Consider the following 44,645-nt stretch of genomic DNA (forward strand, 5'->3'; position numbering starts at 1 on the left):
AAACTTCCCATCACTTTAAGTGAGTAAAATCCCTCAGAGACGATGAGGTTGATAGGTCCGAGGTGGAAGCGTGGCGACACGTGCAGCTGACGGATACTAATCGATTGAGGACTTATCTAAGTTTTTTTCATGTCACGTTACTCTTATTTAGTTTTCAGGGTGCAAACTTTAAAAAAAGTGTTGCATTTTCATTCTAAAATGCATATAATATAAATTGTCCTTGTTTTTAGATATTCAAGTACATAGTTTATTGTCTGGTGACGATAGCGAAGAGGTCACACCTGTTCCCATGCCGAACACAGAAGTTAAGTTCTTCAGCGCCAATGGTAGTTGGGGGTTCTCCTCCTGCGAGAGTAGGACGTTGCCAGGCTTTTTTTATCTAAATTTAATTATTCCACAGTAGCTCAGTGGTAGAGCAATCGGCTGTTAACCGATCGGTCGTAGGTTCGAATCCTACCTGTGGAGCCTCTGCTTCCATAGCTCAGTCGGTAGAGCACTTCCATGGTAAGGAAGGGGTCAGCGGTTCAAGTCCGCTTGGAAGCTCTGGGTGAACGCTTATCCTATAAAGGATGGAGCGTTTTTTTGTGTTTGTGATGGTTATAGACCGTAAATCTTTATAACAAAGCAAATCCCAGTCCAAACAAATTTGCTTTGTTATTCAGAAAATTTACTTGCCTGTTACATATAAAATAATCAAATGTCCTCGCTGTATTTTATTGCATTAAATTTTAACTGTCATAAACATTTACGGTGCAATCAATTCTACTTTTATTCTATCTGGGTCTTCGAAATAAACGGCATAATGGTTGTCTCCCCCTGCAAAAGGGTGAAGATCGGGATATAGAATAGTTATGCCCTTTTGCTTTAGCTTTGTTGTCACCGCATCAACAAATTCTCGAGAACTTGCATGAAATGCTAAGTGATTTAGACCAACTCGGCATCGATGGTAAGGAATATCTAAAAACCTGTCTTCAGCCTGCATAAATACGAGATAGGTTTCTTCAATTTTCCAGCTTTGCCCGCCTCTCCATTTTTGAAAAGGTGTATACCCTAATTCTCTTAGGAACCAATCCCAGAAATGAACCGTTCTATTTAAATCAGAAACGTAGATTTCGATATGATGAATCAGACCATGAGTCAAAAAAATACCTCCTATTCATTCCAAAGATCTTTACTGCTTGTTGTTGCACCAAACAATCCTAATTTCTGCTTCAGCTAAGTGTTCTTTTTTGCTCATAAAGCCACTTAAAAAATACGGAGCATCACGTACTTGCCGGAATTCTTCAATAAACTTCATACCAAAATAGCCAGGCCGTAATTCAATCATATCTGTTTTCGTTACATCTGCCAAAGCATTAATAAAATGTAATAGAGACTAACTATTAACAATCGATACCATTCACTCATTTGGTGCTCTTGAGAAGTTTACAAATTGTCAGATAGGTGAGAAGATAGGATAATATAAAACATATTAAGTGTTATCATGATCTCTCATAGAAGAGGAAGATGACATCCAGAGTTTGGAAGGAGGAATTCGATGATTGAGCGTTATGTGAAATTAGAAAAAATTAATGACGTCAAAGATTTTGTAGAGATAGTATCACGTTATGACTACAAAGTCGAGGTGATTTCTGATTCTTATATACTGAGTGCTAAATCGGTTATGGGGATATTTAGTCTGGACTTAACTAAGCCACTTAAAATAAGAATTCAAGCAAATCAAGAGGATAATTTATTGGAAGATATTGCACCTTATCTCGTAAATAAGGAAAGCCGTAAACAAGAGTGCTAGTTGATAGTTTATCATAAAATGATGTAAATGGTGTATTTTGAAAAACTGGTGCCAGTGAGGATATCAATTTCAAATAGAGGCAATTTATTAGGATCAACGGTAACAAATATATATGGAACAAAAAAAGATATGATATAACTAGAGATTGAAGTAAAGGGAATCGGGAAATATGTTAGCGCTTCATTTGGTATTTTGAACATCCTTTTATATATCTACCTATCACTATGGATACAAGGAGAAATAAAGATGGCAAATAAAATTCAATCATCTATAGGCATTGTTTTGGTATCACACAGTCAAAAGGTAACAGAGGGGGTGAAAGACCTTATCCTTGAAATGAATGGAGATAATGTAAATGTTCACTCTGCTGGTGGCACAGAGGATGGTCGCCTGGGAACTAGTGCTACTATCATTATGAGTAAAATTGAAGAACTTCAGGAATGTGAAAATATCTTGATTTTCTATGATATGGGAAGTGCATTATTAAGCGCAGAGACTGCAATTGATTTATTAGATGAAGGTTTACAAGCAAAATGTAAAATTGTAGAGGGTCCTATTGTGGAAGGAGCGTTTGTAGCTTCTGTACAATCAACAATTACAAATGATGTTGGCGTAATTGTAGAAGAGGTATCCAAATTATAGTAAATGGATTTTTTACCGTTATCTGTAAGGGTTTTCATTGTTTAATTACGTGGCTCAGTTAGTAAGGAAAATATTTATGAAATTATGTCTCATAAGGATGTAGACGGTGTTTTTATTGGAAGGTTCGGTTATAACCCGGCAAATTTATAAACAGATTCTTGATACGGTGAAAGTAAAATTAAAAAGGAATCACTTTAATGAAGAACATAATAAAAGGGGGATGTCATAATGAGTAAAAAGTATATTCTTTCCATTGATCAAGGAACTACAAGCTCACGTGCTATTTTATTTGATCACGATGGTTCCATTGTTGAGGTAGGGCAAAGAGAATTTGAACAATTCTTTCCGCACCCAGGCTGGGTAGAGCATGATGCAAACGAAATTTGGACATCTGTATTGGGGTGTATAGCTGAAGTGTTGCGAAAAGCAGACATAGAGCCAGACCAAATTGCAGGTATCGGTATTACCAATCAGAGGGAAACAGCTGTGGTTTGGGATAAGAATACAGGAAAGCCAATTTATAAAGCGATTGTTTGGCAATCCCGCCAAACAGAAGCCATTTGTAAAGAGTTAAGGGAAGCAGGACATAATGACTTATTCAGAGAGAAAACAGGATTATTGCTTGACCCTTATTTCTCAGGAACAAAAGTAAAATGGATCCTTGATAATGTAGAGGGTGCCAGAGAAAAGGCGGATAATGGCGACTTATTATTTGGAACCATCGATACATGGTTAGTTTATAAATTATCTGGCGGAAAAACACATATTACCGATTATTCCAATGCTTCGCGTACGCTCATGTTTAATATCTATGATTTAAAATGGGATGATGAGTTACTAGACATATTAGGCGTACCGAAAAGCATGCTTCCAGAGGTAAAACAATCCTCTGAAATCTATGCAAATACAGTTGATTATCATTTCTTTGGTAAGGAGGTTCCTATTGCAGGGATTGCAGGTGACCAACAGGCTGCGTTGTTCGGTCAAGCATGTTTTGAAAAAGGAATGGCGAAAAACACGTATGGTACAGGTTGCTTTATGTTAATGAATACAGGTGAAAAAGGTGTAGCTTCGAAAAATGGTCTTCTGACTACACTAGCTTGGGGAATTGACGGCAAGGTAGAATATGCGCTAGAAGGAAGTATTTTTGTAGCGGGTTCTGCGATTCAATGGCTGCGGGATGGTTTAAAGATCATTGAAAATGCTCCGGCAAGTGAAGACTTCGCTAAAAAAGTTGATTCTACAGATGGCGTTTATATGGTCCCAGCATTTGTCGGACTAGGTACGCCTTACTGGGATAGTGATGCACGTGGTGCGGTCTTTGGTTTAACACGCGGTACGTCGAAGGAGCATTTCATTCGTGCAACATTAGAATCGCTTGCTTACCAAACGAAAGATGTGTTGGATGCCATGATTACGGATTCTGAAATTGACTTAAAAGCATTGCGTGTTGATGGAGGAGCAGTTAAGAATGATTTCTTAATGCAATTCCAAAGCGATATTTTAAATGTTCCAGTTGAACGTCCAGTTGTTCAAGAAACCACAGCGCTTGGATCTGCTTACCTAGCCGGCTTAGCGGTAGGCTATTGGAAAGATAAAGATGAAATCGCAAATCAATGGCAAAATGAAAAAACATTTGAAGCAGAAATGGATGAAGCGGAAAGTGACAAGCTTTATAAAGGCTGGCAAAAAGCTGTAGAAGCTGCTCGTGTGTTTAAATAATTTTGCTATCTGAATGAAGAAAAGGGTTTTTCATTCTATAGAAAATAATTCCATGGATTTGTGAATTTTTACTAGAAAGACGATGGATTCTTTCATTATTCATCAAGTTACTTGAATATGAAAATAACATTGGTAATAGAAATAGTGAATATAAAACAAAGGAGAGTCTGTCCGCATATAAAAAGCGCTTGCTAAATCAATTGAAAAGCACTGCATAAAGCCATTCCTTTATGCAATGCTTTTTTATGAAGGGCAACATTGCTATCAGCCGCTCCAAGACAACAAGCCTGCCTAATATACTGAACTATAAAGTTGAAACCACTTGAATATGATGATTATCAAGCACCTGCTTTGTCTTGGGATCTATTGACTCATTCGTAATAAGTACATCCACCTGTTCTGTTCTTGCAAATCGGGCACTAGACGTAACTCCGATTCTAGAATGATCAATTAAAGCAACAACCTGCTGCGCCTTACTAACCATCTGTTTTTTTAATTCCACCTCATACAAGTTAAAGTCAGTCATACCATTCTCAACAGAAAAACCATTCGCAGAAGTGAAAAGAATATCAATATGAAGCTTATCTAATAATTCTATACCAAGAATTCCCTCAATTGTCGTAGAACCGTTTGTTACTACCCCGCCAATTAAAATAACGGTAATGTTTGGATTATCCTTTAGTTCTAATGCTGTTTGGATTCCGCTTGTCACCACTGTCAGACGAATTGGTTTCTCATTAAGATACCGTGCTAATTCAAGGGCAGTTGAACTGGCATCAAGCAAAATACATTGCTTTTCTTCGATGAGACGGAAAGCTTCTTTAGCAATCGATGACATTTCTTTATGATTTTTCTGTTCGTGCGCCAAAAAGCTTTTATCCTTGTCAAGATTATCTTGTTGATTTAACATCGCTCCACCATGCGTTCGTGTCAAAAGGCCATCTTTCTCCATTTTGTTTAAATCCGTACGCAATGTTGCCTCTGATACCCCGATTTGCTCTGATAATTCTTTTACAGTCAGGCGTTGTTTATCGTGCAGGAGCTCCATAATTTTGTTTCTTCTTTCTGTAACAAACATTTTCATTATCTGTCATCCTTGTCAATAAAGTATTTATATTATTGTTTATAAATTTTTTTTTTAGTATATAGTGGATTTTACCATAAAATGAATAAAGAAAATAATAAATGAAAGAGTTTGAGAAGCAACTATGGAATGGAAAAAATATATGTAAGAATCTTACCAAAGGTATTCTTTGGACGTAATATGTTGAAAGGAGTCCTTGCCGAATAATAAAAAATTCCTCACAAAAAGACAGACAACTGTCATCTTTCGTGGGGAATCTTCTCACTATCCCGTTATAATTATGTGTTATGATGAGCGATTTTGCTTTTTTCGTTTGCTTTTTTTAAAGAGAATATAATCATGGATATCTTGCAGTTCATTATGGCTCAGACTAGCTAAATCGCGAAACAGGTCATCAGAATCAGAAAATTTCTTTTGAATTTTTTTCATGATCTCGATAATGTGATCTTTTTGTTCGGATTTCGGAGGAGTTTGCTGTTCTTTTCTGCCTAATAAGTAATCCGTTGTCACATCGAAAACAGTTGCAATCGCACTTAATTCGTCTCCTTTAATTGGCCGGTCACCAGATTCAATGCGGTTCATAACACTGACATTGATATTCACAAAGTTAGCCAATTCTTTCTGTGTCCAGTTTTTGTTTAAGCGTAATTGCACAATTCGTTGCCCTGTATCCATGATGCACCTCTCCGTTTCTATATTAGAAATAAATTATAGCATACAAGGCGAACACAATAGAAATCGTTCCTTTTAATAGGAAATGCCCCATTTTTAAAAAGAGAAACGATTATAAAAGGGAATGGATAAATTTATTTGGGGAGGAATTGAAATGAAAAAAATCTATTTAGATCCAGGACATGGCGGGACAGATCCTGGGGCAGCAGGAAATGGGCTTCAGGAGAAAAACATAACATTAGCGATTGCACTACAAGTGAGAAACATTTTAAATCGAGATTACAAGGGACATTCCGTTCGAATGAGCAGAACAAGTGATAAAACTGTCTCCCTGGCTGAGCGAACAAAGGATGCCAATAACTAGGGTGCGGACTATTTTGTATCGATTCATATCAATGCTGGTGGAGGATCTGGTTACGAAGATTATATTTATGCTCATCTATCAGAGCGTTCCACTACCGCAGCATATCGAAATGCTATTTATTCGGAAATGACGAAACAAGTTGATTTTCAGCGTCGAGGGAAGAAAAGAGCGAATTTTCATGTGTTAAGAGAGACAAAAATGCCAGCAGTTTTAACAGAAAACGGATTTATTGATTCCGTTGTTGATGCCAATAAATTAAAATCAAATACCTACTTGGAGCGCATTGCATTAGGCCATGCCAATGGAATCGCTAAAGCTTTAGGTTTATCAAAATCTGGTGGGAGCATTGGAAATGGACAAGCATACGTTGAAGTAATTACACCGTCTCTTTGGACATATCATACGCCTAAGTGGGATGACCGGGCATTGATTGTTCACCGGGGAGAGGTATTTACAATTGCTAAGGAAAAATTTTCGGTCGGCAAAGGACATATGTATCGGTTGAAAAGTGGGCTTTACATTACAGCTAGTCCTACCTATGTGCGTTATTATCGTAAATAGTAGGAAGAGGATCTTAAAATAGGAAGAAAGTAAACTTGTAGAAAAATAGGGTGAATTTATATGAATCGTTTTGTGAATATTATAAATCCGGTTTGCAAAATGTTCAAAATAAGCTAGACTATAAAGGAGTATAGAAATACTGTTTGCTGAAGTTTTTATTTACACTAAATGATCAGGGAGAGACATCAATGAAGCGGATAGGGATCCTTTTTATATTTATAGGTATCGTCTTATTAGGCGTTTTTGGTTACCAGCTTTGGGGACATCATCAATCGCAAAAACAGTCACTGATCCAGGCGGAGGAAAGAATTGAGCAAGGAATTAACAAAAAAGATGATTTAGACGTGGGTGGGGAAGAAAGTATCGAAGAATTTGATGCTACATTGGATGAAGCTTTTGCTACATTGGAGATACCAAAACTAGAGAAAACCCTGCCCGTTGTAGAAGGTACAGACCCGGATTCATTGAAAAAAGGAGTCGGGCATTTATCGAATTCCGTTTTTCCTGGGCAAGGAGAGCAAATTATTCTCTCAGGCCATCGGGATACGGTTTTCCGTAATTTTGGTGAACTGGAGTTAGGGGATACTTTTATCGTCCGAATGCCTTATGGTGAGTACACGTATGAAATAAAAGATACGGAAATTGTTCCGGAAGATGATACTTCAGTGATTAGAGAAATGGGCGAAGAAGTATTGGTGGTAACAACCTGTTATCCATTTCACTTTGTAGGCAATGCGCCAGAACGTTTTGTCGCCTATGCTTATCCGGTTTCTGAATAAAGAAGGAGCGGTTTTCTACCACCTGGCATAAGTAAATATCGAGAAATCTTAGGTAGTGAAAAATTTTGACGTTAGAGGCTTGCCAGATGGTAGCAACAAAAAGCTGAATTGCATTTAATTAACTTATCCAGTTACTTCTGTAGAAACAACTTGGTATGATTAATCTGAAATTTAATAGTTAGTTTCATTTCTATCCTAAGAGGGTGGTGATTTGAATTTGCGAATGCGTACTATTGGCATATTGGTATTTATATGTTGTGCAATATTGCTAGGGCGTAGTACGTCAATTGATCAAGTCCCGGCTTCGGGAAAAATAATCGTCGGGGAAGATGAATATGAAATGAGAACAAGAGCATATTCATCAGATGGAAAAAAAGTAAAAATACATTCAGTTGAACCGACATCAGTACAAGAAGCTGTTAAGGATTTTGAAACACTAACTATGGAACAAGGCACGGAGGTAGAAATAGAGATTGAAGAAAGCCCGGTACTTACTGTTTTTGAATGGGATGAAAAAGCAGAAAAGAAGGAAATTCCTTTAGAGGATAATAAAATTACTATCCCGTCAAATCTAGGAGTTTATATTTATGAAGTTCAAGCAGAATGGACAGATGGAGAGGCATTCTTTGTATTTGATGTAGAAGTGGAATAGATGTCAGTATAAGCTGTTAGCAGTTATGTTTGAATGATAAAAAAGTTGGCGTTGTTTAATACCACGCCAACTTTTTTATCAATGTTTCAATGCTTCGGCCCGTTTTTCTTCTTGAGGAGTTTTAGAATATTCCCAAGTAAAAAACGCCGCGCCATTCCATTAATCGTTTAACACTTTTTGTAGTGTCTCTATATTTTTTTGCATCAGGCTAAAGTAATCTTCGCCGTTATCTAGATCTTCCTCAGAGATTGTCTCCATATTCCTTAAAACGGCACTGTCCGCCCCGATTTCAGATTGAATAATCTCACTTACTTTACTGCTGATATTGTTTTCAAACACCACATATTTAAGATTATATTCGTTAGCCTTGTCCACAATATCTACGAGCGCTGATTGCGAAGGTTCTTGGGAAGAAGAAAGTCCATGGATACTAATTTGTTCTAACCCATATCTATCTTCCCAGTATCCGTATGCTGCATGGGATATAATGATCTGCGGGTGATTTGCTTCGCTGATTGTTTTCTCCAGGTCTTGGTCTAGTTGCTCTAATTGTTCTTTTACTTCTTCAAAATTAGTGGTGAAATATTCTTCGTGCTCTGGCATTTGTTCAATAAGAAGGTCTTTTATATTTTCAGCTAATTGAATGCTTAAGACAGGATCAATAAAAACATGCGGATCGCCCATTTCGTTTTCGTCATGATGATGACCTTCATCCCCGTGGTCATGGTCTTCTGCTTCTCCGCGAAGAGAGACATTGTCCCCTACTGTTGCTACTTCTACTTTCTCATCTTTTAGGATTTCCTCTGCTTTTGAAGCAAAAGGCTCCATGCCAACACCGGAATAAATAAACATATCCTTCTTGGCTAAGTCCACCATTTCTCGAGAGCTTGGTTCATATGTGTGTGCATCTGCGTTAGGTGGATAGATGCTCTGTACATCCACATATTCCCCGCCTATTTTTGAAATAAAATCTTCTAAAGCAAAAATAGTTGTAGAAATTTCCAGCTTTTCCTTATTCCCCTCTTGGCTGTCATCAGCTGATTGACAACCGGCGAGGAAAAGAAGGGAAAGGCTAATAAAAATAATCATCCGTTTTACCATGAAATGTACCTCCATTTATCTAATAATGTAATCAGTAATTCGTTTCTGTGAAAAACAAATAAGTCACGCTGCATAGAATCTTCCTTGTGAGCTCTGCTATGGAGCAGGGACTTATTTCTTGGAGATCGTAATCATTATTATTCGTAATCGTTACGATTTAAAATTTACATGTTTTTAGAATGGAAGTCAAGATATTTCACAAAAAAATGCCAACAGCTTCTTTGCTGCTGACATTTTCTTTATTATTCATGGGTTCGTTATTTAGGTAAACCTACGATTGTTTTTGGTTCTAAGAATTCTTCAATTCCATAATCTCCCCATTCACGTCCGATTCCAGATTGTTTGAAACCACCGAATGGAGCGGTGAAGTCAGATTTCTCGTTGTTGACGACGATTCTGCCTGAGCGAAGGCTTTTTGCCACGTGGGTTACGGTGTCCGGGTTATTGCCGACAACGTAGCCTGCTAGACCATAAATGGTGCCATTGGCAATATCAATTGCTTCATCTAAATCTTTATACGTGATAACAGAGAGTACCGGTCCGAAAATTTCTTCTTGGGCAATCGTATCGTCGGCTTTTACATCGGTAAATACAGTTAGCTTAGAATAATATCCTGTTTCCAAGCCTTCAGGTTTTCCAGTTCCGCCGGTGACAAGGGTTGCTCCACTGTCGATGCCTTTTTGAATATAATCCTGAACCGTTTTCCATTGTTCCTCAGATACTTGCGGTCCAGTGAAAGTAGACTCATCTTTTGGATCACCGACAGGGTATTCGGAAATATGACTTTTAATCGCTTCAATAAAATCGTCATGCATGGATTTTGGAACGAGTGCGCGTGTTCCAGCAGTACATACTTGACCTGTGTTTCCCGCGATATGGGAAATAGCTGTTTTTGCAGCATAATCCACATCTGCATCATCCAATACAACAATAGGAGACTTGCCGCCGAGTTCTAAGGAAACCTTCTTAATATCTTGGGCGGCGTTTTCCATAATCTTCGTCCCGACACCGCCGGAACCTGTAAAGGAAACAAAATCGATATCCGGGTGGGAACTGATGCCGTCACCGATGGTAGAACCTGTTCCGTTTACCAGGTTGAATACTCCTTTAGGTACACCGGCAGCTTCGAACACTTCAGTTAGCAAAATGGCTGCAAAAGGTGTTTCTGTAGATGGTTTTAATACAACGGTACTGCCTGCTGCAAACGCACTGGCCAACTTTGTGGAAGTCTGGTTTGTTGGGAAATTCCATGGTGTGATTAAGCCGGCAACGCCAATAGCATCTTTTTGAATAAAGGAATTTTCACGTTCCTCGATAAAGGCAAAATCACGTACCAGCTTTGCGGCTGTGCGGAAATGGTTTAATCCCATTGGGTATTGGACTTCTTTGGTAAAAGTTACTGGAGAACCTAGCTCTGCCATAATAACTTCAATAAACTTATCTTTTCGTTTTTCATATTCATCTGCAATGCGGTCTAATAATGCAGCGCGTTCTTCTTTTGTTGTTTGTGAAAAATCTGGAAAAGCATCTCGTGCAGCTTGAACTGCTTTATCAAGATCTTCTTTTGTACCAGAGCTGATCTCACCAATTTTTTCTTCCGTTGCAGGGTTGATAACATCAATTGTTTCGTCTCCAGTGGAATCGACCCACTGACCATTAATATAATGTTGTGTGTATTGATACATTCATTCCACCCCTTTATATATTTTATACAATACACTTTCCCGCTCTGAAATAGCTTTAAACATAGAGGGAAACCTGCTTTTATCTAATAAAATAAAAAAAGCTGCCTCATTTTATATAAAATGAGACAACTTTTCATTTCTTTAAATCAATTAGCCACCGATAATATTGAATCCTGCATCTACATGCAATATTTCTCCAGTAATTCCACGTGCCATTTCACTGATTAAGAATAGCGTCGCATCGCCAACTTCATCTTGATCAATGTTGCGGCGTAGCGGGGCTTTCTCCTCAACTACTTGTGATTTTTCGTTGAAGTTTGCTACTCCTTTTGCAGAGAGTGTGCGGATTGGACCAGCGGAAACAGCATTGACACGGATGCCATCTTTACCTACATCCTCAGCTAAGTAGCGGACACTTGCTTCTAGAGATGCTTTGGCCACGCCCATCACATTATAGCCAGGAACAACCTGTTCTGCTCCAATGTAAGTTTGTGTAACAATTGAACCGCCTTCTGTCATAAGTTCTTTCGCAGCATTTGTCACTGTTACTAAGGAATAGGCGCTGATTTCTTGGGCAAGCAGGAATCCATCGCGTGAAGTGGTGACAAATTCACCTTGCAGGTCTTCTCGTTTTGCAAAGGCAACAGAGTGAACTAAGCCGTGAATCACACCGACTTTTTCTTTTATTTCTTTAAAAGCTTCCTGAACACTTTCATCCGATGCAACATCACAAGAGACAATTGCTTTTGGTTCAATTTCATGCTTCTCTAAGAGTTTTACTAATTTTTTGTAGGATCTTTCCTGTCTGTTCGTAAAAATAAGGCTAGCCCCAGCGTTATGTAGAGACTTTGTGATGCCCCAAGCAATACTTCTTTCGTTAGCGACACCCATTACAACGATATTTTTGCCTTCTAATAGTTTTGTCATACTTATCCTCCATTCAATATTAACTTAGCATCATTATAACTGATTAGTACCAGGTGATAAAGCCATAATCCGTTTTTCTATTATATATAAGGTAGGGACGCTGGTCGTTGGTTCAAGTTTATGTACAAAATGGAACGTACTGTTTTGGTTCTGCTGAAAGCAAAGGAAAGATAAAGTTGTTTCAAAAGGAGTAATTAGGCGTATCGTGTATAAATTCGTATGGGCATCAAAACAGCGTGAAGACAAGAAATGACAGCTGTTAAGCATGCTTTTAAAAAATAAAATAAAATTTTTTTCATTTTCCTCTTTACAAAAGACAAGTTCCTCGATATAATAAAATTCGTCAGTTTGCGAGGGACGTTTTAAAAACTTCCTTTACGCAGCATGGCCCGTTGGTCAAGCGGTTAAGACACCGCCCTTTCACGGCGGTAACACGGGTTCGAATCCCGTACGGGTCACCAAATGGAGGATTAGCTCAGCTGGGAGAGCACCTGCCTTACAAGCAGGGGGTCGCAGGTTCGAGCCCTGCATCCTCCACCATTATGCCGGCCTAGCTCAACTGGTAGAGCAACTGACTTGTAATCAGTAGGTTGGGGGTTCAAGTCCTCTGGCCGGCACCATCTCTTATGTATATTATGAAACGTATGGTTAACAATATTATGGAGGGGTAGCGAAGTGGCTAAACGCGGCGGACTGTAAATCCGCTCCCTCAGGGTTCGGCAGTTCGAATCTGCCCCCCTCCACCATGTTTTTTGTTGGGCCATAGCCAAGCGGTAAGGCATCGGGTTTTGATCCCGTGTACCCCAGGTTCGAATCCTGGTGGCCCAGCCATTTTTTTATGTCTTTTTTAAGAGATGATATAAATAACACGAGCCATTAGCTCAGTCGGTAGAGCATCTGACTTTTAATCAGAGGGTCGAAGGTTCGAATCCTTCATGGCTCATTACAAGTTTGACAAGTACAAAACAACCAAAAGAAAACGGGATAATTTTATCTCGTTTTTTTCTTTGTACTTTAAGAAAGCGGAAAAAAAGGGAGAGATAAATTACAAAAGCAGCGGTTTAATAATAAGCTAGGTAACCGCAAAATCTCTCCGATGGGATGAGTAATCGCGGTCTCAGTCTCAGTCCCGAGCTTCAATGAGAGTGAGGCGCCTTAAAAGAATTGGTGGCCAAGCTCTCTTTAGGAGATAAAAAGTAAACAGACCTACAGCCTACAGATATCTTCACGGCAGCAAACAAACACACTTGTCTAAAAATGCTTTTCTTTATAGGATCAAGTGAAATCTCCACGCGCCAATATGAAACACCGGACATAATTCATGTAGCGAAATAAGTATCTTCTAAATGAAAAAACGATAGAATTCGTGTTATAATCAAAATAGTTTATTTTAGTACTTAGTAATAAAAAGTGAAATATATAAAACATGAGATACTTTTTAATAAAAAGGATGAGCTAGGCATGACCTCTTCAAGAATACCTGGGTTCTATAATATGACAGTAGAAGAAAGACGAGCGTTATTACGTAAATGCTTTTCTTTGACTAATACAGAAACGCAACATTTGTCAAACGCAGACGCACTGACCATTGGAAAAGCAGATAATATGATTGAAAATGTTATTGGCACCTATCAATTACCATTTGGATTAGGGTTAAATTTTTTGATAAACGGGAAAGAATATGTAGTACCAATGGTTATTGAGGAGGCTTCTGTGGTCGCCTCTGCCAGTCATATTGCAAAAATAGTCAGGGAAGCTGGCGGATTTCAAACAGAATCAAAAGAGAGACTTATGATTGGGCAGATTCAAGTCGTTGGATGCCCTGATTTTCAAGAAGCGAAGCAAAAAATTCTTAATCAAAAAAATATATTAATGAAAGCTGCTGATGATGCCTATCCAAGTATTGTTCGTCGTGGCGGCGGAGTAAGAGATTTAGATGTTCGAATCCTGAATGAAGATGATTCATCATCCTATGGGAAAATGCTGGTTATGCATATCTATGTAGATACGTGTGATGCCATGGGGGCGAATATGATTAATACGATGGCAGAATCCATTGCTCCGATTGTAGAAGAGTTAACGGAGGGAAAGGTTTATCTTCGGATTTTGTCGAACTATGCAGATCGAAGCCTTGTTAAAGCGAAATGCGTTATTCCTCCGCATTTATTACAAACAGGTACGTTCACTGGAGATGAGGTAAGGGATGGTGTCGTTCATGCTTATGAATTTGCTGCTTCTGACCCATATCGAGCTGTCACGCATAATAAAGGGATTATGAACGGTATTGATCCTGTTGTCATAGCAACAGGAAATGATTGGCGTGCCGTAGAGGCTGGAGCGCATGCTTATGCTGCAAGAGACGGTCATTATGGATCGATGACAACTTGGTCAAAGGATGAAGAGGGCAATCTCGTTGGTGAAATCGAATTGCCAATGTCTGTAGGGACAGTTGGAGGAGCGACACGTGTCCATCCATTAGCTGAGTTTTCTTTATCTGTAATGAATATTGAATCAGCAGAAGAACTTGCACAGGTGATTGTGGCAGTTGGCCTTGCTCAAAATCTTGGGGCGCTCAAAGCGTTGGCAACAGATGGAATTCAAAAAGGGCACATGGCACTTCATTCACGTTCTGTTGCTATAGCTGGTGGAGCAACTGGGGAGATGATTGACGTGGTAGCAAAAAAATTAGTAGAGCAACAAGAAATCCGTGTGGGAAAAGCTAAAGAATTGGTGGAACAGTATAAACAATGAGTGCAGAAAAAGTAACAGCGTCGGAAAAAACAGCTATTGGTATAGCTCATAGTAAAGTGATCTTAATTGGAGAGCATGCGGTTGTACACGGACAGCCCGCAATAGCTATTCCATTTCCTTTAATCGGTGTAGAGACAGTGATTGAGCATGTTCCTGGAACGGTGAAAATGGACAGTGCTTTTTATCATGGTCCGCTGCATCATGCGCCGGAAGAGCTGGAAGGAATCGCTAATTGTATTTATGATTCATGTAAATACCTTGGCATCCCTTATAAAGACTTGTTAATACGAATCAGTTCTTCTATTCCGGCTGGAAAAGGGCTGGGATCAAGTGCATCAGTGGCGATTTCTGTTATTCGCTCCCTGTTTAACTATTGTGGCAGGGAATGTTCTGTAGAAGAATTGTTGAAATTAGCGAATGTTGCAGAAACCTATGCGCATGGTGCACCTAGTGGAATTGATACACTGAGTATAACTTCGGACAAACCAGTCTGGTACGAGAAAGAAAAACCGGCAGAGTATATCGAATTGGGGGAAGATCTCCATTTTATTGTGGCGGACTCTGGCAGAATTGGCGACACGCGCACATCTGTTGAATCTGTAGCAAGGCTGTTAAAATCGGCACCACAACGTATTCATTCAAAAATAGAGAGAATTGGCGAGTTAACCCATAATGCGAAAGATGCTTTAGAAAAAGCAAGCAAACAAATTTTAGGCCAGCTATTAAATGAAGCACAAAGAGAGTTAGAAGTATTAGGTGTTAGTGACGCGGGATTAAATAAATTAATACGTTTTGCTCGTGATGAAGGTGCTTTAGGAGCGAAACTTACAGGCGGAGGAAATGGCGGCTGCATTATTGCGCTTGCTCAAAATGAAATGCATTCGAAGCAGTTAGCTGAAAAGTTACGCCGATTCGGGGCTGCTGCAGTGTGGCCATTTGTTTTAAAGAAATAAATGTTTAGATAGGGATTGTAGAAAAGGAGAATCAACGATGAAGGCAACAGCAAGAGCGCATACGAATATCGCTTTAATTAAGTACTGGGGGAAAAGGAATGAATCATTAATCCTTCCCACGAATAGTAATCTTTCCGTAACTTTAGACGGTTTTTCTACAGAGACAACGGTGGACTTTCAAGAAGATTTAAAAGCAGATACATTCTTCTTGAACAAGCAGGTTATAGAAGGAGATGCTTTGAGAAAGGTAGCGGTATTTTTAGATAAAGTGCGGGCTCTTTCTGGTAAAAAAATCTATGCGCAAGTTGATTCTCTGAACCATGTTCCTACTGCGGCCGGATTCGCTTCTTCCGCATCCGGTCTTGCGGCTTTGGCTGCTGCAAGTACAAAAGCAATAGGCCTTTCCTTAGATAACACGGAATTATCGCGATTAGCCCGCCAAGGCTCTGGTTCTGCCTGTCGCTCCATCTATGGCGGTTTTGTTGAATGGCAAATGGGAGAGCGTGAAGATGGTCTAGATTCTTATGCAGTGCAAGTGGCTGACGAGTCGCATTGGGATATTCGAATCGCAGCTGTTGTGTTGTCAAAAACAATGAAAAAGATCTCAAGCAGAGAAGGAATGCGTCGTACGGTAGAAACCTCTCCTTTCTATGCAGGCTGGATAGAGCAAACATCAAAAGATATACAAGAAATAAAACAGGCGATTGCTGATAAAGACTTTGAGAAGACAGGAAGCATTGCGGAAGCAAACTGTCTGCGAATGCATGCGACCACATTGGGAGCGAATCCGCCATTTACCTACTGGCAGGATACAACCATGCGCGTGATGCAGACCGTGCAGGATTTAAGGGAACAAGGAATTCCGGCCTACTTTACTATCGATGCAGGTCCCAATGTGAAAGTGATGTATTTACCGGAAGATGAGAATAAGGTGAAAAGTCGCCTGCAGGTTATTGAAGGCGTAGAAGATATCATTATTAGTAAGCCAGGAAGCGGAATCAGTTATTTGTAGGAGGAGAATACGGTGGCAAAATCAATCACAGTCAAAGTACCAGGAAAATTAATGATTGCAGGAGAATTTGCCGTATTGGAACCTTATCAGGAATTGGCGGTAATGGCTGTTAATCGTTTTGTCTATGCAACGGTATCAGAAACGGACAGTCACCAGCTGACCTTGTCAGATTTCTCGCTTCACTGTATTCCGTGGGCTTGGCAAGAGACCGATATACATATTGAATCGAATGATCCTCGCTTATCTTTTGTAAAGGATGCGCTTCAGGTTACATATCGTTTTCTGGTTGAACAAGGGGTAACAGTTCGTCCAATGCATGTATCCACGAAGAGTGAACTAGACGATGCATCTGGGGTGAAATACGGTTTAGGGTCAAGTGCAGCCATTGTTACCTCTATTGTGGCGGGTGTCCTGCACTTCCAGGATCCAGAGTTAGCAAAAAAAGATACGATTTTTCGTTTAGCGGCCTTATCACACGTTATCACACAAGGGAATGGATCTGGTGCAGATGTAGCTGCATCCACTTATGGCGGATTAATACAATTTGCTTCCTTTCAAGCAGATTGGTTGCTTCAAGCATATCAAGAAGCAAGTTCTATATCTGAGATTGTGGAAATGGATTGGAAATATTATCAATCCAAACCAATTGCTTTACCGGATAATGTTTATTTTTGTGTAGGCTGGACAGGGAATGCTGCATCCACCAAAGATTTAGTGAATCGCGTTCGTTTACTAAAAACGAACAATGCTAAAAGCTATGATAAATTCTTAAAAGAAAGCAAAAGCGCAGTCACTGCATTTTTAACAGGAGCGGAAAACGGAAATCTAACCCAATTGTTTCAGGGAATAACTGCAAATCGAAAAGCGCTGGATGAAGTTGGCAAAGCAGCTGATACAAGCATTGAGACACCAGAACTTGCTTTGTTATGTAACCTTGCAGAAGATTTGGGAGGAGCAGGAAAACCTTCTGGAGCTGGAGGCGGCGATTGTGGAATTGCCTTTATGCCTTCAAAAGAAAAAGCAGAAGAACTAGCCGTTGCTTGGGAGAAAGAAGGAATTAAAGCCTTAGGATTAGCCCCGTCTATTGGCGGAGAAATGGTGATTGAAGCAAAATAAGAAAAAACTTCAGGAATACGAATCAGGAATCGTTTTACAATCATACATTGTGAATCGGTTCTTTTTCTTTATATGGGTGCGGTTATTATCATTCTTAGTAGGGTTTTAATAACTCTATAAAAAAATAATATTACTCATAATGAGAAAAATAAGATATTATAATTCATAGAGATACTTGGAAAGGAAAAATATTATCGGTAGAAGCATGTAGTTTAAATGGAAATAAAAAAGACATACGAAACATGTCTTTAAATTAAGTTCAAGCTATTCTATTAAGAGGATTTCTTTAAATAGTCATTGATTAGCTCATCTAGTCTTTTGCTTGTAGCTAGAACAACATTCGAATTTAAACCATGTTTTTCAGACAATGCCAACATTTCTTCCCTACAACGTTCAATATTAGTGAATAATGTTTTTTTGTCCACCAATGTCCCTCCTTTTTTAGTATACTTGTCGTTAGGTATACCCTGTCGAGAAAAAAAGTAAACATTATTTAAAAAAAGTGAAACCTTACTAGCGGTTGTTTCGTATAGAGAGTACCGCATATTGCGGAGGTAATTAGATGGATCAATTTATAAAGAAAAAGATAATACAAGTAAAAAAAGGAGATCAGTCTGCTTTTTCAGATGTGGTGTCCTTTTATCAAAATAAAATATACCAGCATTGCTACCGAATGCTTGGAAATAAGCACGAAGCGGAAGATATTGCACAGGAAGCATTCATACGTGCGTACGTGAATATTGATTCGTTTGACGAGAATAGAAAATTTTCTACATGGTTATACCGTATTGCTACCAATTTAACAATTGACCGTATGCGCAAGCGCAAGCCAGACTATCATCTCGATGCGGAAGTAAAAGGAACAGATGGTCTAGATATGTATACCCAGCTTGCTAGCACGGAACGTCTACCCGGAGAAGAGGTAGAAAGCAGAGAGCTGCAGCGGTATATTCACCATGAGATTTCTCAGTTGCCTGCCAAATATCGAAGTATCATTATGCTTCGGTACTTAGAAGAATTTTCACTTAAAGAAATCAGTGAAATTCTCGATGTTCCTCTGGGGACAGTAAAAACGCGAATCCATCGGGGGAGAGAGGCCCTTAGAAAGAGGCTTCGACATGTGTAAAGGAGCGTGCTTAATATGAGTTGTAATGAAGAATATATAAAAAGAATGCATGATTATTTAGATGGAGATATTTCCACGGAAGAGGAGAGTTTGCTAAGAAGACATCTTGAAGATTGTGAAGATTGTCAGAAGCATTTTCATGAGCTTAACCGAACCATTACTTTAATTCGCAGTGCAGAACGGGTAGAAGCGCCGGTAGGATTTACAGAAAACGTCATGGGCAAGTTACCTACGGAGAAGAAACGGGTGAAGTACAAGCGCTGGTTTAAACGCCATCCCATTCTGGTTGCAGCTGCAATCTTTTTCATTTTGATGATTGGCAGTCTCTCTTCGACATTTAATCAGGGAACGGATCAACTTGTAGTTTCGACACAGGAAGAACTTGTTATTGATGGCGATACCGTTATTGTACCAGCAGGTGTGACCGTTCCAGGCGATGTTTATGTAAAGAATGGTGATTTATTAGTACTTGGAACCGTTGATGGCAATGTAACATTATTTAATGGAGAACTCCTAGACAGTGATTCTGAGCTCGACGGCGGCGGTCTAATGGCATCTGCAGGAGGCGTGAACGGGGAATTGGAAACAGTTGATCAAACGTTTGAATGGATATGGTACCATATAAAGAATTTCTTTAAAGGATTATTCGCTTTTTAAAGAATAATAGTTATTTGTAATGAAGAGGGCGTTATATAGCTCTCTTTTTTTGGTGAAAAAGCATCCATAGAGTGGAGGAGAGTTGGATTTCACTGCGGTGAGACATCCTAGCTCCCATTAATAAGGACTTACGGGGAAGCTATTTTCTTCCAAATAGGCTTAAATTGCGCTCGTGGAAAGCGGCTCTTAGGTATGCGGATGCCCTATCCGATAAGATCCTGACTGGCTTTCTTTATAGACGTACATACTAAGGGAGGAAATGAACATAAGCAAAAAGATCCATGAAGCATAATTTTAATGATAAACTTACCAACAGAGAGGTCTGTTTTTACTCATTTATGATATAATATATACCGATTGTAAATTTATAATAAAAGAGGGAAATATGATAATTTTCCACTTAAAATAAACGGAAAATTCTATTGGATAAAGGATGTGTGCACATGCTTGATGGGGGATTTGACATTTTAAATCTACTGCGAATAGGCTTTGATATTGCTCTCGTCTGGTATGTATTATATAAATTAATCATGCTGATCAGAGGAACAAAAGCTATTCAGCTATTAAAGGGAATAGCCGTTGTATTGGTTGTATGGGGAATAAGTATGTTGTTAAACCTGCAAACGATACAATTTATTACCGGGCAAGTTATTTCTTGGGGACTTATTGTTATTATTATTTTATTCCAGCCAGAACTGCGCAGAGCACTGGAGCAGCTAGGAAGGGGAAACATCTTTTCAAGGTCCGGAAATTCCGCTGAAGAAATTATACAAAATGAAATTGAAGCAATTGTTACATCTTGTAATTACATGGCTAAAAGAAGAATTGGTGCACTTATTTCCATTGAAAGAGAGACTGGAATTGGGGAATATGCAGAAACAGGAATTCCGATTAACGGAAAACTTAGCCATCAACTTCTGACAAATATTTTTACACCGAATACACCATTGCATGATGGTGCAGTCATCATTAAAAATGAAGAAATTACAGCAGCGGCTTGTTACCTACCTCTATCAGAGAGTCCATTTATCTCAAAAGAACTGGGAACAAGACACCGTGCAGCTATGGGAATTAGTGAAGTAACAGATGCTTTAACCATTGTTGTATCAGAGGAAACTGGTGCGATATCCTGTACAAAGAATGGTGAGTTGCATCGTGATATTGATGAAGAAAAATTAAGAGAAATGCTTTTAACACATTTATCATTTGTGCCGAAAGCCTCTGATAAAAAAACATGGAAACGGAGGACTGGTAAGCGTGGATAACTGGTTTAAGAGTAAATGGTTTGTCCGTATTCTTTCTTTAGCCTTTGCTGTCACACTCTATGCTTTTGTCAGTGTATCTGAGACACCAAATTCGGATGCAACGTTCTCTAGGGGAACAAGTCAAACGGAATCATTAGATGATGTTCCAGTCGATATTCGTATTGACCGAGACAAATATGTCGTCAGCGATGTTCCAGAAGGGGTTCAAGTCAGCTTGAAAGGAACTCCCGGCAGTGTGACGCCGTTGTTACTTCAACGTAATTTCGATGTTTATGTTGATTTAGAAGATTTAGAGGAAGGAACGCATGTTGTAGAACTGCAGCATAATATTGCGAGTGATGTAGAAGTATTTATTGAACCAAAAACAATTGAGGTTACGATTGAAGAACGTGCATCTCAAGAGTTTGCCGTAACTGCTGATTTTATTAACCAGGATCTTATGGCAGACGGTTATGAGGTCGTTAGCTATAGTATCGAGCCAGAGGTGGTAACGATTATGAGCTCTCGCAGCGTTATTGAATCGATTGGTGCAGTGAAGGTGTATGTAAATCTGGATAATGTAGACGGTTCGATTAATAACCGCGAGCTTCCAGTGAATGTATATGATTTACAAGGAAATGAACTAGATGTTGGTTTAGACCCAGAAAGTATTCAAGTTTCCGTGGAAGTGGATAAATCTAAAAAGACCGTACCGCTCTCTGTGGAGACGACAGGGGAATTAGATGAGGACCTTGAACTTGGTTCCGTTTCTGCAAATGAAGAGGAAGTTGAGATTTACTCTCAAAGTGACGTTCTTGATGATATTTCAGAAGTCACTACCGAGCCCTTAGATTTATCCGAAATTGAGGAATCTGGCACGGTTGAAGTGCCGCTTGATTTGCCGGAAAACGTACAAGCGCCTGATACAGAGGATGTGGAGGTATCGATTGAAGTCGAAGGGACAAAAGTCATTGAAGATGTATCTTTAGAAGAAGAGGGATTAGCAGATGGTTTAGAAGTCTCTTATACAGAACCGACATTTAATGTTGAGTTAGCTGGCGATACTTCCGTAATAAATGACTTAACGGCAAAGGATATTCGTGCGATACTGGATTTATCAGGTTTAGAAACAGGAAATCATAAAGTGCCTATTACCATAGAGGTATCGGGTAGTGATGAAGTTACCGCCACAAGCAGTGTAGAAGAAATAACGGTTGAAATAATCGACCCAACAGTTACAGCAGAAGAATAATTGTGTATGGTCATTAAAGGAGAGGTATAAAATGGGTAAATTTTTTGGAACAGATGGTGTCAGAGGGGTGGCCAACGAAGGCTTAACTCCTGAATTGGCATTTAAACTCGGCCGCTTTGGCGGTTATACGTTAACAAAAGATAGTGTGAAACCACGCGTATTAATAGGGAGAGACACGCGTATTTCTGGACATATGCTAGAGGGTGCATTAATTGCAGGGTTATTATCTACAGGTGCGGAGGTAATGCGTTTAGGTGTTATCTCAACCCCGGGTGTTGCTTATTTAACAAAAGCAATGAGTGCGCAGGCAGGGGTAATGATTTCTGCCTCCCATAATCCTGTTGAAGATAATGGGATTAAATTCTTTGGTCCAGATGGATTTAAACTGACAGGCGATCAAGAGGCTGAGATTGAAGCTTTATTAGATAAAGAGGAAGATGATTTACCTCGCCCTACTGGAGCTGCTATTGGCGCGGTAAGTGATTATTTTGAAGGTAGACAGAAATACTTATCTTTCTTAAAAGATACCATTGATAACGATTTTGAAGGTATAAGAATCGCAGTGGATTGTGCGCATGGGGCAACTTCCAGCTTAGCTACGCATCTATTTGCAGATTTAGAAGCAGATATCCATTCGATGGGATCGTCACCTACAGGATTGAATATTAATGATGGTGTTGGTTCTACACATCCAGAAGGCCTGCAGCAATTTGTATTGGATAAAGAAGCAGATGTCGGACTTGCATTTGATGGAGATGGAGATCGTCTTATCGCTGTGGATGAAAAAGGAAGAATTGTAGACGGCGACAAAATTATGTTTATTTGTGCAAAATACTTAAAAGAAATTGGTATGCTGCGTAAGGATACAGTTGTTTCTACTGTAATGAGTAATCTAGGCTTTTATAAAGCATTGGAAGAAGCAGGTCTAAAAAGTGATAAGACTGCAGTCGGTGACCGCTATGTTATGGAAGAAATGCGTAAAAACGGGTATAACTTAGGCGGAGAACAATCTGGTCATATCATCTTCTTAGATTATATTACAACAGGAGATGGTCTGTTATCGGCATTACAGCTTGTGAATGTTATGCGAGAATCAGGCAAGCCTTTATCAGAATTAGCTGATGAAATGACGATTTTCCCGCAAACATTAATTAACGTTCGAGTAACAGACAAGAACGAAGCATTAACCAGTCCAATTATCTTAGATGAGGTACAAGCTGTTGAGAAGGAACTAGGGGATAACGGACGCGTATTAGTTCGCCCATCTGGAACTGAACCGCTTGTGCGTGTGATGGTGGAAGCGAAGACAGAAGAGCAGTGCAAAACTTATGCAGAGCGCATTGTAAAAGTTATTGAAAATCACTTAGGTGCTTAATTGTTGCCTTAAAAATAAAAAATCGTATGGATGAAGGTCATCTATACGATTTTTTGTTTTTAAGAAAAAAGGAACGCTTATAGCTTGCCCTTTGGACAGACGCGTGAAAGCATGCATTACTTCCAATCAAGAAGATAAGAACCCAAATCACTTTTAATCGTATTATTTGTGATAGAATAAAGAATATACTGAAAAGTGAGGAGCGATAAAATGATAACCTTTCCAAAACCAGAAGTAGAGCAATTTTTCTATACATATAGCATTTATGATTTTAGCTTAAGCAAAGACGAAAAAAAACTTGTATTCTCCACAAATTTAAGTGGAAAACGCAATCTGTGGGCGTTAGATTTAAGTAAAGAACATCCATATCCATATCAGTTTGCCCAAAAAGATGAGAACTCTAATTTTATTCAGTTTGACCCGAATGGTACATATGTTTTAACAGGATATGATTCGGATGGCGATGAAAACTATCATATTTATGCATTACCGCAAGAGGGAGGTTTACCACAGCCGTTGATTTCTGGGGAAAAGAATGAAAAGTACTTATTTGCTCATTTAAGTAAGGATGGGAAACGTGTTTATTATAATACTTCGGAAAATAATCCGGCTTTTTTTAATACACGTGTACGCTATTTGGATACAGACAAAGATGAGCTGATAGCAGAGGGAGAAGGAGCACCAACTACGCTAGCGAGTGTATCCGAAGATGAGGAAATCCTGGTATATGTAAGTATGTTTGCGAACACATATAATAATATTTTCATCCAAAAAGGGGGAGAAAAAATTTATCTTACTCCTGATCCCAAAAAAGTACATGTATCCTATGAACCGGTTTTCGCGGATGACGACAACATTTATTTCCCAACGGATTATGAGAGCGAATATATGTATCTGGCCAAGTATAATATCAAACAAGAGAAGTTTTCAAAAGTTCTTGAAATAGAGAAAGAATCGATAAAGACTGTAAAATACGATAAAGCGACTGATTCACTATATTTAGTAACGGAAAATGGTGTTGTCGATAAGCTTTACCAGTATGGATTAAATTCAGGGGCGTTGAGGGAGATTCAAAAGCCTTTTGATATTATTGATCAGCTGACAGTAACAGAATCAGGGAAGGTTTACCTTCTTGGCCACGCTGCCACAAAACCGGATAATATTTATCGTTTAAAAGATCAGAGTGGACAATGGGAGCAGCTTACAGATAATCGTGTCTTAGGTGTATCAGAGAAAGAGCTTGTCGATCCAGAAATCGTCACGTATTCTTCCTTTGACGGGATGGAAATCGAAGCACTGCTCTTTAAAGCAAAACCCGAAAATGCAAATGGATATACGGTATTCTGGCCACATGGCGGACCGCAAGCTGCTGAACGAAAATACTTCCGTGCGATGTTCCAAAGTATTCTAAATCGGGGATATCATATTTTTGCACCAAATTTCCGCGGTAGTACGGGCTATGGTTCTTCTTTTGTTAAACTTGTTGAGCAGGATTGGGGACATGGTCCGCGCCTTGATAATGTGGAAGGAATCAAGTGGTTAATTGATCAAAAAATTACTGATCCAGACCATCTATTCTTAGTTGGAGGAAGCTACGGCGGTTATATGGCACTGCTCCTGCATGGACGTCATCCAGAATACTTTAAAGCGGTGATTGATATCTTTGGTCCGTCTGACTTATTTACTTTCGTCAATTCTGTACCGCCGGATTGGAAACCAATTATGGAAAGATGGCTTGGCGACCCAGAACGGGATAAGGAACGATTTATAAAGGACTCTCCAGTAACCTATTTAGAAACAATGACAAAGCCAATGCTGGTTATCCAGGGTGCAAAAGACCCTCGGGTAGTAAAAGAAGAATCGGATCAAATCGTTCAAAATTTGAAGGATAAAGGCCGAGATGTTGAATACTTGGTCTTGGAAGACGAAGGGCATGGGTTTTCGAAAAAAGAGAATGAAATTAAAGTTTATAAGCGGATGTTAGAGTTTATGGAGAAGCACAAGTAGAGAAAACACATCGGCGAAGCTATTCTAATTTTAGCTTCGCTGATGTGTTTGGTTTGGAATCATGGCTAATTCGTTCAGTGAATATGTTTTAATTGCGTTTTATATAATTTAAACGCTTTTTGGGGTTTGAGTTGTTAAAACAAATTTATGTAACTTTAGGTAAATCATAAAAATTTTCTTAGAAAAGTTCTTCTTATATTTTCAGTTATACCAATCTGCTTCAACCCTTTTCTTACCACCTTCTGTAATAGGAAGCCATTCCGTCACTTGTGAAGATTCTGCAACATTTTTAAAAGGAATTCATAAACTAACTTATCGGAAAGGAAGAAAAGGGTTGACCTTGAATATGACTTTCCGATAAAATATAGAAAGTTCTTGTTTTCCTAATTTTGAAAGGTCCGTCATGCAAGGATGAATTTAGGGGAAGAAAGGGGCAAAGTGAAGCAGTAAAACGGAATCTATAATAACAAGCGCCAGGACTATTCTACGGACGGATAGGAAGAATAGTTGACGAGGTCGGGGGTTATCGAATTATTCGGCGGGTGCCTCCCAGCTGTGCATCGCAGTTGTTGCTTTATCTTTAAACCATTAGGGTGACCTAGTGTACAAAGAGATAAAGAAAGATGTCTTATAATACAACACGGGAAAGGGGCAGGACAAAAGCCCCTTCACTTTAAATCGGTCTTTTGTCTCTGCCCCTTAAAACAAGGAGGACATCGACATGTGCGGAATCGTCGGTTATATTGGACAAAATGATACGAAAGAAATTTTATTAACAGGCTTGGAAAAATTAGAATATCGCGGATATGACTCTGCAGGAATTGCAACTTTAGGTGAAGATGGTGTACACGTAACAAAAGTAAAAGGACGTATTGCAGCGTTACGTGAAGAAGTAGATAATCGTATTGAGGCTACAATTGGTATTGGTCATACGCGCTGGGCTACGCATGGTGTGCCGAGTGTGCAAAACGCGCATCCACATCAAAGCTCATCTGAACGTTTTACCATTGTGCATAATGGTGTTATTGAAAACTATGTTGCCCTAAAGAAAGAATATCTAGAAGATGTAGACTTCGTTAGTGAAACAGACACAGAAGTTATCGTACAGCTTATTGAAAAACTTTATGAGAAGCATCAAGATACAAAAAAAGCATTTGGAGAAGCAATGAGCCTGCTAAAAGGTTCTTATGCTATCGGCTTAATTGATGCAGAAGATCATGATACTTTGTATGTATCCAAAAATAAAAGTCCACTGTTAGTCGGTTTAGGAGAAGGATTTAACTTAATCGCAAGTGACGCAATGGCAACGTTGAAAGAAACAAATGAGTACTTGGAAATCTATGATAAAGAAATCGTTCTTGTGAACCGAAGCTTTGTTGAAGTGCAAACATTAGATGGAGAAGTAATCGAACGTGAACCATTTACAGCAGAAATCGATGCAAGTGATACAGAAAAAGGAACTTACCCTCACTTCATGCTGAAAGAAATTGATGAACAACCAATCGTTATGCGAAAGATTATTCGTGAATATCAGGATGAAAAGGGCGAATTAAAGTTAGATAAAGATGTTCGTCAAGCCATGAAAAAAGCGGATCGCATTTATATCATTGCAGCAGGAACGAGCTATCACGCTGGATTAGTTGGAAAAGAATTTATTGAAAAGCTTTCTAACATTCCTGTAGAAGTTCACGTTGCTAGTGAATTTTCATATAACATGCCGCTGCTATCTGAAAAACCATTGTTTATCTTTATCTCTCAAAGTGGTGAAACTGCAGATAGTCGTGCCGTTTTAGTTAAGATAAAAGAATTAGGACATCCAGCACTTACATTAACAAACGTGCCTGGATCCACCCTTTCTCGTGAAGCAAATTATACGTTGCCTTTACATGCTGGACCAGAAATCGCTGTTGCTTCCACAAAAGCATACACAGCACAAATCGCTGTCTTAGCCATTCTTGCAGTAGATACAGCAAGAACAAAAGGTATCGAATTAGATTTTGACCCGCTTCAAGAACTTGCTATTGTAGCGAATGCAATGGAAGTTATTACGAACCAAAAAGAGGAACTTGAGCAGTTAGCAAGAGATTATTTTGCTACAACGCGCAATGCATTCTTTATTGGTCGCAGTACAGACTATCATGTTGCTCAAGAAGCAGCATTGAAGCTAAAAGAAATTTCTTATATCCAAGCAGAAGGTTTTGCTGGAGGAGAATTGAAACATGGTACCATCGCATTGATTGAAGATGGCACACCAGTTGTTGCTTTGGCAACGCAAGAAAATGTAAATTACTCCATCCGCGGAAATGTGCAAGAAGTTGTGGCGCGTGGAGCAAATGCAATGATTATCAGCTCAAAAGGTCTAGAACACGATGAAGATGCTTTTGTATTGCCACCGGTTCATGAGCTGTTAACTCCATTGGTAAGTGTTATTCCAATGCAGCTGCTATCTTACTATGCAGCTCTTCACCGTGATTGTGACGTGGATAAACCACGTAACTTGGCGAAGAGTGTGACGGTAGAGTAGGAGAAGGATTTAATTAATATTTGTTGTAGGATTAAAATAAAGTCGCGATGTTTGTAAAAAAGATGCGAAGCTTTGCCCCTTTGGATTTGATTGTCTAAAGGGGTGTTTTTGTTATGAAAGTATTTCAATCTCACATCCGGAAATACAGGATAAAGAGAAGTCTAAAGAAGAGAAGAAGTATACATATCGTTCTTTAAATAAAAAAGATGGTGAAGAAGGATTTACATTAGATGAACAAGTCGATGGGGCTACGGAAGATTTTGATCTTGTACAGATGAATCAATTAAGACATGAATATACTTCGGTGCCTAAGGTCAAACGGATTAAACGTGGTTCTTCCAAGCAACATTTGGAAGAAGACGAAAATACCAAGAGATACTACGGTGAAAATGACTACATCCGTTCTGCAGCAGATAGTGGTGGTCAGCAATTGGCTAGGGGATTGGAACATCAAATGCTGCATGAAATTAAGGCTCAAGGGGAATTGCAGGACTTTATTAATGTCTTGAAGGTATTGGAGCAATATCCAGAAGTAAAAGCAATTCGGGCATTTACTGATGTATTGCCGGAGGGACTAGGGGAACGCAGATTTACAAGGCTTAGCGATGGTATTACTAAAAGACGTTATGTGATTGCTGAAGTATTTATGATGAATGGTAATCGCTTCAACATTATTGAGGTTGAACGTGAACATCGTTCATTATCGACGATTATTTTATCCTCAAATTCCGTACAGAATTGGGCTTCCATTTATCAGCATTTGCTTGTGAGCCTTGTTAATGCTAGTGGTACTTGGGTTAGCAAGTCATTAGGATACTTTGAGAAACAAGGGGTTAAAATAGTAAAAGCAAAGCATAGTAGTAAAGGTATTCAACATAGAGCTGGTATTTTAATAGGTAAACTCTCATAATGCCTGCTTATACGTTTTATTTCAGAAAATGAAGGGAAGACTCATTATTAATGGGGGATGACTTCCAACAATCAGGCTTACATACAATGTAATTAACTCCTTTAGAGCAAAAAAATGATACAAAAAAATAACTTTCACCACAATTGGACAGATTGTTGATTATAAAAAGGTTAATTCCTAGCTAGAGGAAGGAACAATTCGGCTTTTTCCTTTATTATTATATTGATAATACGATGGCAACAAGAGGTAAAATAATTTATGTTCACCTATTCACTGCTTGTGCTTAATAGAATAAAGAAACTTTTTTCAATCAAATTCGTATAAAATATATAGGTTAAATTAATTATTGCTATGATATAAAGTTTTTTCAAGGAGGAATTAATATGGCTACACAATTAATTGGCTTCTGTATAATTGTAATAGTAGTTGTTCTAATATGGATTTATCTTAATAAAAGTAAAAAGGAAAAAGAAGTTGTAAAGACAAATCTAAACAAAGATTATCCTGAGCTTTCTAAGGAAGTTCAAGCCATGCTTGAGCGGAATGAAAATGAGGTAGCTGTAGTTAAATATGTTAGAGAAAAAACGGGTTTAGGTTTATTGGATGCAAAAGAGTTTGTAGATAAAAATAAACCATCAAAATAATTTACACAAACATAAAAGCTGCTAACAAAGCAATAAATAAGGTTGGCAGTTATTTATATTTACACAGTTTTAAATGTCCCTTGCAATAGGAGTGTGCCTTTTTTGGAAGATGAATTTCATTATCAACAAAATCGCATTTCAAAGAAAATAATAACAGTTTTAAGAATTAGTTACTCTATTGGTTATCTAATAATATTTCTGGTACTTTTTAGCGTTCTCCTTATAAACTATTATTTCGGTTGGTATGTTTGGCTGCCGATTGTTATATATAGCCTGTTCTGCATTGCGCTAATCAGTGGCATTTGGTCAATCCTTTTTAAACCTGTGTTTTTTCAAAAACATTGGCGATATCATATTGATGAACAATACGTTCGTTTAAAATATGGCCACATTAATGAAACATTTATTATTGTTCCCATGACAAAAATACAATTTGTCTCAATAGCACAAGGGCCTATTCTACGGAAATACAAGCTATGCACAATTAATATTGGAACGATGGGCTCTTCTCTATCCATACCTGGACTAACAAAAGAAGAAGGTGTGGAATTAAGTAAGCAAATTGCTCAATTTGCAAAAATTAAGGAAGTTGAACAATGAGACACAGAAAACAACGTCTACATCCATTATATATTTTTCTGGAGTTTGCCACTACTTTAAGAAATTTCTCAGTAGCAATTATCTATTTTATTGTTCTAAAGTTTAATGTTGATTCCGGTTTTTATATTTTCATGCGTTACTTCCTATATATTTATCTAATTCTTAATTTCATTTATATTATAATACGATGGCTGACAACGAGTTATATTCTTAATGAAGATTATATTCAAATGAATTTTGGTATTATTTCAAGGCAACGACGCAATATTCCTTTGATACAAATACAAAACATTCAGCAACAAACAACGGCTGTTCTACGTCCTTTTAATGTTACTTCGGTAATATTAGAGACTGGATCTGTGAACAAAAACGCATCAATCAAACTAAATGTAATTTCTAAACAGCAGGCAGATTTGATTACAAATACTATAGGACGTTCACAATCGGGTACTCCTATAGAAATCAATAAGCTAGAAAGAATGGATAACGAAAATCTCCAGACTAAACGTACCGTTCATTTTACAACTACGAAGAAGGATATAATAAAAGCATCCTTTACATCACTTCAATTTCTAGTACTAATACCTATTTTAGTTTCTATGTATTTTAGGGTGAATGAATTATATAATATCGAAGCCCAAGTAGACCACTGGATTGCCAATTTATTGATGTCATGGATCTTTATTATTATTTCAGCTTCACTCTTAGTCATAGTGTCTATTATTTTTGGAATTGTAATGACTTATTTTAAATATGGAAAATTTATAGTCTCTTCAGATTCCAAACATATTTTCATACAAAAGGGTGTATTTAATGAAAAAGTTTTTACAATTAAAAAACATCATGTACAAGCAATTAAAATTGAACAATCATTAATAAAACGTTTACTTGGTATTGCGGAGGTAAAACTTGTTACTGCAGGCGAAATTGATAAAGAAGAAAATACCTTTAGCTCGCTCTATCCTTATTTACCCATTCAAAAAGCATATTTATTAATACAAGAATTAACTCCTAATTTCACAGTGGTACATACTATGGAACGTTTACCCAAAACGGCATTATGGATGAATCTTCTTCGCATTCCTTGGTTTGGGATTATCTTTACAATATTACTCTTTATTTTAAATATTGACTTATGGTGGTCTGCTGTTATTTTTATTCTTGCTTATGGAGGGCGTTTTCTGCAATACTTGAATACGGGCTATATTATTAACGGAGAGATTTTACAATTCAAATCTGGGACATTTTCGAAAAATGTTTTTATCACTAGACGTGAGAAAATTATTGAGGTCAGATTAAAACGATCATGGTTACAAAAGCAGTTTAAAATTGCTACACTAAAAACAGTCAATCGATCTAAACCAGTTCATCACGAAATGATTGAAGATATTCCTTGGAAATTTGGAGAGTCATTCATTAAATGGTTTGAAAAACGACCAGTTAAAATCGTTAAAAGTAATTCCAAATAGTGAAAATGAGCGCAATTATTGAACAACAAGGGGAGAAAATGATCAAACTTTTTTATAAAAGTTTTTCATACTTTCACAAGTGATAATCCATTTTGATCAATCTTTTTTCAAAATGGATTCTTTTTATTTATCGTGAAATGTGAGTTTGGGAGGTATTTTTAATCAAACTTTATTCCAAACCAACATTGGACACTATACCTTCAAGACCAAGTGATTCTACGCTGTTAAATAGTTCATGCCCGTCTGAATACGTTGGGCAAATAGAAATGTAAGGTGTGTTTGTTATCACGGTTTCCAAAGCTGCTAATCGATCAGCAATTGGTTTGTTTAGTAAAGATTCGCCATTTAAAAACAAGATATCAAACGCTGAAAAATGGACGGGCAACAAATCTGTAACGAGAAAAATTATTTTCTCCATCAGCTAACTCTCCCTTGCTTTATGGATCCTACCGATAAAATATTGGATAACTTAAATTGTCTGAATTGGCACTTAGTATAGCAATAGGCTTTTACCGTTGTTTGGGATATGGCTAATACCTCAATTTGTAGATTTAAAATAAAGTTTAACCGTTTGTAAAAAAGTTCGACCGTTTATAAAAAAATTAACTGTTTATAGAAAAATTGCACCGTTTTTCCCCTTTTGGATATGCTTGTCCAAAGGGTATTTTTATAAAACTGGAGAGAGTATTATTAAAAAGGGAAATGAAAATAAAAATTGTCTTTTCTCTCCATCTTCCTGTTAAGTGTCCAACTAAAGTCTTTTTGTGCATTCAACTATGGCCTTGACGTTTTAAAGAATTTAACATATTATAAAAACAAATAAACAAATTGTTTTTATGTTTTGTTTTAATGTTAGATATGAGGTGAAATTATAGTGCCAAAATTTACAGAAGCAGAAAAAGAGAAAATTAGACAAAATATGTTGCAAACTGCCCACCAATGTTTTATCAATAAGGGGTTAAAAAATACATCAATTGAAGAAATAACTTCTGCAGTTTCTATAGCTAAAAGCAGTTTTTATGTCTTTTTTGAATCAAAAGAAATGCTTTACCTTGAGTTATTAGCCTTAGAGGGAGAAGAAATTGAAAGACGAGTCTGGCCAAAGGTGGAACAAGAAAGGGATGTACGCAGGGCAATTAATGTCTATTTGCATGAAATGTCTTCTGCGTTGGAATTGAATATCTTAACAAAGAGGCTAATCACAAATCTGGATGAATTCAACATGGTCACGAGAAAGATAGATCCGCAATATTCTGCAACTAATACCCTAAGAAGCATTGTTCCACTCATGGAATTTATTAAGAAGAATAAAGAGCTAAAAACAATCGTAGAAGAGGAAATCGAGATTATTGCTGGTGTGATCCGAGCTTGTTTAGCAATGATTATTCATAAAAAAGATCTTGGTGAGGAAATTTATCCTAAAGTTCAAGAGATTGTTTTTAATGCTGTAGCAAATGAACTGGAAAGATAAAAATATTATTAGGAAGTGATAAAATGAGTAACTCGAAAAATGAAGTTTTAGAGCTTGCTTCTAAACACGGGTTAATCCTAAATAAGGATACTTTAGTATTTAATGAATCAGGTCTGGATTTTCAGGTGGTATTTGCAGTTGATCAGCTAGAAGATGAATGGGTACTGCGATTACCCAGACGTGATGATGTTATGCCAAGAACTAGGGAAGAAAAAAAAGCATTAGATTTGGTGAATGAGCAGATCACAGTTTTTGAAGCTCCAAATTGGTCGATTTATACAAATGATTTAATTGCATATAAAAAGTTAAATGGAGTCCCTGCGGGTACAATTGATCATGATATTCAAAACTATGTGTGGGAACTTGATATTAACAATGTGCCAGAATGTTTTTACCAGACCCTTGGAAAAGCACTTGTAGCTTTGCATAATGTTCCAATCGAAAAGGCTATGGAAGTTGGTTTAACCTTGCATACACCAGAAGAAGCAAGACGGTCAATGAAGGACCGTATGGATGCTGTAAGAGAAGAAATTGGTGTAGGTGATTCACTATGGGATCGTTGGCAAAGCTGGATTCAGAATGATGAAATGTGGCCCAATAAAACTGGACTAATTCACGGCGATGTTCATGCAGGTCACATTCTGATTGATCAAGCTAGGAACGTGACGGGTTTGATTGATTGGACTGAAGCAAAGGTGTCTGATGTATCGAATGATTTTGTTGTACTTTTCAGGACTTTTGGGGAAGAGGGCTTTGAATTGTTAATCAATGCCTATAAAGAGGCAGGTGGATATGTTTGGCCGAAAATGAAAGAGCATATTATTGAATTAGAAGCGGCATATCCTGTTGCAATCGCAGAATTTGCAATTGTATCTGATAGTGATGAGTATTTGAAGATGGCAAAACAGGTGTTACAAGTGATTGAAGCTTAATCACGGATAACCGCTGGACCTTTTTATCTATTAAGATGGAGGAATCTTGAATGAGTGAAAAGATGATAAGCGTTAATGGTGTTAATATTTGTACAGAATGCTTTGGGGACTCTAATAATCCGGCTATTTTGCTTATAATGGGAGCTAATGCCTCGATGGTCTGGTGGGACGTTGATTTTTGTGAAAGGTTAGCTGCTACAGGCAGATACGTGATCCGTTATGATAATCGGGATGTCGGAAAGTCAACTTATTACGAACCGGGACAAATTGGGTATACAATCGTTGACTTGGTTGATGACGCTACGGGGATTCTTGATGCCTATAACATAAAAGAAGCACATGTTGTAGGAATGTCTTTGGGAGGAATGGTGGCTCAAATTTTAGCGTTAAGACATGCCAAGAGAGTTTCTACGGCTACTTTAATCGCTACAACTGCTATTGGTTCCCGCAGAACTGACTTACCACATATAGATACCAAAATACTAGAATATCATTCAGCGGCGAATACAGTAAACTGGGATGATCAAGAATCAGCTGTAAAGTATATGGTCAAGAGTTGGCAACTCCTTAATGGATCAAAGCATGATTTTGATGAAAAGAGGATATATGAATTGGCGAGAACCGATTTTAATCGGGCAAACAATTTGTTAAGTCAATTTAACCATGCCCTTTTAAAAGGTGGGGATGAGTACGCCAGCCAGCTTAAAGATATAAAGGTTCCTATATTAGTTATTCATGGGACAGAAGATCGGGTTTTACCATATGAGCATGGTAAAGTTCTATCTAAAGAAATCCCTAATTCCAAACTTCTAACTCTTGAGGGAGTTGGCCATGAAATACATTATCAAGATTGGGATACCATAATTGATGCTATTTTTTCTCATACAGAAACAATTAAAAGTAAATAAACTTAGGTTTGAAATCCCATTAGTGTTGAATGCACTTACTTAAATATGTAGTATCTAAGCGACAAGAAAACGGGCAAGGGGTACGTGGAGCTCATTATATTCTTAGCGATTGTAGTAATGAACAATTCTACTTATCTCTGTATACTTTTTTCTATTATATCCCCCTGTTTCTTTCCTCTTCCCCATGCTAAAAAAAGTCGGTACCTACTGCTAAATAGTTGGTATCCAAACGGCAAAGGAAGCGGGAGGAGCAGCGGGTAGGGCATTATGTAATCAACCGTTATCCAATCAAAAATCAATATCAATTCGGGGCTGGGTCCATTAGTGATCTGTATAAAAAAGTCGTACCGTATTGGAAGGGTAAATCTAAAAGAGACATTGTTATATCAGCATTTATAAAATATTTTGATCGAACTTTTTTATAAAACTACACAATCCTTCAAATGAAAAGAATCTACTTTAATCAATATTTTTTCAAAATAGCTTCCTCTTTTTTTGCCATAAAATACGGGTTTGTGAAGGATTTTTGATCAAACTTTATTTCATAGCAACAATGATAATAATGTTTAAGTCTGAAAAATATTCCCTTATTAAGAGAATGGAAAAGGAAAATCATTTTAACATAAGAGAGTTATTTAAGTTATTAGATTTTAATTATTTAATTAATGGATCGACCGCAGGAGAAATATCACTCAATGAAGCTATAGACTTCATTCTTAACATTGATAAGGCTACAGTAGAATTAATCACAGTGGGTACAAATCAAAACACTTTAGTTTGCCATTTTTCACCTAGATATCGCCATTGTCATTGCGATTGCACGGACGAGTATCTAAAAATCACATATGAATCGGAACTTGAAATATTAAATAGTAATGGGGAATATGAAATCAATATACCTGTTTGCGATTGTGATTACTGGGAAATAGAGTCGCTCTAAAAAAGCGACATAACAATTTATAGAGGAGGGTTTTAAATATGTTAGAACGTGTACAAGAATTAACAAATGAATTGAATACTGCAAAAGAGCAAAAAGAAGTTATTTCAAGGTTTATTGAACAAACAGAAGATATTCCTCCCATTGTTTTAAAAACATTAAAACAGAAGGTAAGGAGATTAAAAATCACTGTTCAGGATTGTGAACTTAGATTAAAAAATTACGAGTAAACTATGTCGCATTTCGAATAAAAAGGCAAATAGCCACAACCCTAACTGATTTTCTGTATTAAATTAGGGTTGTTATTTTTCGGCGAGTTAACAAGGCTGGACACTGCGTAAGCTTCCATCAGGTCCTCGGGTAAAGGTGCCAATAGATCGTTAAGGCGATCCGTATTGGTGATGGATTTATCAAGCCAGGTAGATTCGTATTCTGGTTTAATAATAACCGGCATGCGGTCATGGATCTCTTCTACAAGCTTGTTAGGTTTTGTAGTTATAATAGTACAAGAATGAACAGGCTTCCCATCAGGCGAGCGCCAAGTTTCCCATAAGCCTGCCATTGCAAATAGGTTATCAGATTTAAGTTTTATACGCATTGGGGTCTTAGTCTTATCGTCATGCCGTTTCCACTCATAAAACGAGTCAGCAAGGACTAAACAGCGCCTTTGTTTATATGCGTTACGATAGCTAGGTTTTTCTGTCAACGTTTCTGCGCGGGCATTGATCATCTTGTAGCCGATTTTCATATCTTTTGCCCATGAAGGGATTAAGCCCCAACGGAGGTAGCCTAAACGGCTGTTAGTTCCGTCGTTAATGACTGCTAATACAGATTGGGATGGAGCCACATTGTAATTCGGGGTGTACAAGCTTTCGTCGATCATTTGGTCAATGTCAAAACGCTCGATAATTTCATCAAACGTTGCGAAAAGGGTAAAACGGCCGCACATAGGATCACTCCTTAATAATAAATTTTTGAAAACTAGCACTACGCATATAACCTTTTTTACTTAGACATTGGTATTTAACCTCGCAACTGATAAGGGGATCAAGATAAATATAGTCTTTATCCTCACTGGTTATCAACTGCTTGGAAATTTGGTAAAAGGATTTTCGTTCATTAGGTGGTACAAATTCAAGTACGCCTTTATAACGGTCATCAGACCCAAGCATTAACCAGCCGAATTTTTGTTTACGAATACCAGCGATTTTGACAGTAGCATACTGATAGTTTTTGATCTTTAAAAAAGAATTAGTAGGTCGAGCATCCATTGTATAAGTTTTATCTAAATTCTTGGACACTATACCTTCAAGACCAAGTGACTCTACGCTGTTAAATAGTTCATGACCGTCTGAATACGTTGGGCAAATAGAAATGTAAGGTGTGTTTGTTATCACGGTTTCCAAAGCTGCTAAGCGATCAGCTAGTGGTTTGTTTAGTAAAGATTCGCCATTTAAAAACAAGATATCAAACGCTGAAAAATGGACGGGCAACAAATCTGTTAATTCTTTTATCTTGCCAGCCCTAGTTGCTCTAAACCGAGACATCAAACTATCAAAACATGGCTTATTGTCAGAGTCAAAGCAAATCATTTCTCCATCTAATATGCAGTTTGAAACGGGAAATTGTAGATTTTGTAATTCGGGATATTTATAAGTCACCTCATTGCCGTGACGAGTGTATATCATAATAGCTCCATCATTAAAGTGTAGCAAGGCTCTATGACCATCTAGTTTTAATTGATGAATGTAGTTTGCTTTAACTGGAATATAATCGCTAGGGTGTACGAGCATTGGTTTAATGGCTGTAAATAACATATAAAACCCTCCATATTCAATTTTAACATCATAATAGTATTGGTTGAATGGAAGGTTTCAGGGAAAGTAGCCAGAAAAAGGCATACTTATGGCTATATATCGAACCATAAGCTTGCCATGTAATGATAGGATATAGGGTTTATCACAGACAACTATGAAGTGGTTTTGTGTCATCTTCAGTCCATAGTCTCTACTCCTGCAATTTCATCAAGATTTATATAAACTACATCAATCTCATCTAAATCGATTCGTATTTTTTTTAGTTGAGGATCGACACTGTGAATCCAACCAATCATATCTCGAAAAAAACCGTCGCTCCAAACGGTAATTCTTACCTTTCTATTATTAGCTCTAGCTTCCTGAATGATCAGAGAATACTCTTCCCATTGCTGTTCGTCAATGGTCGGTTTTTTATCTTTTGTAGCATCAAATCTTGAAGCGTTTAGCGCCGAGACGTGTTCGGGTAGCATCATTCTACTGGACTCCCAGCGTAGGTTGTGACCTTTAGTTAATTTATTAATCGCCATTATTTATAATGCCCTCCAATCTTAGCAGTACGTTCAGCCGCCTGACCTGCACCTGTAAGAGAAGAAGCTCTATATAAAGCTGCATGACCATACTTATTCCAAATGGCATCAATCGCTTCATTTAGATGTTCTTTATGCAAATAGTTGTCAAACAAGTCCAGTTGATAATTGTTGGATATTTCTAGGTTTGACAGGCTTACTCCTAAACTCCTTATGGGTTCACGGTCCCAAAATTGTTTTAAGAGTTTAAAGGCAGCGTTAAAAATATCTAAATCGTAATTAGTGGGAAACGGCAGTGTGACTTGCCTATGAAACCCTGTGGGGTAATCAAAATTAGCCCCACGAACTCCGCACGACACAGTGACCCCCATATATCCTTTTAATCTACAACGCCTAGCTACTTCTGTGCAAAGCTCTAATAACACGACCTTAATCTCGTTTAGATTTTTGTAATCCCTTGGCAATGTCATTTGATGCCCAACTGCTTTTTGCTTGTCGTGAGTCGTAACAGTGACGGGCGAATAATCTATCCCGTTGGCTGTTTGCCATAGCACTTCTCCATTTACACCCCAGCGTTTTATCAAATATTTAACAGGGTATTTAGCTAGGGCTCCTATCGTATAAATGCCCATCCCATGTAAATGTCTCTGCATTTTATTGCCGACACCAAACATACTCCCAACAGAAAGCTTCCAAAGCTCTTCGATATTGCTCTGATCAAGCCGAAAAATGCCGTCCTTATTTTTCTTTGCAAAATTATCGCAAGCCATCTTGGACAAGATTTTATTCGGCCCAATCCCTACTCTGGCATATATTCCAGTGTCATGCATAATTTTAGATTGTAATCTTTTAGCGATTTCAAATTGATTACCGAATAGTCTTTGACTTCCTGACACATCCATAAATTGTTCGTCAATGCTAAACGGCTCAACAATAGGTGTAAACTGTTCCATGATTTTGCTTATTTGCACAGAAACATCTATATATAATTGCATGTGTGGACGGACTACTTGGACCTCGGGACATTTAATTAAAGCAGAACCTAATGTCTCAGCGGTAGTGATCCCCTTTCTCTTAGCTAACGGACAAGCAGCAAGTACGATCCCACTTCTTCTTTTCGGATCTCCGGCTACGATTACAGGTTTATCTTGTAAAGATTTATCCCTCGCCTTTTCAACCGAAGCATAAAAGGATTGCATGTCAACGAGAAAAATTATTTTCTCCATCAGCTAACTCTCCCTTGCTTTATGGATCCTACCGATAAAATATTGGATAACTTAAATTGTCTGAATTGGCACTTAGTATAGCAATAGGCTTTTACCGTTGTTTGGGATATGGCTAATACCTCAATTGTGCGCTGGCTTATTTGATGGTCATTGTCAATATAAATGATCTGTATAGGAGTTTTATTGTCACATGCTCTTTTTATAAAATTAATCACATTAATCGCTCCGAACATTTGTTTTGTATAATTTATATTATATACAAACGTTCGTTCTTTATACAAAGGAAAAATATTCTATTGACATAGTTTTTTTAGACTTAGACAAAAAGAAAACAAAGGAAGAATTAAGATTCCGAGGGTATTGCGATATTGAAAATAAATGTATTTAATCTTTATCAGATGGTATAATTAGAGGACAATAGCATATTGGTTAACTCATGGGTGGTTGGCGCACCCCGAAAGGGGGTGATGCCGATGACAGTTGCAGAAGGATTGATGCTTATGATTAGTTTCGGAGCGTTAATTGTTGCGATTATGTCAGATAAAAATAACAAAAAATAAAACCCACCCTTGAGTTAGCGGCTCATTAATAGGGTGGAATATCCTTAAGTGCCAGCCCCCTTGAAGGGAACCAAGCTATTGTATAGGCTGAAGGTGTTAGCGCACCTTCAGTCGTTTTTAATGTATTCATTTCTAATTACATTATACCCTTTTATATAAAAAAAGAAAACATAAGTTGATTAAGTTGTTTAAAAAGCACACGTTTGTGTATAGTTGATCTTATGGTTTCTAGTTTTATTTTTTAAGTTGTTTTGATTTTGATAGATGGTAATGAGTTCGTCTAGCTTTTGACTACAACGTAGGGTGTCATAGCTATTTAAGCTAGTTAGCCTTGCAATTTGGATCAATTCCTTTTTCAGTTGATTGATCCTACGCTTCTGTAGCCTAAACAAATTAATGAAGGACCCTTACAAAAAAATCATGCACGTATTGTAAACTTTATTCGAATAGTTAATATGATACCCCTAAACAATATATACCAAGTATGTATTGTTTAGGGGTATTTTTGAATTCAGAAAATACGATTTGTATTATTTTAAAGTGTATTTAGACTTGTGTTTTGATTTTTTTATTATATACTTAGTATATAATAAAATGAGTGAAGAACGGGAGGAAATAATATGATTAAAATTAGTAATTTAAATAAGGAATTTTTGCAGGGTCAAGAAAAAACTCAAGTGTTGAAAGGTGTTGATTTGGACGTTAGGGAAGGAGAGTTCGTGGCTATAATGGGGCCAAGTGGTTCTGGAAAAAGTACATTACTCCAACTTTTAGGTGGTCTCGATATACCTACTAAAGGAGATATATTAATAAACCAGAGTTATTTAAATAATATGACGGAAAAAGAAAGAACGATATTCCGTAGGAAGTACATAGGTTTTATTTTCCAAAATTACCAGCTACTACCTACATTAACTGTAGAAGAAAATATAGCTTTTCCTCTTCATGCAGATGGCAATTTAACTAAAGAAAGAAATCAACAAATTTTAGAATTACTCGATTCCGTTGGATTGAACGGGCTTGGTCGGAAACGAGCGAATTTGCTTAGTGGTGGTCAACAACAAAGAGTAGCTATAGCCAGGGCGCTGGTCAATAATCCTTCCGTTTTATTAGCTGATGAACCAACAGGAAATTTAGATAGAAATAAAGCCGAAGAAATTCTTGGATTAATATCAAGATTCAACCGAGAAAACAATCAAACAATCATAATGGTTACGCATGACATTTTCGCAGCTGGATTTGCGGATCGAATTATTCTTTTTAAAGATGGAGTTATTGATCAAGTGATTTCTAGAAAGGATGATGATTATGCTGAATATGTGGCGAATTTCATGGCGTAACATAACAAAAAATAAAAAAAGATTTTTTATTTCACTGCTTGGGATTATCTTAGGCATATCTTTTGTAACATCTATGCTTGTTGCAGACAAAACAACAAATGATGTTTTCAATTATTATGAACAAATGTATGTGGCTAATGCGGATTACTGGATTCTAAGTGATAAACATACATTATCTGAAGATTCTGTTTCGTCGGTTTCGACTAGTTCAGCTGTTATGGAAACATTGCTCGCTCTTGATAAACAAGCTTTCTTTGAACTTGAGGGCGATAAATCTCTTAATCAAAGATCAGTACGAATCACGGGCGTGAATGATCAAAATAGTCCTTTACTAAAACTTCCCGTGATTGAAGGTAGTTTAGATAATGAAGGGTTGGTAATACCAGAAGTCGTTGCAAATCTGTTAAATAAAAAGGTAGGAGATACAATTCGGTTTGCCGATTTGGGAGAAGCCAAGGTTTCCGCCATTGTTGAATATACACAGCTGCTTGCAAGCCCCAGTGACTGGGAAGGTGCTGAATCGACCAGCTTTCGCGTTATGGCACCACTTGATTTGTTAAGAGAGTGGACGGGTATGGATAACGAGCTTTCATATTTACGATTTCAAACAAATGAAGACGGGCAGCAACTCTTTCAATCTCTCCAGAAAGAATTTCTTCATTCAAATGTATATGTACAGCCAGTTGTCGCAGATGATCAACAAAGTAACGACATCGGGGGACTGTATACATTCTTTTACTTAATTGCTGGGTTATCTATGTTTATCAGTGGTTTCATTGTTTTTAATATGATTTATACAAGTGTTATGGAGAGGAAAAAGGAATTTGCGATAATGAAGAGTTTTGGTTATCTGCAAAGTTCTGTTTCCAGACTTATTTTTATAGATGTCATACTTTTAGCATTAATAGGTACAGCAATTGGGGTACCCATAGGAATTTGGCTCGGAGATATGTTTATGCAAACTTTGCTTAGCGTATTTGAGTTTGACATGGTTTACACGTTAAATTGGAAAATACCGGCATTAACAGCCGTAGTAATTGGAATTCTATTTCCTGTTGTTTTTTCTTTATTTCCTATTTACAATGCGGGAAAAACTTCGGTGTTATTGACATTAAAAAAGGCAAATCAAACGCATTCATCAACGAGGCAACATATAATCAGAGCCATTGTGGGAGTTGGTTTGCTTTCTTTTGTATTTATTGATCATCCTGTCTCTTATTTAGCTATTTTAGCAAGCATTATTCTGTTGTTCCCATTACTGTTACTAGGTCTGAGTCGGATATTTAAACCTATTTTGAAGATAGTTTTCGGCTACTCTGGAAATATGGCAGCCCGAAATCTCACACAACAATTAAATCGAAATGCCAATACTTCCGCTATTCTTGCCGTCGGGATAGCAGTAATATTATTACTGAGTGCGGTTATAGAAACTGCTCCCGAAGGATATGAAAACGAAATTAGGAATACGTATGGGGGAGATCTAAGAGTTACTTCAGAAGCGCCTTGGTCTAATGAGGATATAGCAACTCTGCGATCTTATGAGTCTGTTTCAAATGTTGAGCCTTTTACGGAAGCTAAGCCAATTACATGGGAAACAATCGATGGTAAGAAGAGGCAGTTTTCCATCTTTGCTGTAGATAAAGAGGGACCAACCTTGTTTGAGGACCCTGAAAGAGATGAATTATATAAAGAATTAAAGAAGGAACCATCTATTCTTCTTGGCAAACGGGCTTTTGATGAATGGGGTGGAGATGTTGGGGGATATATTCACATAAATGCCCCTTCTGGTGTACAACAACTTAAAGTCATTGAAGTTGTGAATACATCGCATTATTCAGGCTATGTCGCATTTATGGATGAAAGTTATCTAAATAATGAATTTGGCTGGGCGAATAGTTTTGACATGCTACTAACTTTAAATGACGGATATACTGGTGAACAATTACGGGATCAGTTATGGCAAGATTTTAGCAAACATCTCTCAAAAGTTGAAACTGTAGAAGAAGCAATCAAATCAACTACTTCTGCATTATCTGGCATGAACGAGTTAATTTTAACCATGTTAGTTTTAATCGTGGGGCTAGCTAGTATTGGTACAGCTAATACTTTATTAATGAATACTTTGGAGCGCAACTCCGAGATAGGAACAATGCGAGCACTTGGTTTTACTAAACAGCAAGTTAGAAAAATGATAATTGGAGAAGGTCTACTTATAGGATTGTCAGGAGTTATTGGAGGTATAGCATCAGGAATGATATTAGTTTATGTCACCAGCCAATCTAAACTTCTTGGAGGGTTTATATCTTTTCAAATACCTTTAGGAAATATTATACTGGCGCTGATTGCTGGTGTTTCTCTAAGTCTCTTTGCTTCTTGGATTTCTAGTACTACGGCTAGTAAAATAAATATTATATCATCACTCAAAGAAGGTTAAGTAATTATGTCGGTTAAATACGGAATATTAACATTGCTAGTCCTAAAAAATAATCATGGGTATGAATTAAAAATAGAACTAGAATCCCTTTTGGGAATTAAAGGGAAAGTTAACCCAGGACAAATCTATACTACTCTCGACCGTTTAATTCGTGATCAACTTGTCTTATCTGTAGGAATGGATGACCAAGAAAGAAAACTTTATAAAATAAATACGGAAGGTAAAAATGAGTTGGAAAATTGGTTGTTGGAACCCGTACCCTATCATTCTACTAGGGACGACTTCCATTTTAAATGGAGCTGTGCCCGTAAGATTAATTTCGAACAGGAAAAGAAAATGCTTGATCAACAAAAAGCAATGATAATGAAAGATGTTATGGAATTGACTAAATTAAAAACGGAATTTCTTCTTCAAGGTGACGAGAATAGGTATTTATTAATCACTGGTACGCTCTTGCGTCTAGAAGCAGATTTAAATTGGATTAATCAGGTTGAAAATCGAAATCGGTCGTAATTTCTAGGCAAAGGTTTCTACAAAGAGAAAACCTTTGCTAAATAAGTCGAAAGTGACCTTACGTAAACCCTTTTACACTGTTACTAGACTTTTTACTTTATCACGAATTTAAAAGGAGAATCCTATTTTGAAGAAAGACGATAGGTACTGTCAATAAGTTTGTGTAAATTAATAGGGTATCCTCTCTATTGGGATGTATTTTCAGACACCTTCCCCGGGTACCCGGGGAAGATGTCTGAAAATTAGCTCGTTTCTTACCTACTCCCCGTAGCGCTCTTCAAACATGTTTTGTAATGCTTGATATGCGCTTGCGAATCCTCTTAACTTACGTTCTCCCCATCTTTGGTTATAATCTGTTA

41 protein-coding genes, 8 tRNA genes, 2 rRNA genes and 2 pseudogenes are annotated in these 44,645 nt (G+C 37.6%); 40 read left to right on the forward strand and 13 right to left on the reverse strand.

The window, feature by feature from the left end:
• The 4 genes from KI343_RS16545 to KI343_RS16560 all read left to right on the forward strand — a co-directional run.
• Positions 1–120, forward strand: a 23S ribosomal RNA gene (locus KI343_RS16545); the annotation flags it as partial.
• Between the two features lie 133 nt (positions 121–253).
• Positions 254–370, forward strand: a 5S ribosomal RNA gene (gene rrf / locus KI343_RS16550).
• Between the two features lie 23 nt (positions 371–393).
• Positions 394–465: transfer RNA gene (locus KI343_RS16555), tRNA-Asn, on the forward strand.
• Positions 466–470: 5 nt separating this feature from the next.
• Positions 471–543: transfer RNA gene (locus KI343_RS16560), tRNA-Thr, on the forward strand.
• Between the two features lie 202 nt (positions 544–745).
• Here the strand turns inward: KI343_RS16560 and KI343_RS16565 are convergent.
• On the reverse strand, positions 746–1,141 hold the full coding sequence (locus tag KI343_RS16565) for a VOC family protein (RefSeq protein ID WP_212927535.1): 396 nt from the start codon (positions 1,139–1,141) through the stop codon (positions 746–748).
• A 396-nt stretch (positions 1,142–1,537) separates the two neighbouring features.
• Between KI343_RS16565 and KI343_RS16575 the strand changes: the two genes are divergently transcribed.
• From KI343_RS16575 to glpK, 4 genes and pseudogenes are all read left to right on the forward strand, one after another.
• Entirely contained in the window at positions 1,538–1,792 is a 255-nt protein-coding gene (locus tag KI343_RS16575) for an HPr family phosphocarrier protein (RefSeq protein ID WP_212927537.1), read from the forward strand.
• A 246-nt stretch (positions 1,793–2,038) separates the two neighbouring features.
• The gene (gene dhaM / locus KI343_RS16580) at positions 2,039–2,434 is read left to right on the forward strand and encodes a dihydroxyacetone kinase phosphoryl donor subunit DhaM (RefSeq protein WP_212927538.1); all 396 of its coding nucleotides are present in this window, start codon (positions 2,039–2,041) and stop codon (positions 2,432–2,434) included.
• Positions 2,435–2,485: 51 nt separating this feature from the next.
• Positions 2,486–2,584: pseudogene (locus KI343_RS16585) on the forward strand (triose-phosphate isomerase); the annotation flags it as partial.
• Positions 2,585–2,662: 78 nt separating this feature from the next.
• Entirely contained in the window at positions 2,663–4,156 is a 1,494-nt protein-coding gene (glpK, locus tag KI343_RS16590; protein ID WP_212927539.1) for a glycerol kinase GlpK, read from the forward strand.
• 304 nt (positions 4,157–4,460) lie between these two features.
• Here glpK and KI343_RS16595 read toward each other — a convergent pair whose 3' ends face one another.
• Together KI343_RS16595 and KI343_RS16600 are read right to left on the reverse strand one after the other, a co-directional pair.
• A complete protein-coding gene (locus KI343_RS16595) occupies positions 4,461–5,240 on the reverse strand; it encodes a DeoR/GlpR family DNA-binding transcription regulator (RefSeq protein ID WP_212927540.1) in 780 nt (259 codons plus the stop codon).
• A 285-nt stretch (positions 5,241–5,525) separates the two neighbouring features.
• A complete protein-coding gene (locus KI343_RS16600; protein WP_212927541.1) occupies positions 5,526–5,915 on the reverse strand; it encodes a helix-turn-helix domain-containing protein in 390 nt (129 codons plus the stop codon).
• 151 nt (positions 5,916–6,066) lie between these two features.
• Here KI343_RS16600 and KI343_RS16605 point away from each other — a divergent pair.
• From KI343_RS16605 to KI343_RS16615, 3 genes and pseudogenes are all read left to right on the forward strand, one after another.
• Positions 6,067–6,837 (forward strand): annotated as a pseudogene (locus KI343_RS16605) (N-acetylmuramoyl-L-alanine amidase family protein).
• 188 nt (positions 6,838–7,025) lie between these two features.
• Entirely contained in the window at positions 7,026–7,616 is a 591-nt protein-coding gene (locus KI343_RS16610; protein ID WP_212927542.1) for a class D sortase, read from the forward strand.
• A gap of 211 nt (positions 7,617–7,827) precedes the next feature.
• Complete coding sequence (locus KI343_RS16615) at positions 7,828–8,268, forward strand: hypothetical protein (protein WP_212927543.1); 441 nt, start codon at positions 7,828–7,830, stop codon at positions 8,266–8,268.
• Positions 8,269–8,427: 159 nt separating this feature from the next.
• On the opposite strand, the gene KI343_RS16620 is transcribed toward KI343_RS16615, so the two are convergent.
• The 3 genes from KI343_RS16620 to fabI all read right to left on the reverse strand — a co-directional run bounded on the left by KI343_RS16620 (position 8,428) and on the right by fabI (position 11,981).
• Positions 8,428–9,369, reverse strand: a complete 942-nt coding sequence (locus tag KI343_RS16620; RefSeq protein WP_212927544.1) for a metal ABC transporter solute-binding protein, Zn/Mn family — start codon at positions 9,367–9,369, stop codon at positions 8,428–8,430.
• A 257-nt stretch (positions 9,370–9,626) separates the two neighbouring features.
• On the reverse strand, positions 9,627–11,054 hold the full coding sequence (locus KI343_RS16625; RefSeq protein ID WP_212927545.1) for an aldehyde dehydrogenase family protein: 1,428 nt from the start codon (positions 11,052–11,054) through the stop codon (positions 9,627–9,629).
• Between the two features lie 150 nt (positions 11,055–11,204).
• A complete protein-coding gene (gene fabI, locus KI343_RS16630) occupies positions 11,205–11,981 on the reverse strand; it encodes an enoyl-ACP reductase FabI (RefSeq protein ID WP_212927546.1) in 777 nt (258 codons plus the stop codon).
• Positions 11,982–12,367: 386 nt separating this feature from the next.
• Here fabI and KI343_RS16635 point away from each other — a divergent pair.
• The 10 genes from KI343_RS16635 to KI343_RS16680 all read left to right on the forward strand — a co-directional run bounded on the left by KI343_RS16635 (position 12,368) and on the right by KI343_RS16680 (position 17,813).
• Positions 12,368–12,442 (forward strand) — tRNA-Glu (locus KI343_RS16635).
• A gap of 3 nt (positions 12,443–12,445) precedes the next feature.
• Positions 12,446–12,521 (forward strand) — tRNA-Val (locus KI343_RS16640).
• 4 nt (positions 12,522–12,525) lie between these two features.
• Positions 12,526–12,601: transfer RNA gene (locus KI343_RS16645), tRNA-Thr, on the forward strand.
• A 41-nt stretch (positions 12,602–12,642) separates the two neighbouring features.
• A tRNA-Tyr gene (locus KI343_RS16650) sits at positions 12,643–12,727 on the forward strand.
• A gap of 10 nt (positions 12,728–12,737) precedes the next feature.
• Positions 12,738–12,812, forward strand: a tRNA-Gln gene (locus KI343_RS16655).
• Between the two features lie 39 nt (positions 12,813–12,851).
• Positions 12,852–12,924 (forward strand) — tRNA-Lys (locus KI343_RS16660).
• A gap of 518 nt (positions 12,925–13,442) precedes the next feature.
• On the forward strand, positions 13,443–14,732 hold the full coding sequence (locus tag KI343_RS16665) for a hydroxymethylglutaryl-CoA reductase, degradative (RefSeq protein ID WP_212927547.1): 1,290 nt from the start codon (positions 13,443–13,445) through the stop codon (positions 14,730–14,732).
• Positions 14,729–15,685, forward strand: a complete 957-nt coding sequence (gene mvk / locus KI343_RS16670; protein ID WP_212927548.1) for a mevalonate kinase — start codon at positions 14,729–14,731, stop codon at positions 15,683–15,685. Before KI343_RS16665 ends, mvk begins: the two co-directional genes overlap by 4 nt.
• Before the next feature lie 37 nt (positions 15,686–15,722).
• Complete coding sequence (mvaD, locus tag KI343_RS16675) at positions 15,723–16,697, forward strand: diphosphomevalonate decarboxylase (protein WP_212927549.1); 975 nt, start codon at positions 15,723–15,725, stop codon at positions 16,695–16,697.
• Between the two features lie 12 nt (positions 16,698–16,709).
• A complete protein-coding gene (locus KI343_RS16680; protein ID WP_244857051.1) occupies positions 16,710–17,813 on the forward strand; it encodes a phosphomevalonate kinase in 1,104 nt (367 codons plus the stop codon).
• Between the two features lie 272 nt (positions 17,814–18,085).
• Here the strand turns inward: KI343_RS16680 and KI343_RS20225 are convergent, their stop codons facing one another.
• Positions 18,086–18,238, reverse strand: coding sequence for an aspartyl-phosphate phosphatase Spo0E family protein (locus tag KI343_RS20225; protein WP_244857053.1), 153 nt, complete (start codon positions 18,236–18,238; stop codon positions 18,086–18,088).
• Positions 18,239–18,375: 137 nt separating this feature from the next.
• On the opposite strand from KI343_RS20225, the gene sigW reads away from it, so the two are divergent.
• From sigW to KI343_RS16740, 11 genes are all read left to right on the forward strand, one after another.
• Complete coding sequence (sigW, locus tag KI343_RS16690; protein WP_212927551.1) at positions 18,376–18,939, forward strand: RNA polymerase sigma factor SigW; 564 nt, start codon at positions 18,376–18,378, stop codon at positions 18,937–18,939.
• A 15-nt stretch (positions 18,940–18,954) separates the two neighbouring features.
• Positions 18,955–19,596 carry an anti-sigma-W factor RsiW gene (gene rsiW / locus KI343_RS16695; RefSeq protein WP_212927552.1) on the forward strand — a complete coding sequence of 214 codons (642 nt, stop codon included), beginning with the start codon at positions 18,955–18,957 and terminating at the stop codon, positions 19,594–19,596.
• A 443-nt stretch (positions 19,597–20,039) separates the two neighbouring features.
• The gene (cdaA, locus tag KI343_RS16700) at positions 20,040–20,861 is read left to right on the forward strand and encodes a diadenylate cyclase CdaA (RefSeq protein WP_212927553.1); all 822 of its coding nucleotides are present in this window, start codon (positions 20,040–20,042) and stop codon (positions 20,859–20,861) included.
• Positions 20,854–22,092, forward strand: coding sequence for a CdaR family protein (locus KI343_RS16705; RefSeq protein WP_212927554.1), 1,239 nt, complete (start codon positions 20,854–20,856; stop codon positions 22,090–22,092). The genes cdaA and KI343_RS16705 overlap by 8 nt, the downstream gene beginning before the upstream one ends.
• 31 nt (positions 22,093–22,123) lie before the next feature.
• Positions 22,124–23,467 (forward strand): phosphoglucosamine mutase, encoded by a 1,344-nt coding sequence (glmM, locus tag KI343_RS16710; protein ID WP_212927555.1) that lies wholly within the window; start codon positions 22,124–22,126, stop codon positions 23,465–23,467.
• 210 nt (positions 23,468–23,677) lie between these two features.
• Positions 23,678–25,474 (forward strand): S9 family peptidase, encoded by a 1,797-nt coding sequence (locus tag KI343_RS16715; RefSeq protein ID WP_212927556.1) that lies wholly within the window; start codon positions 23,678–23,680, stop codon positions 25,472–25,474.
• A gap of 721 nt (positions 25,475–26,195) precedes the next feature.
• Positions 26,196–27,998, forward strand: a complete 1,803-nt coding sequence (gene glmS, locus KI343_RS16720; protein WP_212927557.1) for a glutamine--fructose-6-phosphate transaminase (isomerizing) — start codon at positions 26,196–26,198, stop codon at positions 27,996–27,998.
• Positions 27,999–28,302: 304 nt separating this feature from the next.
• A complete protein-coding gene (locus KI343_RS16725; protein ID WP_244857055.1) occupies positions 28,303–28,908 on the forward strand; it encodes a Tn7-like element transposition protein TnsE in 606 nt (201 codons plus the stop codon).
• 383 nt (positions 28,909–29,291) lie between these two features.
• Positions 29,292–29,552: a ribosomal protein L7/L12 gene (locus KI343_RS16730; protein WP_212927558.1), complete on the forward strand. Its 261-nt coding sequence runs from the start codon at positions 29,292–29,294 to the stop codon at positions 29,550–29,552.
• Between the two features lie 102 nt (positions 29,553–29,654).
• A complete protein-coding gene (locus KI343_RS16735; protein ID WP_212927559.1) occupies positions 29,655–30,152 on the forward strand; it encodes a PH domain-containing protein in 498 nt (165 codons plus the stop codon).
• Complete coding sequence (locus KI343_RS16740) at positions 30,149–31,621, forward strand: PH domain-containing protein (protein WP_212927560.1); 1,473 nt, start codon at positions 30,149–30,151, stop codon at positions 31,619–31,621. Before KI343_RS16735 ends, KI343_RS16740 begins: the two co-directional genes overlap by 4 nt.
• 169 nt (positions 31,622–31,790) lie before the next feature.
• On the opposite strand, the gene KI343_RS16745 is transcribed toward KI343_RS16740, so the two are convergent.
• On the reverse strand, positions 31,791–32,039 hold the full coding sequence (locus KI343_RS16745; RefSeq protein ID WP_212927561.1) for an ATP-dependent DNA ligase: 249 nt from the start codon (positions 32,037–32,039) through the stop codon (positions 31,791–31,793).
• Positions 32,040–32,495: 456 nt separating this feature from the next.
• Here KI343_RS16745 and KI343_RS16750 point away from each other — a divergent pair, with 456 nt between their 5' ends.
• From KI343_RS16750 to KI343_RS16765, 4 genes are all read left to right on the forward strand, one after another.
• The gene (locus KI343_RS16750) at positions 32,496–33,092 is read left to right on the forward strand and encodes a TetR/AcrR family transcriptional regulator (RefSeq protein ID WP_212927562.1); all 597 of its coding nucleotides are present in this window, start codon (positions 32,496–32,498) and stop codon (positions 33,090–33,092) included.
• A gap of 23 nt (positions 33,093–33,115) precedes the next feature.
• Positions 33,116–34,024, forward strand: coding sequence for a macrolide 2'-phosphotransferase (locus tag KI343_RS16755; RefSeq protein ID WP_212927563.1), 909 nt, complete (start codon positions 33,116–33,118; stop codon positions 34,022–34,024).
• Between the two features lie 50 nt (positions 34,025–34,074).
• Entirely contained in the window at positions 34,075–34,932 is an 858-nt protein-coding gene (mle, locus tag KI343_RS16760) for an alpha/beta fold macrolide esterase (RefSeq protein WP_212927564.1), read from the forward strand.
• A 978-nt stretch (positions 34,933–35,910) separates the two neighbouring features.
• On the forward strand, positions 35,911–36,099 hold the full coding sequence (locus tag KI343_RS16765; protein WP_212927565.1) for a hypothetical protein: 189 nt from the start codon (positions 35,911–35,913) through the stop codon (positions 36,097–36,099).
• A 41-nt stretch (positions 36,100–36,140) separates the two neighbouring features.
• Here KI343_RS16765 and KI343_RS16770 read toward each other — a convergent pair whose 3' ends face one another.
• From KI343_RS16770 to KI343_RS16785, 4 genes are all read right to left on the reverse strand, one after another.
• Positions 36,141–36,818: an SOS response-associated peptidase gene (locus tag KI343_RS16770; RefSeq protein WP_212927566.1), complete on the reverse strand. Its 678-nt coding sequence runs from the start codon at positions 36,816–36,818 to the stop codon at positions 36,141–36,143.
• Positions 36,819–36,822: 4 nt separating this feature from the next.
• A complete protein-coding gene (locus KI343_RS16775; protein ID WP_212927567.1) occupies positions 36,823–37,686 on the reverse strand; it encodes an ATP-dependent DNA ligase in 864 nt (287 codons plus the stop codon).
• A 176-nt stretch (positions 37,687–37,862) separates the two neighbouring features.
• Complete coding sequence (locus tag KI343_RS16780; protein ID WP_212927568.1) at positions 37,863–38,213, reverse strand: YolD-like family protein; 351 nt, start codon at positions 38,211–38,213, stop codon at positions 37,863–37,865.
• Entirely contained in the window at positions 38,213–39,442 is a 1,230-nt protein-coding gene (locus KI343_RS16785) for a DNA polymerase IV (RefSeq protein WP_244857058.1), read from the reverse strand. Before KI343_RS16785 ends, KI343_RS16780 begins: the two co-directional genes overlap by 1 nt.
• Positions 39,443–39,864: 422 nt before the next feature.
• Between KI343_RS16785 and KI343_RS20230 the strand changes: the two genes are divergently transcribed.
• Positions 39,865–39,999 carry a putative holin-like toxin gene (locus tag KI343_RS20230; RefSeq protein ID WP_244857056.1) on the forward strand — a complete coding sequence of 45 codons (135 nt, stop codon included), beginning with the start codon at positions 39,865–39,867 and terminating at the stop codon, positions 39,997–39,999.
• A gap of 188 nt (positions 40,000–40,187) precedes the next feature.
• On the opposite strand, the gene KI343_RS20385 is transcribed toward KI343_RS20230, so the two are convergent.
• Entirely contained in the window at positions 40,188–40,391 is a 204-nt protein-coding gene (locus KI343_RS20385) for an aspartyl-phosphate phosphatase Spo0E family protein (RefSeq protein WP_280530147.1), read from the reverse strand.
• A 228-nt stretch (positions 40,392–40,619) separates the two neighbouring features.
• Between KI343_RS20385 and KI343_RS16795 the strand changes: the two genes are divergently transcribed.
• From KI343_RS16795 to KI343_RS16805, 3 genes are read left to right on the forward strand one after another with little or no spacing between them, the layout of a single operon-like run.
• On the forward strand, positions 40,620–41,339 hold the full coding sequence (locus tag KI343_RS16795) for an ABC transporter ATP-binding protein (RefSeq protein WP_212927570.1): 720 nt from the start codon (positions 40,620–40,622) through the stop codon (positions 41,337–41,339).
• Positions 41,308–43,773: an ABC transporter permease gene (locus KI343_RS16800; protein WP_212927571.1), complete on the forward strand. Its 2,466-nt coding sequence runs from the start codon at positions 41,308–41,310 to the stop codon at positions 43,771–43,773. Before KI343_RS16795 ends, KI343_RS16800 begins: the two co-directional genes overlap by 32 nt.
• Before the next feature lie 6 nt (positions 43,774–43,779).
• Positions 43,780–44,286: a PadR family transcriptional regulator gene (locus tag KI343_RS16805; protein ID WP_212927572.1), complete on the forward strand. Its 507-nt coding sequence runs from the start codon at positions 43,780–43,782 to the stop codon at positions 44,284–44,286.
• The last annotated feature ends 359 nt before the right edge of the window (positions 44,287–44,645 follow it).

The organism is Oceanobacillus sp. J11TS1, assembly GCF_018333215.1.
In the GTDB taxonomy this organism is placed as follows: Bacteria; Bacillota; Bacilli; order Bacillales; family Amphibacillaceae; genus Oceanobacillus.

What these genes read in the sequence shown, in the direction of transcription:
- glmM (WP_212927555.1), top strand. Translation starts at nt 22,124, where the DNA reads ATGGGTAAATTTTTTGGAACAGATGGTGTCAGAGGGGTGGCCAACGAA.
- dhaM (WP_212927538.1), top strand. Translation starts at nt 2,039, where the DNA reads ATGGCAAATAAAATTCAATCATCTATAGGCATTGTTTTGGTATCACAC.
- KI343_RS16595 (WP_212927540.1), bottom strand. Translation starts at nt 5,240, where the DNA reads ATGAAAATGTTTGTTACAGAAAGAAGAAACAAAATTATGGAGCTCCTG.
- KI343_RS16770 (WP_212927566.1), bottom strand. Translation starts at nt 36,818, where the DNA reads ATGTGCGGCCGTTTTACCCTTTTCGCAACGTTTGATGAAATTATCGAG.
- rsiW (WP_212927552.1), top strand. Translation starts at nt 18,955, where the DNA reads ATGAGTTGTAATGAAGAATATATAAAAAGAATGCATGATTATTTAGAT.
- KI343_RS16625 (WP_212927545.1), bottom strand. Translation starts at nt 11,054, where the DNA reads ATGTATCAATACACACAACATTATATTAATGGTCAGTGGGTCGATTCC.
- KI343_RS16730 (WP_212927558.1), top strand. Translation starts at nt 29,292, where the DNA reads ATGGCTACACAATTAATTGGCTTCTGTATAATTGTAATAGTAGTTGTT.
- glmS (WP_212927557.1), top strand. Translation starts at nt 26,196, where the DNA reads ATGTGCGGAATCGTCGGTTATATTGGACAAAATGATACGAAAGAAATT.
- mvk (WP_212927548.1), top strand. Translation starts at nt 14,729, where the DNA reads ATGAGTGCAGAAAAAGTAACAGCGTCGGAAAAAACAGCTATTGGTATA.
- glpK (WP_212927539.1), top strand. Translation starts at nt 2,663, where the DNA reads ATGAGTAAAAAGTATATTCTTTCCATTGATCAAGGAACTACAAGCTCA.
- cdaA (WP_212927553.1), top strand. Translation starts at nt 20,040, where the DNA reads ATGCTTGATGGGGGATTTGACATTTTAAATCTACTGCGAATAGGCTTT.
- KI343_RS16775 (WP_212927567.1), bottom strand. Translation starts at nt 37,686, where the DNA reads ATGTTATTTACAGCCATTAAACCAATGCTCGTACACCCTAGCGATTAT.
- KI343_RS16755 (WP_212927563.1), top strand. Translation starts at nt 33,116, where the DNA reads ATGAGTAACTCGAAAAATGAAGTTTTAGAGCTTGCTTCTAAACACGGG.
- mle (WP_212927564.1), top strand. Translation starts at nt 34,075, where the DNA reads ATGAGTGAAAAGATGATAAGCGTTAATGGTGTTAATATTTGTACAGAA.
- KI343_RS16620 (WP_212927544.1), bottom strand. Translation starts at nt 9,369, where the DNA reads ATGGTAAAACGGATGATTATTTTTATTAGCCTTTCCCTTCTTTTCCTC.
- KI343_RS16740 (WP_212927560.1), top strand. Translation starts at nt 30,149, where the DNA reads ATGAGACACAGAAAACAACGTCTACATCCATTATATATTTTTCTGGAG.
- KI343_RS16800 (WP_212927571.1), top strand. Translation starts at nt 41,308, where the DNA reads ATGCTGAATATGTGGCGAATTTCATGGCGTAACATAACAAAAAATAAA.
- KI343_RS16780 (WP_212927568.1), bottom strand. Translation starts at nt 38,213, where the DNA reads ATGGCGATTAATAAATTAACTAAAGGTCACAACCTACGCTGGGAGTCC.
- KI343_RS16765 (WP_212927565.1), top strand. Translation starts at nt 35,911, where the DNA reads ATGTTAGAACGTGTACAAGAATTAACAAATGAATTGAATACTGCAAAA.
- KI343_RS16795 (WP_212927570.1), top strand. Translation starts at nt 40,620, where the DNA reads ATGATTAAAATTAGTAATTTAAATAAGGAATTTTTGCAGGGTCAAGAA.
- KI343_RS16745 (WP_212927561.1), bottom strand. Translation starts at nt 32,039, where the DNA reads ATGGAGAAAATAATTTTTCTCGTTACAGATTTGTTGCCCGTCCATTTT.
- KI343_RS16715 (WP_212927556.1), top strand. Translation starts at nt 23,678, where the DNA reads ATGATAACCTTTCCAAAACCAGAAGTAGAGCAATTTTTCTATACATAT.
- KI343_RS16665 (WP_212927547.1), top strand. Translation starts at nt 13,443, where the DNA reads ATGACCTCTTCAAGAATACCTGGGTTCTATAATATGACAGTAGAAGAA.
- mvaD (WP_212927549.1), top strand. Translation starts at nt 15,723, where the DNA reads ATGAAGGCAACAGCAAGAGCGCATACGAATATCGCTTTAATTAAGTAC.
- KI343_RS16610 (WP_212927542.1), top strand. Translation starts at nt 7,026, where the DNA reads ATGAAGCGGATAGGGATCCTTTTTATATTTATAGGTATCGTCTTATTA.
- sigW (WP_212927551.1), top strand. Translation starts at nt 18,376, where the DNA reads ATGGATCAATTTATAAAGAAAAAGATAATACAAGTAAAAAAAGGAGAT.
- KI343_RS16805 (WP_212927572.1), top strand. Translation starts at nt 43,780, where the DNA reads ATGTCGGTTAAATACGGAATATTAACATTGCTAGTCCTAAAAAATAAT.
- KI343_RS16600 (WP_212927541.1), bottom strand. Translation starts at nt 5,915, where the DNA reads ATGGATACAGGGCAACGAATTGTGCAATTACGCTTAAACAAAAACTGG.
- fabI (WP_212927546.1), bottom strand. Translation starts at nt 11,981, where the DNA reads ATGACAAAACTATTAGAAGGCAAAAATATCGTTGTAATGGGTGTCGCT.
- KI343_RS16575 (WP_212927537.1), top strand. Translation starts at nt 1,538, where the DNA reads ATGATTGAGCGTTATGTGAAATTAGAAAAAATTAATGACGTCAAAGAT.